Here is a 54,459-nt window from a genome sequence, read left to right on the forward strand (position 1 = left end):
CTTGGCCAGCCGGTCGGCCGGGTCGTAGGTGTAGTCCGTCGTCGACGACAGGTAGGACGTGTGGTCGTCGGCGTTCATCTTCTTCGCGACGTCCTGCGACTTGTTCCCGTTGGGATCGTAGTCGTAGGCGTGCGAGGAGACGAGGGTGCCGTTCGGCTTCTTCTCCGCCGACGCCTTCAGCACGGCGTCCAGGTAGTACGTGTAGTCGACGGTGTTGCCGTTGGCCTTGGTCTCCTGGAGTGTCTGGCCGCGGTCGGTGTACGTGTACGACGTCACCTTCGGCGAGGAGTCTGTGGCGGACTTGCCGACCGAGACCGTCTTCACCAGGTCGCGCAGGTCGTACGTGTACTTGGAGAACTGATCCGGGTGGGTGATGGTGTCCAGCAGGCTGTTCGCGTCGTAGGTGTACGACGTGGCCTTCTTCGCCGTGCCGGTCAGGTTCTCGGTGACCTTCTGGACCTGGTTGAGGCCGGTGTAGGTGATCGCGTAGTTGTCGATCTTCGCGGTCGACGAGGTGTCGTCGATCGATGTCAGGTTGCCGTTGAGGTCGTAGGAGTAGGCGAAGTCGCTCTTCTCCGTGTCGGCCGGGTCGCCGCTGGTGTCACGGACGAGCTTCACGCCGTCCGCGACCACGGCTCCGCCGCTGTTCTGGAACAACTGGAGCTTGCCCGCGTTGCCCTGCTTGAAGGCGAAGGAGCCGAGCGGGACCCAGGTGCCCTGGTTGGCGGTGGCGTTCTGGTCGATCGTCTTGTCGGCCGTGCCGCCGTCGTACGTCAGCGTGTACTTGGCCGTGGTCGCCGCGCCCGTCACCTTGGGGAACTTCACGTACGCGGCGTACGTGCCGTCCTTGGGGATGTTGAGCGTCCACGTGTAGGCGTCCGTGCCGGTGCCGGCCGCGTGGGTCTCGTGGTTGTAGCCCTGCTGGCCGGTGACGTCTCCCTTGGTCCAGGTGCCGGTCTTGGAGGTGTTCTGGGTGTCGGAGTTGTCCACCAGGACGACCGACTTGCCCACCGGGACTCCGTCGTCCGCGCGGGACTTCAGCGAGCCGTCGGGGTAGTAGCCCCACGTCATGGTGCGGTCCGACGAACCGCCCGCCGAGGTCAGGGTCCGCTTGGTCTGCTGGCCCAGGTCGTTGTAGTCGTAGGTGGTGACGATGTCCCACGGGTCGGTGGACGACTTCGCCCAGTCGTTGTCGAAGTAGCTGTAGGTGGTGTCGTTGCGGACCGTCTCGCCGTCCGACGGGGGCAGGGAGGTCTTGGCGACCCGGCCCACCTTGTCGTACGTGGTCTGCGTGTAGACGTTCGGGTCGTTGTAGCGGGAGTCCGCCGGATCGTAGGGCTGGTACTGCTTGACCGGGCGGTTCAGCTCGTCGTACTCGGTCCGGGCGGTGAAGGCGTCGCTGGAACCGGCCGCCGTGGCCCGCGGGCTGAGCACCCTGGTGGTGTTGCCGACCTCGTCGTACTCGTACTTCGTGGAGCGGTACGTGATCGGCGAGGTGCCGTCGTGCGGGACCTTGACCTCGGTCTGCTTGCCGCGCTCGTCGTAGGTGATCGTGGTGGTGTTGTTCTCGGCGTCCGTCGCCGAGGTGACCAGACCGTCCTTGTCGTAGCCCTTCTTGCTGGTCTTGCCGGCCGCGTCCGTGGCGACCGTGGCCCGGTGGTCCAGGTCGTAGTCGGTCTTGGTGGTGTAGTCGGTCGTGTCGGCGGTCGCGTTCTTCTTCGGGTCGATGACCTTGGTGACGTTGCCGACGGTGTCGTACTCGTAGGAGACCTTGTCACTGTTCGCGTTGACCACGGACGTGAGCTGATAGATCTCGTCGTAGTTGTTCGTCGTGACGAAGTCGGTCGCATCCGAGGTCGTCGCCGTGCCCTTGGGCTCGGTCGTCGTCTTCAGGTTGCCGACCTTGTCGTAGGTGTACGTCGACGTGCGCGGGGCGGTCTGGTTGTTCGCCGGCGCCGTCGCCGAGGAGACCTGGTCCGCGTCGTCGTACGCCGCTGTCGAGACCGCGCCGTTGGGCGCCGTCGATGTGGTGACGTTGTCGTTCGCGTCGTACACCGGCGCCGGGGTGGTGATCACGACGCCCGTGTCCTTGGGCACGGTGTTGACCAGCGGACGCCCGTACGTGTCGTACGTCTGCGTGGTCACCTTGTCGTAGGCGTCGGTGACCTGGGTAACCTGCCCCCGCTCGTCGTACACGTACGTCGTCGCGTTCGATTTCGCGTTGGTGATCGTGGCAGGGTAGCCGGTCGGCCCGAAGCCGCTGTACGTCGTCGAGTGGCTGTTGGCGTCCGTGGCCTTGGTCAGCTCGCCGTAGGCGTCGTACTCGTACGACGTGGTGTAGTCACCGGCCGTGGCGGTGGCGACGCCCTTGGGGTCGGTGACCGTCTTCACGTTGCCGAAGCTGTCGTAGCCGAACTGCCAGGCACGCCCCTCGGGCGAGGTCTTGCGGAACAGGTCCGCGGAGAAGCCGTCGGCGCGGGTCTGGTACTCGTACTTCGCCGCGTTCGCGGGCCACTTGGTGGAGTCGGTGACGCAGGTGGCCGTCTGGTCGGGGACGCCGGCCTTGTTGTTCTCCGCGTCGCGCTGCCAGAGCGGGTAGCCCGTCTTCTGGTCGTAGCAATACGCGGTCTTGGCGCCGTTGTCCTCCTCCAGATAGGTGACGTTGTTGTCCGCGTCCCAGCTCATCTTGGTGGTCTTGGACTTGGCGTTCGTCGTCTGGACCGGGCGGCCGAAGTCGTCCGTCACGTACTTCGTGGCGTGCGTCTCGGCGTCGGTGACGGTGGTGTCGGTGAACTTGGTGTTCGCCGTGTCGGCCGCGTAGGCGAATCCGGTGTCGCCGCCGAGGCGGTCGGTGACGGTCTTCGTCCACCAGTGGTACTTCGGGTCGTCACCGGTCTTGGGCTCGTAGTACGCGAGCTGGGTGCCGTGGCCGCGGGGGTCGGTGGCCTTGACCAGCTTGACGTTCTTGTTGCCCTGGGTGGCGTCGTAGGTGAACTTGAAGACCTTGGGCTGGCTGGAGCCGTCGCCGTCGGTGAACTGACCGAGCAGGCCCTTCGTCGTGTAGAAGAAGGAGATCTTCCGGCCCGAGATGTCCGTCATGGACTTCACGTGGTCGTAGATCTTGGAGTTGGTCAGGTTGGTGTCGCTGACCTTGGCGCCCGTGTCGTCGATGTACTCGTACGACGCGTCGCCCTTCTCGTAGTAGTCGATCGTCAGCGACTGACGGCCGGCCGGGTCGGTGATGTAGGTGAGGAACTTGGTCGGCTTGTTGTTGGACTTGCGTTCCTCATACGTGTAGGTCTGCGTGTTGCCGTTCTTGTCGACCGCCGACGTCAGATAGCCGTCACAGCCGAACAGGAAGCGGGTGCCGTCCGGGCGCAGGAGTGTCCAGGCGTCCGGTATCGGGTCCTTGTTCGGGGTGCAGTCCAGGCCTGCCTTGGCGGTGATGCGGTAGTGGACGCCCGCCGGGGCCTTCCAGCTGCCGTCCGCCTGCTTGGTGAAGACATGCGTGGTGCCGTCACCGTCGGGCAGACGGATCTCGGTCGGGTTGGGGTTCGGGTGGAAGTCCAGCGCCGCACCGAGGCGGATCGGCCCGGCGAGCTGCGCGGACCAGCCCGCGCCCGAGACGGTGTCGGACGTGTCGAGTGAGTTGTAGGCGAAGCGGGCGAACGTCGTCAGACCGCGGCCGGGGTTGGTGAACGCGTTGTACGACCACACGCTGTTGCCCGAGGCGAGGTTGTTCATCACCGTCGAGCCGGCACCGGTGTTCTTGCCCGTGTAGGAGTAGAACTTCTCCAGACCCAGCGCGTTGGAGGTGGGGTCCTCCACCGCCACGTTCTGCTTCAGCGGTGAGATCGAGGTGTTCGTCGCCGACAGCCAGGACCCGTCCGCCACCTTCTTCACGTCCCAGCCGAGCACGTAGTCCGTGCGCTTGTTGCCGGAGTCGGAGTTGATCGGCGTCTTCACCGTCGCCTTGATCGTCGCCGACTGGCCGGGGCTGAGCGCCGGGATAGCGGTCGCCGCCTGGTTGCCGCCCGTCGTCACGTCCGTGCCGTCGGGGAGCTGCCAGGTGTAGGACAGCTGCCGCTCACCGGCCGCCCACGCGCTCGACGTGGTGTTGGTGACTGTGAAGTCCACCGTGTACGTGGAGTTCGGGGTCATCCGGGCCGGGGTCTGCGGCGCGTAGTAGGTGTCCGCGGTCGTGGAGTCGACGTAGATCACCCGCAGCAGCGGGCCGAGCTGCGGGTCGGGCGCCTCCGAGGCCAGGAACAGCGACCGCTCCTGCGGCCCGGTGGTCGTCTCGTCCTTCAGCTTGACCAGCGCGCCGTGATTGCTGGTCGGTGTCTTGATCCAGCCCTGGGTCAGGGAGGTCGCGTCCCACCAGTGCCGGCCGACCTCGGAGACCTGTGCCACCGTGTCGGAGACGGTGCCGGAGTAGTCACCGCCGGCCGTGGTCCACGCGGTGGTGGAGGTGGCGTTGTTCCAGGTGGCCTGGGTCTCGTTGAAGTCCTTGTTCAGGCCGTGCAGCTCGTAGATCGCGCCGTTCGTACCGGTCGTCGTCTCCGCGCCCCACATGAAAAGCCGCGATTCAAGGACCGTGGCGGATGTCGGAATGCTGGACGTGGTGAACTTCATGGCCGCGCGGGCCTTGCCGTAGGTGGTGGAGTTGTTGCCCACCTCCAGCCACTTCTGACCGACGCCGAAGGAGGCGATGGTGTCCTCGTTGGTGGTCGGCTGACCGGACGACAACGTGGTGTCGGTGACCCCGGAGGTGCCCTGGATCAGCCGCATGGTGCGGCCGGCCTTCGGCACGCCCACGATGCGGGTCGGGGAACCCAGCAGCTGGCCGTTCTTCGTCTTCACGGCGAGCTGGTAGTAGTACGACCGGCCGATCTCCGCCGACGAGGTGTCCGGCGTCGGGGTGGCGGTGGTGTCCGTGTAGGCGGTCGTCGACTTGTCGACCGGGGCGACCAGGGTGGCCGCGGACGGAGTGAACGCCTGCTGCGTGGAGCGGTGGAGCTGGTACTCCACGATGTCCAGACCGCTGTCACCGGTGGTGTTGGAGTAGGCCTTCCAGGACAGCTCCGGGCCCGTGCCGTGGATAACGGTCGGCGAGTTCAGCGTGGTGCCGACCTTGCCGTAGGTCACCGTCAGGCGCGGGATCGTCGCCGTCTCGCCGCCGTAGTCACCGTCACCCGACTCATACCGCGGGCCGCCGGTCGGCGCGGTCGCCGACTCGTCGGTGGCCTTGAGCACGAAACCGTTGTTGGTGGACGTGCCGTCCAGCCACTGCTGGACGGTGTCGGTGACCGGGAACTTGTGCCACTGGTTGTACTCACCGGTGTTCTTCACGATCGACGCCGGGTTCACGAAACGCATCGCGTCCGCGATCACCGCATGCGTGGCGTCGGTGTCCTTCAGCACCACCTTGCCCGCGGTGCCCTTGGCGAAGTTGATCTGCGAGCCGCCCTTGAGGGAAGCCCACACACCGGCCGAGCCGGCCGTCTGGTCCACCGTGTACGTCGCGGCCGGATCGCTGCTCGTCACCGTGAACGGAGCCGCGGTCGACCGGTCGGAGGCCTGCACGTAGTGCGTGTCCACCCGGTACGACGCGGCCTCCGGCAGGTTCGGCTGCCAGGTGTAGGTGTCCCCGAGGACCGCGTCCTTGTTGTACAGGTAGTCGCCGTCGATACCGTACGACGTCGACCCCGGCTTCCACGTGCCCACCGCGGCCGTCGTCCCGGCGTCACCGTCGTCCACCTGGACGCTCGTACCGGACAGCTCGCCCACCAGGCCACTGGTGTTGGACCAGGTCGCCGTCGACTCGTCCCACGCCCCGGTCGCCCGGTAGGCGCCGATGGTGACGTCGTTGGCGTTGGTGGTGTGCGCCTGGTCGAAGTACATCTCCAGGCGGGCAGAGTCGATGTTCGTGCCCGACGGGATCTCGCTCAGCGGGAACTTGATCAGTGAACGCGAGATGCCCGTGTCAGTCTTGCCCGCCGACAGCTTCCACGTGGTGTTGAAGTTCGTCGACGCCTGGTCCGACAGGACCATCGTGTCCTGCGAGTCCGTCGGCGACGGCGCGATCGTGATCGTCGGGTCGATGACGACCGGGTACTGGCGCTCCTTGGCGGCCAGCCACTTGGTGTCCGGCGTCACCGTCAGCTTCCAGGACTTGCCGTCCTTGGTGAGCTTCTGCGAGACGCGCGTGCTGTAGGTCTTGCCGAAGACCGACTTGTCGGCCTTCTTCGCGTCCGTCATGAACGGCGCCGGGATCACCATCACCGGCGTGTGCGGCAGTTCGCCGTACAGCGCGATCGAGCCGTCCTTGCGTGCCTTAGGCACCAGCCCGTCGGTGTCCAGCGTGAACGTGAACCGCACCGGACCGCTCGGGCGCTTCGCCAGGGTGATGTTCTCCTTCACCCGGCCCCGGCCAACCCCGTACTCCAGATCGGCCCCGTCGACCGCGTCCTTGTACGTGACCGTCGAGCCCTTCGCCACCGGCCTCAAGGCGTCGGCGCCCTTGAGGCCGAGGGTGACCGAACGGCCGTCCGGCGACTGGAACTTCACCAGCCGGCCCGCGTGCGAGCCGAACCAGCTCCGGCCCTCGTTCGCCGTGTTGGAGAAGTCGAAGCCCTTCGCATCCGTCGCGTGGACGGTCGTGTCGATCGGCTTCCAGGAAGCCTTCTTCCCCGAGCCCGAACGGTACGACGTCGGCACCGCCGACAACTCCGCCTGCACCCGGCCGTCCGACATCCGCCAGAACCGCGCACTCGACGTACGCCGGCTCTTCAGCTCCGCGACCCGCTTCGCCTTGGCCGCCCGCTTGCCCCTCGGCAGCTTCTGCCGGTCGGCGACCTCCAGCTCGTCGTGCGACGGGGGCGCCGCGAGCTCGTGCTCGTCGCCGTCAGCGCCGAACCAGCCCTTTACGGTGTCGACTATCCCCTTTCCGCCACCATCATCGGAGTCCGATGCCGCATATGCGACCTGCGGCAACGCGGTACTGACCACCGCGGAGACCACAAGGCACGCGGCAAGCCTGCCCAATTTGGGTTTCACCGCAACCCTTTCTTCGTGTTTGGCGTCGTAAAAACCGGCAACGTGCACACCGGACTCCGAAGAAGAGCCAGGTCAGACGTAGCGGCGCCGCGGTTCTAATCACCCGGGTGATGCTGTGTCAAGTGATCCCCCAAGTCCGACACTTCGCCACTCGCGGGATTTCTCCGCCCGTTTTGTCCGCCCGCTTGCGACCGTCGTGCGCCATCACGTATAAGGGGCCGGTTCCGGAGCTGAAAGGGATTGTTCATGGGCGAGGAAAAGCCGTCGGCGGAGTCTGCCGAGGAAAATTCGGAAACCGTTGAAGAAAGCGCGGAATCCGCGAGCACAACGGAAAAGGACCAGTCGCCGGCCGCCAGTGCCGGCCGCCGCCCGGACCGGGCCGGCCTGCTCGTCGCCGGCGGCGTGCTGGCCGCGTGCGGCGGGCTCGTGCTGTACGGCGTCCTCGGCGGTGACGGGGACTCCGCCCCGGCCCGGCACCGCACCCCCACCGCCTCCGTCACCTACGAGGTGACCGGCACGGGCACCGCCGACCTCACCTTCCAGGCCAGCAGCGAGTCCGGGACGGCCACCGTGGTCCGGGCCGCCCGGCTGCCCTGGCACCGGACCGTCGAGGTCCCGGTCGGCCGGGACCCGCTCATCAGCATCGTGCTCGGCGAGGACGGCGGCACCGCGCACTGCGCGCTCGCCGTCCGCGGCCACCACGTCCAGAGCGCCACCGCCAGCGGGAACTTCGGCCGTGCCACCTGCTCCGGCGCCCTGCCCGCCCCGGAGGGCCCGAAGGAGGGCTGAGTCCCTCGCGCCGGCCGCCCGCCCCTCTTCCCGGCTCCCCCACCCTCACCTCGATGAAGGGTCACCTCGTGCTGCCCGAAACATCCGTTCCGCTCGTCTCCCGGCCCGTCCCGTCCCGCCCCCGCAGGCTCCTCGCCACGGCCGCGGCAGGCGGTGCGCTGCTCCTCGTGTCGGGCTGCGGAAGCGGCGATGCCGACGCCGGCCCGGCCGAGCAGGTCGCCGCCGAGGCCACCGCCACGCCCGGCGCCTCGCCCACCGGGTCCGCGAGCGCGTCCGCGTCCGCTTCGGCATCCGCCTCCGCTTCGGCCTCCGCCACGTCGTCCGCGTCGGCCGGACCGAGCACCCGCGCCTCCTCGGACAAGGCTCCGTCCGCCTCCGGTGCCCCCGCCCGTTCCGGCGGCGGTTCAGGCGCGGGCACGGGGAGTTCGGGTACCGGCAGCGCGCCCGACTTCCCCGTCCCGGTCGAGGTCGGCGACGCCACCCAGGTCATCACCGTCAAGGCGAGCGGCTCCTACGCCACGGTCACGGCCTGGGCCAAGGGAGCCGCCGGCTGGAAGGCGCAGTTCAGCACCAGTGCCGGGCGGGTCGGGTCGAACGGCGTGACGAACGGGGCGACCCGGCGGCAGAGCACGTACACCACGCCGTCCGGGACCTACACCATCACCGAGGGGTTCGGCGTCCAGGCGGGCGGCACGAGCATGCCGTACCACGTGGTCGGGTCCGACGACTGGTGGGTGGAGGACCCGCAGTCGAAGTACTACAACTCGATGCACGGCGAGGCGGGCGCCGACTTCCCGCTCACGGAGTCCGGGGACCGGGGCAGCGAGCACCTGGTCAACTACCCGACCCAGTACGCCAAGGCCCTCGTCATCAACTTCAACCGGTGGCCGGCCACCCCGGGCCGGGGTGCGGGGATCTTCCTGCACGTCAACGGATCGGGGGCGACGGCCGGCTGTGTGTCGGTGCCGCGCGCCACGATGGACGGCATCATGTCCTGGATCCGCCCCGGCGCCCACCCGCGCATCGCCATCGGCTGACGCGGGCCCGGCCCGGCCCCGCCAGGCCGGGCCACCGGAGTCAGGTCACCGAGGACCTTCAGGGCCCTCAGGCCCCGGGGCGCACCGCGTACGTGAGGACCTGCTCGCTCAGCAGGTCCTCGATGTCGTCGAGGAGGGCGAGCACCTCCCGCGAGACATCGCGCGGATCGCGCCCCCTGACCATCTCTCGGCCGATGACCGCCATGACCGTACTGTGTGCCCAGGCGATCTGGCCGGCCATCAGATGCGGCAGGTCGTCGTCGTCCGCGGCGCCGGTCTCCTCGCGCAGCTCCCGCTCCAGGGTGGACTGCACCTCCTGGCCGATGCCCCACAGCCGGGAGCGCAGGGCGGGGGCCTCCTCGATGACCCTCATGAACGCCGCGTATCCGGGGATGAGCCCCACCCGCGGGGACACGGCCTCGACCTCCTCGCGCAGTTCGCGCAGCACCGCGGTGACCGCCGACTCCCCGGCCGGGCGGCCGCGCACCCAGCGGGCGAGCCGGTCGACCATGCCTGCGGAGCGGTCGAAGAACAGGTCCTCCTTGGCGGGGAAGTAGTTGTAGACGGTGTTGACGGAGACGTCGGCCGCTTCGGCGATCTCCGCGACCGTCACCGCGTCGAATCCGCGCTCGACGAACAGTCCCGTGGCGACATCCGAGATGTACTGCCTGGTCTGCCGTTTCTTCCGTTCCCTGAGCCCCTCAGCCATGCCCGCATCCTAACTTCGCTGGACCCGATGAAAACTTGGTGTCATTGCAAAATTTAAGAGCCTCTGTTTTTCTGTACGCCATGGCAGCAGTCATCAGCGCGGCAGGACTGGCCCGCACCTTCCAGACGAAAGCCGGCCCGGTGGAGGCCGTACGGTGTGTCGACCTCGCCGTCCGGGAGGGGGAGATCCTCGGCCTCCTCGGGCCCAACGGCGCCGGCAAGACCACCACCCTCCGGATGCTCACCACCCTGCTGAAGCCCACCGGCGGCGCGGCGACCGTCGCCGGGTACGACCTGGCCACCGAGCCGGGCGGAGTGCGCCGGGTCTGCGGGTACGTCGCCCAGTCAGGCGGGGTTGATCCGCAGGTCACCGTCCGGGAGGAGCTGGTCACCCAGGCCCGGATGTACCGCCTGCCGAAGGCCGAGGCGGTCCGGCGCACCGCCGAACTCGCCCGCGAGCTGGACCTCACCGAGCTGCTCGACCGCAGGACGGCCGCGCTCTCCGGTGGCCAGCGGCGCCGTCTGGACATCGCGATGGCGCTCACCCACCGCCCGAAGGTGCTGTTCCTGGACGAGCCGACGACCGGTCTGGACCCCGGCAGCCGCGCCGACCTGTGGGACCTGGTCCGCGGGCTCCGTGACCGGCACGGTACGACCGTCTGCCTGACCACCCACTACCTGGACGAGGCCGACGCCCTCGCCGACCGCCTGGTCGTCGTCGACCGGGGTGTCGTGGTGGCCGACGGCACGCCGAGCGCGCTCAAGCTGGCGCACGGCGGCTCGATCGACGCCACCCTCCAGGACACCTTCCTCGCCATCACCGGCCGCGGTCCCGCCCCGGCCGACGCCGCCCCCCTCGCCGTATAGGACGCCCGCATGCTGCTGCCCGACACGGCCCTCGTCTACGGCCGCTATCTCCGTCAGTCCCTGCGCTCGCGTTTCGCCCTGCTCTTCGGTGTGCTGACGCCCCTGCTGTACCTCCTCTTCTTCGGGCCGCTGCTCACCGGCCTGCCGCTGGGCCGCGACGGCAGCTCCTGGCAGGTGCTGGTGCCCGGCCTGCTGCTCCAACTGGGCCTGTTCGGTGCCCTGTTCGCGGGATTCACCATCATCATGGAGAACGCCCAGGGAGTGCTGGAGCGAATGCGGGTCACCCCCGTCAGCCGTCTCGCCCTGCTCCTCGGCCGGGTCCTGCGGGACGCCACGGTCTTCGTCCTCCAGGCGGTGCTGCTGGTGCTGGCCGCGCTCGTGATGGGCCTGCGCGCACCGCTGCCGGGCATCCTCATCGGCTTCGGCTTCGTCGCCCTGCTCACGGTGTCGCTGGCCTCGCTGTCGTACGCGCTGGCGATGAAGGTGCGCACCCCGCAGGAGTTCGGGCCGCTGATCAACGCGGTGTCGATGCCGTCGATGCTGCTGTCCGGCCTGATGCTCCCGATGACGCTCGCGCCGGCCTGGCTGGACGTGCTCTCGCACTGCGTGCCGTTCCGCTATCTGGTGGACGCGGTCCGCGACGCCTACGTCGGCCGGTACACGAGTGCGCACATGCTGTACGGCGGTCTCGTCGCGGTAGGTTTCGCCGTGCTGACCGTGACAGTGGGCACACGCGTGTTCCGCACGGCCGGAGCGTAACTACGCTGGTCACATGGTCAATCTGACGCGCATCTACACCAGGACCGGCGACAAGGGCACCACCGCCCTCGGCGACATGAGCAGGGTCGCCAAGACGGACCTCAGGATCTCGGCGTACGCCGACGCCAACGAGGCGAACGCGGTGCTCGGCACGGCGATCGCGCTGGGCGGCCTGGACGCGGAGATCGTCGAGGTCCTCACCCGCGTCCAGAACGATCTGTTCGACGTGGGCGCGGACCTGTCGACGCCGGTCAAGGAGAACCCGGAGTTCCCGCCGCTGCGGGTCGAGCAGTTCTACATCGACCGGCTGGAGGCGGACTGCGACCGCTTCAACGAGCGGCTGGAGAAGCTGCGCTCCTTCATCCTCCCGGGCGGCACCGCCGGCGCCGCGCTGCTGCACCAGGCGTGCACGGTGGTCCGCCGGGCCGAGCGCTCCACCTGGGCGGCGCTGGAGGCGCACGGCGAGGTGATGAACCCGCTGACCGCGACCTACCTCAACCGTCTGTCCGACCTGCTGTTCATCCTGGCCCGGACGGCGAACAAGGACACCGGCGACGTGCTGTGGGTGCCGGGCGGGGAGCGCTAGCCGGACGGCCGGGGCGACCGGCGAGGCCAGGATCCGGCGGCCCGCGACCTTCCACTCGTGGAGGGCGCGGGCCGTGCCGTTTCCTGGGGCCGCCAGGGCGCCGGCCAGGGGCTGCCCGACGCGGAGATCGCCCGGCGCCCACAGGCGGCGGACGGCACGGCGAAGGCGCATGTCAGCCGTCTGCCGGGGAGGGCGGAGCCGCACGGCCGGGGGCAAGCCGGTTTTCTGGACCAGGAGTTGGGGATCCGGCCGGAGTCGAGGACAAGTGGTCCAGACCTATTGACCATGTGGTCCAGACCTTTCTATTCTCGCGGCACTGTGGGCGTGAAGGCTCAGTCATGCCCCTGACACCCCCGATGAAGAGGGAGGCGCAGCATGCGCTTCAGACACAGAGCCGCGGCAGGGTTCGCGACCCTGTTGCTCCCCCTGGCCGGCCTGGTCGGTCTCGCGAGCCCCGCCCAGGCCGCGGCGAACGCGACGGCGAGCTTCACCAAGACCAGCGACTGGGGCACCGGCTTCGGCGGGCAGTGGACCGTGAAGAACACCGGTACCAGCGCCATCAGTTCCTGGACCGTCGAGTGGGACTTCCCCTCCGGTACGTCCGTCACCTCCGCGTGGGACGCGGACGTCACGAACTCCGGCACCCACTGGACCGCCAAGAACAAGTCCTACAACGGCAGCATCGCCCCTGGTGCCACCGTCTCCTTCGGATTCAACGGAGCGGGTCCCGGCTCCCCGTCCAACTGCAAGCTGAACGGGGACAGCTGCGACGGCACCACGGTCCCCGGTGACGCGGCGCCCTCCGCCCCCGGCACCCCGACCGCCTCCGGCATCACCGACACCTCGGTGAAGCTCTCCTGGGGCGCGGCCACCGACGACAAGGGCGTCAAGAACTACGACGTCCTGCGCGACGGCAAGGTCGTCTCCACGGTGACGGCCGCCTCGTACACCGACACCGGTCTGACCGCCGGCACCGACTACTCCTACACCGTGCGGGCCCGCGACACCGCCGACCAGACCGGACCGGTCAGCGGCGCGGTCGCCGTGCACACCACCGGCGGCGGCACCACTCCCCCGCCCACCGGCGACAAGGTCAAGCTCGGCTACTTCACCGAATGGGGCATCTACGGGCGCAACTACAACGTCAAGAACCTGGTGACGTCCGGCTCCGCCGCCAAGATCACGCACATCAACTACGCCTTCGGCAACGTCACCGGCGGCAAGTGCGCGATCGGCGACTCCTACGCCGACTACGACAAGGCGTTCACCGCCGACCAGTCCGTCAGCGGCACCGCCGACACCTGGGACCAGCCGCTGCGCGGCAACTTCAACCAGCTCCGTCAGCTCAAGGCCAAGTACCCGAACATCAAGGTGCTGTGGTCCTTCGGCGGGTGGACCTGGTCCGGCGGCTTCGGCGAGGCCGCGAAGAACCCGGCCGCCTTCGCGCAGTCCTGCTACGACCTGGTCGAGGACCCGCGCTGGGCCGACGTCTTCGACGGCATCGACGTCGACTGGGAGTACCCGAACGCCTGCGGGCTGAGCTGTGACACCAGCGGGGCGGCGGCCTTCAAGAACGTCATGGCCGCGCTGCGCGCCAAGTTCGGCTCGAACAACCTGGTCACCGCGGCCACCACCGCCGACGGCTCGAACGGCGGCAAGATCGAGGCCGCCGACTACGCCGGCGCCGCGAGCTCCGTCGACTGGTACAACGTGATGACGTACGACTTCTTCGGCGCCTGGGACGCCAAGGGCCCGACCGCCCCGCACTCCCCGCTCACCTCGTACTCCGGCATCCCGAAGGATGGCTTCACCACCGCCGACGCGATGGCCAGGTTCAAGGCGATCGGTGTTCCGGCGAAGAAGCTGCTCATCGGCATCGGCTTCTACGGCCGCGGCTGGACCGGCGTCACCCAGGACGCCCCCGGCGGCACGGCCACGGGCCCGGCGGCGGGCACCTACGAGCAGGGCATCGAGGACTACAAGGTGCTCAAGACGTCCTGCCCGGCCACCGGCACCGTCGCGGGCACCGCGTACGCGCACTGCGGCAGCAACTGGTGGTCCTACGACACCCCGGCCACCATCGCCGGCAAGATGACCTGGGCCAAGAACCAGGGCCTGGGCGGCGCGTTCTTCTGGGAGTTCAGCGGTGACACCAGCAACGGCGAGCTGGTGAGCGCCATCAGCAACAACCTGTAGGCGAGCGCACCCGCTCGGAGCCGCATTCGCTCCCCCGGCCTCGGCCAGGGGAAGCGGGTGCGGCTACGCCACGTTCACCCGCTGTCCGGGCGGGGCCGCTTCCAGCCACGCGAGGAATCCGGTCAGCGCGTCCTCGCTCATCGCCAGTTCCAGGCGCGTGCCCCGGTGGGTGCAGGCGAGGATCACCGCGTCGGAGAGCAGCGCCAGCTCCTCCTCGCCCTCCGGGAGCCGGCGGCCGGCCACCTCGATGGCGGCGCGCTCCAGGACGCGGCGCGGGCGCAGGGCGTAGGAGAAGACCCGGTACCACTCGATCCGGTCACCGTTGTAGCGGGCGACGCCGTAGCTCCAGCCCTTGCCGCCCGCGTCCGGTTTCTCGGGCACGTCCCAGCGCAGCGAACAGTCGAAGGTTCCACCGGAGCGCTGGATCAGTCGGCGGCGCAGCCCGAACAGGAACAGTCCCACCACCACGAGCGCGATCACGATTCCGCACACAGTCAGAGCGAGGACCATCGGCACCGACCTCCTCGTCTCCCAGACAGTGTCACTGCGCTAACAAGTGAGTAATGAAACCCAAAAAACACCCACATCTGCCTCAGCCGCGGTCGGTACCGGATTACTCCGGACCGACCGCGGCTGAGTGACGTCATCACACCGCGCGCTGGATCAACGCGCCGCCGTCGCCGCCCGCAGACGGACGTCGGCGCGGCGCTGTGCCTCCGCGTCGTCCTCCGCCTTCGCGCGCTCGAGCTCGCGCTCCGTGCGCTGGACATCGATCTCGTCCGACAGTTCGGCGATCTCGGCCAGCAGCGACAGCTTGTTGTCCGCGAACGAGATGAAACCGCCGTGCACCGCGGCGACGACCGTTCCACCATCACTCGTACGGATGGTCACCGGGCCCGACTCCAGCACACCGAGCAGCGGCTGGTGACCGGGCATGACGCCGATGTCGCCGGACGTGGTGCGCGCGACGACCAGGGTGGCCTCGCCGGACCAGACCTGGCGGTCGGCGGCGACCAGCTCGACGTGCAGCTCAGCAGCCAAGGGTGGCTCCTCGGGTCACCACCCGGCGGGGATGCCGGGTGTTGGGGTCAATTCTAGAGGGCGTGAGTGAGGGGGCGGGACGCACCCGCCCCCTCACCGAGAGCACGGGGCTCAGGAGACGCCCAGCTCCTTGGCGTTCTTCTTGAGGTCCTCAAGACCACCGCACATGAAGAACGCCTGCTCCGGGAAGTGGTCGTACTCGCCGTCGCAGATCGCGTTGAACGCGGCGATCGACTCGTCCAGCGGCACGTCCGAACCGTCCACGCCGGTGAACTGCTTGGCGACGTGGGTGTTCTGGGACAGGAAGCGCTCCACGCGACGGGCACGGTGGACGACGAGCTTGTCCTCCTCGCCGAGCTCGTCGATACCGAGGATCGCGATGATGTCCTGGAGGTCCTTGTACTTCTGCAGGATCGTCTTCACGCGCATGGCGGCGTTGTAGTGATCCGCGGCGATGTAGCGCGGGTCCAGGATCCGGGACGTGGAGTCCAGCGGGTCCACGGCCGGGTAGATGCCCTTCTCGGAGATCGGACGGGACAGAACCGTCGTCGCGTCGAGGTGGGCGAAGGTGGTGGCCGGGGCCGGGTCGGTCAGGTCGTCCGCGGGGACGTAGATCGCCTGCATCGAGGTGATCGAGTGACCGCGGGTCGACGTGATGCGCTCCTGGAGGAGACCCATCTCGTCGGCCAGGTTCGGCTGGTAACCCACCGCGGACGGCATACGGCCGAGCAGCGTGGAGACCTCGGAACCGGCCTGCGTGAAGCGGAAGATGTTGTCGATGAAGAACAGCACGTCCTGCTTCTGGACGTCACGGAAGTACTCGGCCATGGTGAGGCCGGCCAGCGCGACGCGCAGACGGGTGCCCGGGGGCTCGTCCATCTGACCGAAGACCAGCGCGGTCTTGTCGATGACGCCGGAGTCCGACATCTCCTCGATCAGGTCGTTGCCCTCACGGGTGCGCTCACCGACACCGGCGAACACGGAGACACCGTCGTGGTTGTTGGCGACACGGTAGATCATCTCCTGGATGAGCACCGTCTTGCCGACACCGGCACCGCCGAACAGACCGATCTTGCCGCCCTTGACGTACGGGGTCAGCAGGTCGATGACCTTGACGCCGGTCTCGAACATCTCGGTCTTCGACTCGAGCTCGTCGAAGTTCGGGGCCTTGCGGTGGATGCCCCAGCGCTCGCCCTCGTAACTCTCGTCGACGTTCAGCACCTCACCGAGGGTGTTGAACACCTTGCCCTTGGTGAAGTCACCGACGGGCACCGTGATGGAGCTACCGGTGTCGACGACCGAGGTCTGGCGGACCAGACCGTCGGTGGGCTGCATGGAGATGGTGCGGACCAGGCCGTCACCCAGGTGCTGGGCGACCTCCAGGGTCAGCGTCTTCTTCTCGCCGGCGTTGGCCGGGTCGGCCACCTCGACGTGAAGGGCGTTGTAGATGTCCGGCATCGCGTCGACGGGGAACTCCACGTCGACGACCGGGCCGATGACCCGGGCGACGCGGCCCGTAGCCGTCGCGGTCTCAACAGTGGTGGTCATTTATCGGTCACTCCCCGCGGTCGCGTCGGCCAGGGCGCTGGCGCCACCGACGATCTCGCTGATTTCCTGGGTGATTTCGGCCTGGCGGGCCGCGTTGGCAAGACGGGAGAGCGTGTTGATCAGCTCACCCGCGTTGTCGGTGGCCGACTTCATCGCGCGCCGCGTGGCGGCGTGCTTCGAAGCGGCCGACTGGAGCAGCGCGTTGTAGATCCGGCTTTCCACGTAGCGCGGCAGCAGGGCGTCGAGGACGTCCTCCGCCGACGGCTCGAAGTCGTACAGCGGGAGGATCTCGCCCTTGGGGACGGCCTCCTCGGCGACCTCTTCGAGACGCAGCGGCAGCAGCCTGTCGTCTAGCGCGGTCTGCGTCATCATCGAGACGAACTCGGTGTAGACGATGTGGAGTTCGTCCACGCCGCCGTCCGCCGTCTCCTTCTCGATGGCCTCGATCAGGGGCGCCGCGACCTGCTTGGCGTCCGCGTACGAGGGCTCGTCCGTGAAGCCCGTGAACGACTCCGCGACCTTGCGCTCACGGAAGTTGTAGTGGGCGACACCACGACGGCCGACGATGTACGTGTCGACCTGCTTGCCCTCGCGCTCCAGGCGCTCGGTCAGGCTCTCCGCCGCCTTGATGGCGTTGGAGTTGAAGGCGCCGGCCAGACCGCGGTCGCTCGTGAGGAGCAGGACCGCGGCGCGGGCCGGGTTCTCCGCCTCGGTGGTGAGCGGGTGCTTGGTGTTCGAACCCGTACCGACCGCCGTGACCGCGCGCGTCAGCTCGGTCGCGTACGGCGTGGAGGCCGCCACCTTGCGCTGCGCCTTGACGACGCGCGAGGCGGCGATCATCTCCATCGCCTTGGTGATCTTCTTGGTCGCGCTGACGGATCGGATGCGACGCTTGTAGACCCGGAGCTGGGCTCCCATGAGTCAGGTCCCTTCCTTACGTCACTTGGCGGCAGCGGCAGGAGTGTCCTCGCCGAGCAGCTTGCCGTCCGAGGTCTCGAACTGCTTCTTGAACTCCGCGATGGCGTCGTCGATCGCCTGGATCGTGTCGTCCGACATCTTGGCGCCCTCACGGATGGAGGTGAGCAGGCCCTGGTACTTCCGGTGCAGGAAGTCCAGCAGCTCCCGCTCGAAGCGGCGGATGTCGGCGACCGGGACGTCGTCCATACGGCCGTTGGTGCCGGCCCAGACGGAGACGACCTGGTCCTCGGTCGGCATCGGCTGGTACTGGTCCTGCTTCAGCAGCTCGACCATGCGCTGACCGCGCTCCAGCTGGGCCTTCGAGGCCGCGTCCAGGTCGGAACCGAAGGCGGCGAACGCCTCGAGCTCACGGAACTGGGCGAGGTCCACACGGAGGCGGCCGGAGACCTGGCGCATCGCCTTGTGCTGCGCGGAACCACCGACTCGGGAGACGGAGATACCGACGTTCAGCGCGGGGCGCTGACCGGCGTTGAACAGGTCCGACTCCAGGAAGCACTGGCCGTCGGTGATGGAGATGACGTTGGTCGGGATGAACGCCGACACGTCGTTGGCCTTGGTCTCGACGATCGGCAGACCGGTCATCGAGCCGGCGCCCATCTCGTCGGAGAGCTTGGCGCAACGCTCCAGCAGGCGGGAGTGCAGGTAGAAGACGTCACCCGGGTAGGCCTCACGGCCCGGCGGGCGGCGCAGCAGCAGCGACACGGCGCGGTAGGCGTCGGCCTGCTTCGACAGGTCGTCGAAGATGATGAGGACGTGCTTGCCCTCGTACATCCACTGCTGACCGATGGCCGAACCGGTGTACGGCGCCAGGTACTTGAAGCCGGCCGGGTCGGACGCCGGGGCGGCGACGATGGTCGTGTACTCCAGAGCGCCGTTCTCCTCCAGCGCGCGGCGCACGCCGGCGATGGTGGAGCCCTTCTGGCCGATGGCGACGTAGATGCAGCGGACCTGCTTCTTCGGGTCGCCCGAGCGCCAGTTGTCGCGCTGGTTGATGATCGTGTCGACGGCCAGGGCGGTCTTGCCGGTCTGACGGTCACCGATGATCAGCTGACGCTGACCACGGCCGATCGGGGTCATGGCGTCGACGGCCTTGTAGCCGGTCTCCATCGGCTCGTGCACCGACTTGCGCTGCATGACCGTGGGGGCCTGCAGCTCGAGGGCGCGGCGGCCGGACGTCTCGATCTCGCCGAGGCCGTCGATCGGGTTGCCGAGCGGGTCGACGACGCGGCCGAGGTAGCCCTCGCCGACCGCGACGGAGAGGATCTCACCGGTGCGGTGCACCGGCTGCCCCTCCTCGATGCCGCTGAACTCACCGAGTACGACGGCACCGATCTCGCGCTCTTCCAGGTTCAGCGCGAGACCGAGGGAGCCGTCCTCGAACTTCAGCAGCTCGTTCGCCATGGCCGAGGGCAGGCCCTCGATCTTGGCGATACCGTCGCCGGCGACGGTGACCGTACCGACCTCCTCGCGCGAGGCCGCGTCCGGCTTGTACGACTGGACGAAGTTCTCCAGCGCGTCCCGGATCTCCTCCGGCCGGATCGTGAGCTCCGCCATCTGGGTTCCCTGCTCTCCTTGTTGGGCCCGAAGTTTCACTTTGGGGGGATGGGGACTCCCCCCTGAATGAGGTGAATCCTCTGCACGGCCCAACCAGGGCCGTAAGCACGTCTTGCGTTTTCTCGATTGCCGAGGTGTCGCTAGCTCGCCATGCGGCGGGCCACGTCCTCCAGCCGGTCCGCGATGGAGCCGTTGATGACCTCGTCACCGACCTGCACCCGCATCCCGCCGACGACCTCGGGGTCGACGTCCAGGTTGAGGTGCATCCGGCGGCCGTAGAGCTTGGTCAGGGCGGCGCCGAGGCGCTGCTTCTGTCCGTCACTCAGCGGCACCGCCGACGTGACGACGGCGACCATGCGGTCCCGGCGCTCGGCGGCGAGCTTGGACAGGGACTCCAGTCCCGACTCCAGGCTACGTCCACGCGGCGCGGACACCAGGCGCGCGACCAGACGCTCAGTGGTGGGCTTGGCCCGGCCGCCGAGGAGCCGGCGCAGCAGCTCGGCCTTGGCCGAGGCGCTCGCCGAGCGGTCGGTGAGCGCGGCACGCAGCTCGGTGTTCGAGGAGACGATCCGGCCGAACCGGAACAGCTCGTCCTCGACGTCGTCGAGCGTGTCCGTCCTCTGCGCCGAGATGAGGTCGGCGACGTTCGCCAGCTCCTCCAGGGCGTCCACCAGGTCGCGCGGCTGCGACCAGCGGGAACGGACCATGCCGGACACCAGGTCGACGGTGGTCGTGCCGACCTGGCCGCCGATCAGCCGCTTGACCAGCTCGGCCTTGGCCTCACCGGGCTGCGCCGGGTCGGTGAGGACCCGACGCAGGCTGGGCTCGCGGTCGAGCAGCGCGGTGACGGCCGCCAGCTCGTCCGCGAGCTTCGTCGCGTCCACGGACGTGGAGTCCGTCAGCGCGTCGAGACGCTCACGTGCGGCTGCCAGGGCCTCGCGGCTCGCTCCGTTCATCGCGTGGCCTCGGCCTTCTCCTCGAGCTCGTCGAGGAAGCGGTCGATCACACGGCTCTGCCGGGCGTGGTCCTCGAGGGACTCGCCGATGAGCTTGCCGGCCAGTTCTGTGGCGAGCTTGCCGACGTCCTGACGGAGCGCGGCCGCGGCGGCCTTGCGGTCGGCCTCGATCTGGGAGTGACCCGCGGCGACGATCTCCTCGCGCTGCCGCTGGCCTTCGGCCCGCATCTCGGCGATGAGCGCGGCACCCTGCTCCTGCGCCTCCTGGCGCAGACGCGCGGCCTCGTGCCGGGCCTCGGCGAGCTGAGCCTTGTACTGCTCAAGGACGCTCTGGGCCTCGACCTTCATGGCGTCGGCCTCTTCGATGCCGCCTTCGATCGCCGCGCGACGCTCCTCCAGAACCTTGTTGATGTTCGGAAGCAGCTTCTTCCAGAAGAAGAAGAACACGATGGCGAAGGCGATGGTGCCGACGAGCAGCTCGGGGCCGGCCGGGATGAGCGGGTTCTGCTCCTTCTCGGCCGCCAGCTGTACCAGGTTGGCGATCACATCAGTGCCTTTCGTCGTTTCGTGTCGGGTAAGAGGGAATTACTTACCGAACACGAACGGCATAACGATGCCGATGAGGGCGAGCGCCTCACAGAAGGCGAAGCCCAGGATCTGGTTGGCGCGGATCAGGCCGGCCGCCTCGGGCTGACGGGCGAGGGCCTGGGTGCCGTTGCCGAAGATGATGCCGACGCCGATGCCGGGGCCGATGGCCGAGAGGCCGTAACCGACGGAACCGAGGGAACCGGAGACAGCGGCGAGGGTCTCAGTGGCAGCCATGCTGAATCTTCCTTCTCTTTACGGACCGGTGGGGATTGGCCACCGGACGACTGGGGGGTGTGTTGAGGCTCAGTGGTGCTCGGCGAGAGCGCCCTGAATGTAGGAGCAGGCCAGCAGTACGAAGACGTACGCCTGGACGGCCTGCACGAAAAGCTCGAAGCAGATCATGACCATGGTCATCACGAAGGAGATGCCGGCGGCCGGGATCATCCAGCTGTTCAGCAGGTACCAGGAGGCGACGGTGAACATCACCAGCATCAGGTGACCGGCGAACATGTTGGCGAAGAGTCGCACCGCGTGCGTGAACGGGCGGACGAACAGGTTCGAGAAGAACTCGATGACCATCACGAGCGGCAGCACCGCGCCCAGCGACTTGTCGTAGCCCGTGACGTTCTTGAAGAAGCCGACGAAGCCGTGGCGCTTGAAGGTCAGGCCGACCCACAGGACCCAGACGAGCAGGGCGAGCACGACGGGGAAGGCGAAGACCGAGGCGACCGGGAACTGGGCCAGCGGGATCACGGACCAGATGTTCATCAGCCAGACGAAGAAGAAGAGGGAGACCATGAGCGGCACCCACTTCTCGCCCTCCCGCTTGCCGAGCGTCTCGTAGACGATGCCGCGGCGCACGAAGTCGTAGCCGGCTTCGCCGATCATCTGCAGCTTGCCGGGGATGACCTTGGCGTTGCCGAAGGCGGCCCAGAAGAAGGCGATGACGACGACCGTGGTGACGAGCGCGAGCAGCATCACCTTGTTGAATTCGAAGCCGCCGACCGTGGCCATCGGCTTGAACAGGAACGAGTGCAGGCCCGGAGCCGGGAAGCCACACCCGTTGTCGGACATGATCCGACAACTCCAGTCAAAGGCGAGCTGGGTCTGGTCAGCACTCACCGCGGGCTCCTTCGGCGTGACGCATGGGTACGGCAACCTCGTTGTGTCGGCGCGGCACAGGGCCGCTGATCGGCACCGGACTGGTGTAACGGATGTGGGGGCGGCTGGGGGGCATCAAGCCTCGCGATTGAGCAGGCGTCAGCTCGGATGCCCGCGCCCGCGATGCCGCAGTTGGCACCGGACGATAGCAGGAGATCTCACAGGCCTTTATCCCGCCCCTACCCCTCACGACGGCGGCCCCGTCTTCTCGTGCTTCTCACTCTTCGCTGGGTCGGGATCGACATAGAAGATCTTGGCCTTCATGTGTGCGCGCGCCTGCGCGGCCATCCACACGACGGTCGTGACGACCAGCGACACGGCGAACGCCTTGGCGTTGAAGAGAGAGGTGCCCTTGAAGACGGCGACGAAGATCAGGAGGAGCAACAGCTGAGCCATGTAGAGCATCAGCCCCATGGCCTGGAACAACTGCGGGAGCGTTTTTGCCGTCCACTGCAGCACGTAGAGGCCGATTCCCATGAACAGGACGGCCAGCACCGTGCCGACGGCCGCGCCGAGAGCACCCTTGCCTCCCGCGACCGCGGCGCTCACGGCGACGGCGATCACGCCGGCGGCCGCTGCGGGCACAGCGATCTGCAGTAGGTTCCGGGCGTCATTTGACGGCATGGCGGCAACTCCGCTTTCACAGGGGGGCAGGTGTCGTCATGGACGAGCGTAGTCCCGGGCTGAGTAGTCGAGACCTCACACCGGCGGACCGTCGCACTACGGTCCTTCGGTCCTATCCGGGGTTCTCGTGAACCGTATCACAAACTATTTGATGAGGTCTTTACCTGCTGGGTGTGCTGACTGTCACACATGAGTGTGATGGCGCGCGTCTGTGCAAATACCGAGCCTATGTGTCTGGTATTGGGGGGGTTTGCTCCCCCACGAGATGGCAATGCTCTAGTCAGATTCTTACCTTGCCAACGGGTGCCGACCGCTTGCTCGGCACTGCGGGCGGCGCTCCCGAGGCGCCCACACCTCTCACGGCCGCTCGCAGCCGTACCGCCCGTGGTGCCCGGCGTCACCGAACGCGGCAGCCACAACCGCGCCAGCACCAGCACCAGCACCAGCACCAGCACCAGCACCAGCACCAGCACCAGAGTCCGCCGTCCTGCTGGAGTCCGGCACGCGCAGACCGTCCTGGCCCGGCTCGATCAGACGTCCCGCCATGCGCGGATGACAGGAGCCGAACCTTCGGACCCGGACGGCTCCGCGCCGAGGACACGGAAGCGCAGACAACGAAGCGGAATGACGACCGCGGCCCCACCGATTTCGGTGAGGCCGCAATCCGAAGTCACCCAGCGATGACTACTTGCTTCAGCAGGAAATCTGCTTGATGCCCGATCCCTTGCTCCATGCGATTCCGCCGTAGGAGAAGTCGTCCGTCCTGCGAGCGCCAATGGAGAATTCCGGATCCCTCGCGGCGGCGACGGTGACCGAGAAGCACACCTTGTGGCCGCAGCTGTTCTTGACCCTCACGTACCGGTCGAAGCGCTTGTTGTACCACTTCACCACTTTGACGCAGGTGGCCGCCTGCGGCGCGGATTCCACCTGCACCTTGGATACGGCTTGCGTGCCCCGAGGAGCTGCCATCGCCTGGCCGCTGGAGACGCCAAGCGCCCCCAGGACGACCGTCGCAGCGAGTATGGAGCCCATGATCTTACGCACAATTTCCCCTTTTCCTGGTGCCTAGAAGGTGGCGGTCACTCACCTCGACACCGAGCAAGATTTTTAGCACGTGCGTACGAAACTGGGCAACGCTCAGCAGGCCGCCATGTCCGGAACGGCCGGATGTTGATGTTTTTGGCTCGATAATGCCGCGAAGGCGCGAGACAGCACAATCTATTTCCGCTTCAACAATTATCGGCATTCCGGTTCACCGGGTTGTGCAGAGTGGCGGCATCCGCCGCGCCCCTCGAGCCGATCCGAGATTCAGCGCGACGTGTCGACCGGGCGGTGTTCCGTGAGTGTCGCCCGGGAACCGACGGCGGTCGCCCCGTTGACCCTGGAGACGCCTGCGGCCACCGGGCTGCCTTCCGCCGACTGCTCCTCCGAGTCCGGCCTGGTGGTCTCCAGGGTCACGGCAGCCCCGCCCGAGCCACGCCGCCTGCGGTACCGCGGCGGCACGAAGTTCTGTGCCCAGGCGGGGACCCGGGGGGTGAAGCGGGGCAGGAGGAGCAGGATCAGGCCGATGGCGCTCAGGAAGACCACGCCGAGCACGATCCACATCGACGCCGAGTTGACCGAGTAGGCGAGCGCGCCGAAACCGATCAGCGCCGACCAGAAGTACATGATCAGCACCGCCCTGCTGTGGGAGTGGCCGATCTCCAGCAGGCGATGGTGCAGATGGCCGCGGTCCGCGGCGAACGGCGACTGGCCGCGCCAGGTGCGGCGGACGATGGCCAGCACCAGGTCCGCGGCGGGCACGGCGATGATCGTCAGGGGCAGCAGCAGCGGGATGTAGACGGGCACCGTCTGGTGCACCGCCGCCTTCTCCGAACCCGTGAACAGGGCCAGCGCGTCCGGGTCCACCTGACCGGTGATGGAGATCGCGCCGGCGGCCAGCACCAGCCCGATCAGCATCGAGCCGGAGTCACCCATGAAGATCCGCGCCGGATGCATGTTGTGCGGCAGGAAGCCCAGGCACATGCCCATCAGGATGGCCGAGAACAGCGTCGCCGGGGCGGCGGCCTCGATGCCGTACGAGTACCAGATCCGGTAGGCGTACAGGAAGAACGCGGCGGCCGCGATGCAGACCATGCCGGAGGCCAGGCCGTCGAGGCCGTCCACGAAGTTCACCGCGTTGATCGTGATGACGACCAGCGCCACCGTCAGCAGGGTGCCCTGCCACTGGGTCAGCGCCACGTTGCCGACGCCCGGGACGGGCAGCCACAGGATCGTCAGACCCTGCATGACCATGACGCCGGCGGCGATCATCTGGCCGCCGAGCTTGATCAGCGCGTCGATCTCGAACTTGTCGTCGAGGACACCGATCAGCCAGATCAGCGCGGCCCCGGAGAGCAGCGCCCGCGGCTCGTTGGACTTGGCGAAGACCTCGTTGAGGTTGGTCATGTGGTCCGCGACCAGCAGGCCCGCGCACAGTCCGAAGAACATCGCGATCCCGCCGAGCCGCGGAGTGGGTTCCCGGTGCACGTCACGTGCCCGGATCTCCGGCATCGCCCCCGCCACGATCGCGAACTTCCGTACCGGCCCTGTCAGCAGGTACGTCACCGCGGCCGTGATGCAGAGCGTCAGCAGGTATTCACGCACGGGCTTCCCCACAGGTCTCGCTGGCCATCACAGCCTCACACCCTAGCGACGGACGCTTATGGTTGAGGACTTCCGGGTAGCGACGATGGTTGCACGGGTGGCTGTGAGCCACCGCGCGCGTCCGGGTCCACGCCCCTTCCGCCTACCCTGGTTCACTTCGGATACGGCGGGAATCCGCCGGTCAGCTCGCGCACCTCGGCCCGCGTGGCGGCGGCCTCCGCCTCGCCCCGCAGGACGGCGGCCATGAGCGCGGCGATCCGGACCATCTCCGGTTCTGCCATGCCCTGCGTCGTCACCGCGGCCGTGCCCAGGCGCAGCCCGCGGCCGTCACCGTGGGGAAGGACACAGCAGTCCAGCACGATCCCGGCGGCCGCGAGCCGTCCGCACGCGGTGCGTCCGTCCACGCCGAGCGGGGCCGGATCCGCGGTGATCATGTGGGTGTCGGTGCCGCCGGTGATCACGTGGAGCCCCTCGGCGGTCAGATGGCCGGCCAGCACCCGTGCGTTGGCGACCACCTGGTGGGCGTAGGCGCCGAAGGCCGGGGTCGCCGCCTCGCCGAAGGCGACGGCCTTGGCGGCGATGGTGTGCATCTGCGCGCCGCCCTGGGTGAAGGGGAACACGGCCCGGTCCACCCGCTCGGCCAGTTCGGCGCCGCACAGGATCATCCCGCCGCGGGGGCCGCGCAGCACCTTGTGCGTGGTGGCGCAGACGATGTCCGCGTACGGCACCGGGCTGGGCGCCGCTCCCCCGGCGACCAGGCCGATCGGGTGCGCGGCGTCGGCGATCAGATACGCCCCCACCTCGTCGGCGACGTCCCGGAAGAAGGCGTGGTCGAGGTGGCGGGGGTAGGCGATGGAGCCGCAGACGATGGCCTTGGGCCGGTGGTTGCGGGCCAGGTGCCGGACCTGGTCGTGGTCGATGAGGCCGGTCTCGGCGTCGACGCCGTAGCCGACGAAGTCGAACCAGCGGCCGGAGAAGTTCGCGGGCGAGCCGTGGGTGAGATGGCCGCCGTAGGGCAGCCCCAGGGCGAGGACGGTGTCGCCGGGGCGCAGCAGGGCGGCGTAGGCGGCCAGGACGGCCGAGGAGCCCGAGTGGGACTGCACATTGGCGTGCTCGGCGCCGAACAGCGCCATGGCCCGCTCGGCGGCCAGGCGTTCGGCGACGTCGACGATCTCGCAGCCGCCGTGGTGCCGGGCGCCGGGATAGCCCTCGGCGTACTTGTTGGCGAGCGGCGAGCCGAGGGCGGCCAGCACGGCCGGGGAGGTGAAGTTCTCGGCGGCGATGAGCTGGAGCGTCGTCGACTGCCGGTCCAGCTCTCCGAACAGGATGTCGGCCAGCTCGGGATCCTGTTCCCGCAGGACATCGGTCTCGAGGGTGCGGGTGACCGACATGGCGGGCTCCGGACGGTCGACGGTGACGTGAGTCCAATGTAGGCCCGGGATGTCCGGTATGCGCGCATTGCTCCGCTTGTCGCCGCCGCCCCACTCGCGGGCCGGCGGTGCCCGCCCGCGTCAGGCGCGGGCGGGGACCCCGGTGAGAGCGGTCACCACGGGATCGAGCGCCTCGTGTATCTCGTCGCCGATCGAGCGGAAGAAGGTCAGCGGCGCCCCGTACGGGTCGTACACCTCGTCCGCCTCCGCGGTCGGCGCCAGCAGCCAGCCGCGCAGCGCGGCCGCCGCGCGCACCAGGGCGCGCGCACGCACCACCACGCCGTCCTCCAGCGAAGGCAGCGTGGCGGGGTCTATGGCGCGCACCAGGCGGGTGAACTCCTTCAGCGTGAAGGTGCGCAGGCCGGCCGAGTGCCCCATGGAGATGACCTGGGCGCGGTGGTCGCGGGTGGCCGTGAGGACGAGGTCGGCCATGATGACGTGCTCGTCCAGCAGTTCCCGGCCGGTGAACCCGGAGGCGTCGGCGCCGAACTCGGCCAGCACGGTCTCCGCGTTGGCCTCCATGGGCGCGCCCTCGTGGCCCCAGGTTCCGGCGCTCTCCACGATCAGCCCGCCGCCGAGCACACCGAGCCGCTCCGTCACGAAATGACGGGTCAGCCGCTCGGTGATCGGTGAGCGGCACACGTTGCCGGTGCTGACGTGGAGGATGCGGAAGCAGTCGCGCGGAAGCCCGACGAACGTCGTCGTGATCTCCGCGGCGCTCTCCCTGCCTATGCCACGCCCCGCGTCAGGGGCCGTCAATTCGCCACCTCGAGGTCGGGTACGACCTTCCGCAGCTCCTCCGGGGAGAGCGCGCCCGCCCGCAGCAGCACCGGCACCTCGCCGGTGACGTCCACGATGGACGACGGCACGTTGCCGGGCGTCGGGCCGCCGTCGAGGTAGACGGAGACGGAGTCGCCGAGCATCCGCTGGGCGGCGTCGCAGTCCTCGGGCGCCGGGTGCCCGGTGAGGTTGGCCGAGGTCACGGCCATCGGGCCGACCTCGGTGAGCAGCTCGATGGCGACCGGGTGCAGCGGCATGCGCACGGCCACCGTGCCACGGGTGTCGCCCAGGTCCCACTGCAGGGACGGCTGGTGCCGGGCGACGAGCGTGAGGGCGCCCGGCCAGAAGGCGTCGACCAGCTCCCAGGCCAGCTCGGAGAAGTCCGTCACGAGGCCGTGCAGGGTGTTCGGGGAGCCGATCAGCACGGGGGTGGGCATGTTGCGGCCCCGGCCCTTGGCGGCCAGCACGTCGGCGACCGCCTCGGAGGAGAACGCGTCGGCGCCGATGCCGTAGACCGTGTCGGTCGGCAGCACCACCAGCTCGCCCCGGCGGACGGCGGACGCGGCCTCGCGCAGACCCGTCACACGGTCGGTCGCGTCGTTGGTGTCGTATCGCCGTGCCATGTCTAGCGGGCCTCCTCGTGCGGGTACTGCGGGCTGGAAGTCGTCGGGGCGCTCACGGCAGCGCCTTGCGGGCGGTCGCGAACCGGGGGCGGTTGTTGAGGTCCGGGTGGTCGGCGGCGTCGGCCCAGCCCCGCTCCTCGGTGAAGATCCAGGGCACCTGGCCGCCCTGGGTGTCGGCGTGCTCGATGACGACGACCCCGCCGGGCCGCAGCAGCCGGTGCGCGGTGCGCTCGATGCCGCGGATGAGGTCGAGGCCGTCCTCGCCGGAGAACAACGCCATCTCGGGGTCGTAGTCACGGGCCTCGGGCGCGACGTACTCCCACTCGGTGAGCGGGATGTACGGCGGGTTGGAGATGACCAGGTCGACCTGGCCGTCGAGGTCCGGGAAGGCGGCCAGGGCGTCGCCCTGGCGCAGGTCGACCCTGGACCCCTCGACGTTCTTGCGGGTCCACTGGAGCGCTTCCTCGCTCAGCTCCACGGCGTGCACGCGCGAGCGCGGCACCTCCTGGGCGAGCGCGAGCGCGATGGCGCCGGAGCCGGTGCACAGGTCGACGATGCAGGGCTCGACCACGTCCATGGCGCGCACGGCGTCTATGGCCCAGCCGACCACGGACTCGGTCTCCGGCCGGGGCACGAACACACCCGGCCCGACCTGGAGCTCCAGGTACCGGAAGTAGGCCCGCCCGGTGATGTGCTGCAGCGGTTCGCGCTGCTCACGCCGGGCGATGACCTCCCAGTAGCGGGCGTCGAAGTCGGAGTCCTTGACGGAGTGCAGCTGGCCCCGCTTCACGCCGTGCACGAACGCGGCGAGCTCCTCCGCGTCGGTGCGCGGCGAGGGCACGCCGGCGTCGGCCAGCCGCTGGGTCGCCTGGGCCACCTCGGCGAGCAGCAGACTGCGGGGGCTTGGGGGTCGCCCCCCAGTTGGTGACTGCACGCAAGTCCTCCGTGTACTCGTACGCGCCTCTTACGCGGCCGCCAGCTTCGCCGCCGAGTCGGCGTCGACGCAGGCCTGGATCACCGCGGCGAGGTCGCCGTCCAGGACCTGGTCCAGGTTGTACGCCTTGAAGCCGACGCGGTGGTCCGAGATGCGGTTCTCCGGGAAGTTGTAGGTGCGGATCTTCTCGGAGCGGTCCACGGTGCGGACCTGGCTGCGGCGGGCGTCGGCCGCCTCCCGCTCCGCCTCCTCCTGCGCCGCCGCGAGCAGCCTGGAGCGCAGGATACGCAGCGCCTGCTCCTTGTTCTGCAGCTGGCTCTTCTCGTTCTGGCAGGAGGCGACGACTCCGGTCGGCAGGTGCGTGATGCGCACCGCGGAGTCGGTGGTGTTGACCGACTGGCCGCCGGGTCCGGAGGACCGGTAGACGTCGATCCGCAGGTCGTTCGGGTTGATCTCGACGTCGACCTCCTCGGCCTCGGGGGTCACGAGGACACCGGCGGCGGAGGTGTGGATACGGCCCTGGGACTCAGTGGCCGGCACGCGCTGCACGCGGTGCACGCCGCCCTCGTACTTCAGCCGGGCCCACACGCCCTGGCCGGGTTCGATCTGCCCGCGGGCCTTCACCGCGACCTGGACGTCCTTGTAGCCGCCCAGCTCGGACTCGGTGGCGTCGATGATCTCGGTCTTCCAGCCGATCCGCTCGGCGTAGCGCAGGTACATGCGCAGCAGGTCACCGGCGAACAGCGCGGACTCGTCACCGCCGGCGCCGGCCTTGATCTCCAGGATGACGTCCTTGTCGTCACTGGGGTCGCGCGGCACGAGGAGCAGGCGCAGCTTCTCGGTCAGTTCCTCGCGCTGCTTCTCGAACTCCTTGACCTCGGCGGCGAAGTCGGGGTCGTCGGCGGCGAATTCGCGCGCGGTCTCGATGTCGTCGCCGGTCTGCTTCCAGGAGCGGTACGTGGCGACGATCGGGGTGAGCTCGGCGTAGCGCTTGTTCAGCTTGCGCGCGTTGGCCTGGTCGGCGTGGACCGACGGGTCGGCGAGCTTCTTCTCCAGGTCGGCGTGCTCGGCGACGAGTTCATCGACGGCCTCGAACATCTTTCGGCTCCTGATACTGCGGTGAGGACAAGGGCGGGCGACCAAAAACGCCGGTCCCGGGCACGCCCCGCAAGAGGGCGCGACCGTGGACCGGCGATCTGGGGCTCGCTACTTCTTGGAGCCGGCGGCCTTGCCGAAGCGGGCCTCGAAGCGGGCCACACGGCCACCGGTGTCGAGGATCTTCTGCTTGCCCGTGTAGAACGGGTGGCACTCGGAGCAGACCTCGGCCCGGATGGTGCCGGACTCGATGGTGCTGCGGGTGGTGAACGACGCGCCACAGGTGCAGCTGACCTGCGTCTCGACGTACTCGGGGTGGATGTCGCGCTTCAAGGTGTCTCCTAGGTTTCGGGAGGGCGCCGGGTCGCAGCCGCTGGGTGCGAAAGCGTGAACCGGAGCCGACGTACCAGTCTGCCAGGACTGGCGCCATCCCCCAAAACCGGGGGCCGGGGCCGTCTATTCCCGGGGGCGTTTCCCCGGGAGCTTCCCGGTGATTCCCCAGAGCCGGGTGCGGGGGCGGCCCGGTGCGGGGTCAGCCGCTGACGACGCCCTTGGCCCCGCCCGCCGCCGTGCCCTTCGTGGCCGACGCGGGAATGGGCCGGTCGTTCTTCAGGGCCGTCCAGATCCGCTCGGCCTTGGCCTTCTGCAGCAGGACCCGGTTGGGATCGGCCGGGTCGTACTGGACCGGCATCGTGACCATCCGCATGTGGGAGGAGCCGATGCCCTTCAGGCCGCCCGCGAAGTCCGCGAGGGCGTTGACCGAGCCGAGGTCGGAGTCGGTGGTGACGGCCTTGGTGGCGGTGTCGGCGAGGTCGTACAGCTTCTTGGGGCTGCTGAGCACGCCGACGTGCTCGGCACGGTCGAGCAGCGCCTTGACGAAGGCCTGCTGGAGCTGGATGCGGCCCAGGTCGGAGCCGTCGCCGACGCCGTGCCGGGTGCGGACCAGGGCGAGCGACCGCTCACCGTCGAGGGTGTGGGTGCCGGCCTTGAGGTTCAGGTGGCTCTGCGGGTCGGCGATGGCCTTGGTCGTGGTGACCGGGACCCCGCCGAGGTCGTCGATGAGCTTCTGGAAGCCGGCGAAGTCGACCTCGAGGTAGTGGTCCATGCGGATGCCGCTGAGGGACTCGACCGTCTTCACGGCGCAGGCCGCGCCGCCGGTGGAGTAGGCGGAGTTGAACATCACGCCGGACGCCGCCGGGTGGCTGCCGCCCTTGGTGTCGGTGCAGGCGGGGCGGTCGATGAGGGTGTCGCGCGGGACGGAGACCGCACTGGCCTTCCTGTGTCCCTTGTACACGTGGACGATCATCGCGGTGTCGGAGCGGGCACTGCCGTCGTCCGTGCCGCCGCCCAGCTTCCGGTTCTTCCCCGAGCGGGTGTCCGAGCCGAGGACCAGGATGTTCTCGGAACCGTTGTCGATCTTCGTGGGCCGTTCGTCGCCGAGGGCCTGGTTGATGTCGACGCTCTTCAGGTTGCCGTTGAGCTTGAAGTAGACGTACCCGAGACCTGTGCCGCCCAGCACCACCACACCGGCGGCTGCCCACGCGGTGGCGAGCAGGGCCTTGCGGCGCTTGCCGGGAACGGCGGCCTTGCGGCGGCGGCCCCCGCCTCTTCGCTGCGGGCCGGTGGTGACCGGCTCCGTTATGCCGGGCTCCGGCGTGCTTTCGGCGGACACGTCACTCCTAGGTCTCGTCTGTCGTTTACCCCCTGCTTTCAGGGTCAGGCGCGGTCGTCACCGCCCCATCGTCGCTCTGCCTGGTCAGACGGAGAAACTCGGCACAGGGTTGCACAGCGCACGGTGCCCACCGCGTGCGGCGAGGGGCACCGTGCGTGACCGCGTGGTCCTCGGTGAGCCGGGCTCACCTGCGGATTCAGCCCCAGATGTCGTACGCCTGGAAGCCGGTGCCGACCGAGACCCTTGTGGCAAAGATCTCGCTTGTGCCCTTTCCGGTGCCCTTGTACAGGTACAGGGTTCCGCCGGGGGTGCGGGCCAGGAAGTCGGCCTTGCCGTCACCGCTCACGTCGCCGACCGCGTCGAAGGCGTTGTAGCCGGTCCAGGCGCTGCGCACCTCGACCCGGGTGGAGAAGGCCCCGGAGCCGGACTTCCCGGTGCCCTTGTACAGGTACAGGTCGCCGTTGCTCGACTTGCGGGCGAGCAGGTCGGCCTTGCCGTCGCCGTTGAAGTCCCCGTGGCCCCGCACCGAGTTGTACTGGTCCCAGCCGGTGCTCACCTTCACCTTGGTGGCGAAGGTCCCGTTGCCCTTGCCCGCGTACAGCCACAGCGCGCCGTTGGAGTCGACGGAGAGCACGTCGGGCAGGTAGTCGCCGGTGACGTCGCCCGGGGTGATGATCCGTTTGCGGGTCTTCCAGCCGGTGAAGATCTTCGTCTCGGTCCAGCTCCCGCTGGTGCGGGCGCTGTTGAGGGCGAAGTGCTCCCAGTACACGTCGCCGGTGGAGCCGACCCGGTAGACGATGTCCTGGTAGCCGTCCCGGTTCAGGTCGGCCTGGAGGGCGAGGTTGACCCCGCCCCAGTCGCCCCAGGAGATCCGGGAGCCGAAGGACGTGCCCTTGGAGTCCTTCTCGTAGCCGGTCTTCGTGGACGAGGCGCGCACGAAGAGGTCGGCCTTGTTGTCGTCGTAGCTCAGGTTGCTGTCGTCGAGCTGCGGGTAGACCGCGCCCGTGTACTTGGCGACCTTGCTGAAGACGCTGTAGGCGCCCTTCTCGACGCAGTCCACGACGCCCCAGGACACCACGCCGGCGATCCGGCCGTTCACCACGAGCGGCCCGCCCGAGTCGCCGTTGCAGGCGGAGTCGGTGCCGGTGTCGCTGCCGGTGGCGGGCTTGCCCGCGCACACCATGTGGCCCTTGACGAAGTCACTGCCGTAGTAGCCGGAGCAGGTGCTGTCCGACTGCACGGGCAGGGTGGCAGTCTTCAGTGTGTCGGAGATGTCGTCGCTGGTGGAGCTGGTGCGGCCCCAGCCGTAGACCTTGGCACTGGTGCCGGTGGCGTACGAGGCGGTGTCGCCGGAGGTGACCATGCGGATCGGCGTGGCCTTGACCGGGACGGCCAGGGTGAGCACGGCGATGTCGTTGTCGATGGTGGCCGGGTCGTACGACGGGTGGTTCCACTGGCGCAGTACGCCGGTGGCCTGGCCGCCGTGCAGGTCCGTGGTGCCGGCGGCGTCGGTGGTGGGCAGCTGGTCGGTGCCGGTGACGACGGCGCCGTAGGCCTTCCAGTTGTAGGCCTTGTTCTTCCCGTCCCGCACACAGTGCGAGGCGGTGAGGATCTTGGTCGGCGAGACGACCGAGCCGCCGCAGAAGAAGCCGATGTCGTCGCTGGTGGCGCTGGTGCCCTTGTCGTCGAAGTACCAGAGCTGGGCCATCCAGGGCGCCGAGGAGATGGTGGTCTCGCTGCCACCGATGATCTTCGGCGAGACGGCCGAGGGGCTGCTGGTCTTCGCCGGCTGCTCGGAGCCGGAGGCGCCCGCGATGCGCTTCTCCAGCGTGGCCCGGGACGGCTGGGCGACGGTGGGTGCGGTGCCGGGTTTCGGCAGGGCGGTGGCCGCGCCGGCGGAGGCCGTCATCAGCGCGGCGGTCACGGCGGCGGCGACACCGGCCGCGGCAAGGGGGACGGCAAGACGTATCCGGCGTCTGTGCCGCCCGGGCTCGGGCGTGGGCAAGGCGGTTCCCCCCCAGGGAGAGATGTGGTGAGTGGGGCGCGTGATGCGCTCCCCTCCCTCTCAGCGCCAAAAGGCCGCCCCCCGTCACGTGGTGACGGGGGGCGGCCCTCGTTTCTTACCCAGTGCCTACCGGCTAGTCGCCGTTGCCGGGCGTCGGCGTGGTCTTCTGGATCTGCATCAGGAACTCGGCGTTCGACTTCGTCTGCTTCATCTTGTCGAGGAGCAGTTCGACCGCCTGCTGCTGGTCGAGGGCGTGCAGCACCCGGCGCAGCTTCCAGACGATGGCGAGCTCGTCGGGGGCGAGCAGGATCTCTTCCTTACGGGTACCGGACGCGTCGACGTCCACCGCCGGGAAGATGCGCTTGTCGGCGAGCTTCCGGTCGAGCTTGAGCTCGGCGTTGCCGGTGCCCTTGAACTCCTCGAAGATCACCTCGTCCATGCGGGACCCGGTGTCCACCAGGGCGGTGGCGAGGATGGTGAGCGAGCCGCCGTCCTCGATGTTGCGGGCCGCACCGAAGAACCGCTTCGGCGGGTACAGGGCGGTCGAGTCGACACCACCGGACAGGATGCGGCCGGAGGCCGGGGCGGCGAGGTTGTACGCACGGCCCAGACGCGTGATCGAGTCGAGCAGCACGACCACGTCGTGACCCAGCTCCACCAGGCGCTTGGCGCGCTCGATGGCCAGCTCGGCGACCGTGGTGTGGTCCTCCGCCGGGCGGTCGAAGGTCGAGGAGATGACCTCGCCCTTCACCGACCGCTGCATGTCGGTGACCTCTTCCGGACGCTCGTCGACGAGGACGACCATCAGGTGGCACTCGGGGTTGTTGTGGGTGATCGCGTTGGCGATCGCCTGCATGATCATGGTCTTGCCGGTCTTCGGCGGGGCCACGATCAGACCGCGCTGGCCCTTACCGATCGGCGACACGAGGTCGATGATGCGGGTGGTCAGCACGCCCGGGTCCGTCTCCAGACGGAGGCGGTCCTGCGGGTACAGGGGGGTCAGCTTGTTGAACTCCGGGCGGCCACGGCCGTGTTCGGGCGCCATGCCGTTGACGGAGTCGAGGCGGACCAGCGCGTTGAACTTCTCGCGGCGCTCGCCCTCCTTCGGCTGGCGGACCGCACCGGTGATGTGGTCACCCTTGCGCAGGCCGTTCTTGCGGACCTGGGCGAGGGAGACGTACACGTCGTTCGGGCCGGGCAGGTAGCCGGAGGTCCGGATGAAGGCGTAGTTGTCGAGGATGTCCAGGATGCCCGCGACGGGGATCAGGACGTCGTCCTCGGCGACCTGCGGCTCGGCGATGTCGTCGCGGCCACGGCGGCCACGGCGGTCGCGGTAGCGCCCGCGACGGCCACGGCGGCCGCCGTCGAAGTCGTCGTCGTCCTGCGGGCCGCTGTTGCGGTCCTGCCGGCCGCCGCCCTGCTGCTGGCCCTGCTGCTGACGGTCCTGCCGGTCCTGGCGGCCGCCGCCCTGCTGGTCGTCGCCCTTGCCGCGGCGGTCCCGGTCGCGGCCGCGCTCGCGGCGGTCACGACGGCCACGGCCGTCGCCGTCACCGGCGTCGCCACGGGCCTCGCCCTGCTGCTGCGCGGGCGTCTCGCCCTTGGACTCACCCTTCGCCTCGGCGGCGACGCTCTCGGCGCCGGCGGCCGGGCTGCCCGCCTCGGCGGTGGCACGGCGGCGACGCCGCTCGGCCGGGGCGTCGTCTCCCACGCGCTCGGCTTCGCCCGCACGGGCGGCGCCACCGGCCGGCTGACCGGGGATCTCGATCTGCTGCTGGGCCACGGCCTTCTCGGCGGGAGCCTCGGCCGCCTTGTCCGCCTTCTTCTCGGCGGCGTCCTCGCCGGTGCGGGCCTTGGAGGTGGCCCGGCGCTTGGGCTTGGTCTCGGTGGCCGCCTCCGCCTTGGGAGCGGCGCCCCCTCCGGCCTGGGCCTCCTTGATGACCTCGATCAGCTGGCTCTTGCGCATACGCGCGGTGCCCCTGATGCCGAGGCCGGATGCGACCTGCTGCAGCTCGGCCAGCACCATGCCCTCGAGGCCGGTACCGCGGCGCCGCCGGGAGCCGGCACCGCTGGCAGGCGCGGAGGCGTCCGTGGCGGGCGCGGCAGCGGTCTCCTCGACACGTGCGCCCATCAGATCGGTGGTGTCGCTCACGAAGGGTCCTTCCCTGGAGCGGACGTCGGCCTGTCTGGCTCGGCGACCGGTTGTGCTGTCCGGATCACGGTCCTGTCTTCGATGAACCGTGCCGGGGCGGTGGTCCGCCAAAGCGGCGGAAGAGAATTTCTGGTGATGGCGCTTCCGCGAGTCGTGGCACCCAGTGTCACGTGGCGTGGTAGCACCGATTCCGGAGCGTGCCCAGAGTCCCGCTCAGAGTCCGCATACGTCGTACTGCCCAGGTACGGCGCACGGAACACGGAGTGGTGTGGGAGGCTCCCGGAAGGATGTCTGTCCCGGACGGGGACACGAAGCACCTCGCCATGGTGGGGTCGGGTGCAGACTTGAGGTTAACACTACCGGATCCAACAAACATTCCCCCTCTCCAAATCCGGCAACCGTGTCTCAGGTCGCGAGCGGCAGCACGCTCGCTCCCTGAACATCGAGGTCCAGCCGGTTGGCGGCCCAGCCCTCACCCGCGAGGCGGGACACCTTGTCGGCGCTGCCGGCGTCGGCCAGCGCCATGACGGTGGGTCCGGCGCCGGAGATGACGGCCGGGATCCCGTCGGCCCGCAACCGCTCCACCAGCGCGGCGCTCTCCGGCATGGCCGGGGCGCGGTACTCCTGGTGCAGACGGTCCTCGGTGGCGGGCAGCAGCAGCTCGGGGCGCCTGGTGAGGGCCTCGACGAGCAGGGCGGCACGGCCCGCGTTGACGGCGGCGTCGACGTGCGGCACGGTGCGCGGCAGCAGACCGCGCGCGGTCTCGGTGAGCACCGGCTTCCCGGGCACGAAAACCACCGGAACGATGGAATCGTCGGGCTCCATCCTGATGGCCCGGGCGGCGCCGGCCTCCATCCAGGAGAGGGTGAAACCGCCGAGCAGACAGGCGGCCACGTTGTCGGGGTGACCCTCGATCTCCGTGGCCAGCGCGAGCAGCGCGGCGTCGTCGAGCCGGGCCTCGCCGCCTATGGTCACCGCGCGGGCGGCGACGATGCCGGCGCAGATGGCGGCGGAGGAGGAGCCGAGGCCGCGGCCGTGCGGGATGCGGTTGGCGCAGACGATCTCCAGGCCCCGGGGCTGTCCGCCCAGCAGGTCGAAGGCCGTGCGCAGGGAGCGGACGAGCAGGTGGCTCTCGTCCCGGGGCAGGGTCTCGCTGCCCTCACCCGCGATGTCGATGTGCAGACCGGAGTCGGCCACCCGGACGACGACGTCGTCGTACAGCCCCAGCGCGAGGCCCAGGGCGTCGAAGCCCGGGCCGAGATTTGCGCTGGTGGCAGGGACGCGCACCCGTACGGCGGCGGCGCGGAAAGCTGGACCGGCCATCGCTCGAAGACTCTCCTTGAGCTGCGTTGAGTGTCGAAGGACATCCGTGGGGTCGAATGCCGCTCGATCGCTTCGATGGACATTCGATGACGTACGAAGACCCGTCGGGTCGCGGAGACGGCGCGGCCCGTGCCCACACGCGGGGGCATATGCGGTAGGCGGGTTCAGTACAGCCTATCGAAGGAAGGTTCCGCGGCGACATAGGGCGCACAGGAGGCGCACGATGCGTGTCGTGGACCTCCCGTGCACCCTGCCACGGGTCGCCCCGCGGGACGGGGTCCGAGCCCGGTCTCCCGGGCCCGCGGGCGCTCAGGCCAGGCCGAGGCGCTCGGCCGCGGTGGCCGCGTCGACCGGGACGGTGACCGGCTGCGGCGCGCCTGCGACGGCCCAGTCCGGGTCCTTCAGCCCGTTGCCGGTGACGGTGCACACGATGCGCTGCCCCGGGTCCACCTTGCCCTGCTCGGCCGCCTTGAGCAGACCGGCCACCGAGGCAGCGGAGGCGGGCTCCACGAAGACACCCTCCTGCGCGGCCAACAGCCGGTAGGCGCGCAGGATTTCACGGTCCGTCACCTCGTCGATGGCACCGCCGGACTCGTCGCGGGCGGCGAGGGCGTAGTCCCAGGAGGCGGGGTTGCCGATGCGGATCGCGGTGGCGATGGTCGACGGGTCCTTGACCACCTCGCCGCGCACGATCGGGGCGCTGCCGGAGGCCTGGAAGCCCCACATGCGCGGGGTACGGGCGGAGACGCCGTCGGCGGCGTACTCCTTGTAGCCCTTCCAGTAGGCCGTGATGTTGCCCGCGTTACCGACCGGCAGGACATGGATGTCGGGGGCGTCGCCGAGCATGTCCACGATCTCGAAGGCGGCCGTCTTCTGCCCCTCGATACGCACCGGGTTGACCGAATTGACCAGCGCCACCGGGTAGTTCTCGCTCAGAGCGCGGGCGAGCGTGAGGCAGTCGTCGAAGTTGCCGTCGACCTGGAGGATCTTGGCGCCGTGCACCAGGGCCTGGCCCATCTTGCCGAGGGCGATCTTGCCCTGCGGCACGAGCACGGCCGAGACCATCCCGGCCCGCACCCCGTAGGCGGCGGCCGAGGCGGAGGTGTTGCCGGTGGAGGCGCAGATGACCGCCTTCGCCCCCTCCTCCTTGGCCTTGGAGATGGCCATGGTCATGCCGCGGTCCTTGAAGGATCCGGTGGGGTTGGCCCCCTCCACCTTCAGGTGGACCTCACAGCCCGTGCGCTCGGAGAGCACCTGCGCCGGCACGAGGGGCGTGCCGCCCTCGCGGAGCGTCACGACCGGCGTGGTGTCGGATACCGGCAGCCTGTCCCGGTACTCCTCGATGATTCCGCGCCACTGGTGGGTCATTGCTGGTTACTCTCCTTCAACCCGCATGATGCTGGCGACACCCCGCACGGTGTCGAGCTTGCGCAGCGCCTCGACGGTCCCGGTCAGGGAGGCGTCGGACGCGCGGTGGGTGACGACGACGAGGGAGGCCTCGCCGTCCTTGCCCTGCTGGCGAACCGTATCGATCGACACCCCGTGCTCGGCGAACACGGTCGCGACCTGCGCCAGTACACCCGGCTTGTCCGCGACGTCGAGGCTGATGTGGTACCGCGTGACGACCTCGCCCATGGGCGAGACCGGCAGGGCCGCGTACGCCGACTCACCGGGCCCCGTTGCGCCGTTGAGCCGGTTGCGGCAGACGGCGACCAGGTCGCCGAGCACGGCGGAGGCGGTCGGGGAACCGCCGGCGCCGGGGCCGTAGAACATGAGCTGCCCGGAGGCGTCGGACTCCACGAAGACGGCGTTGTAGGCGCCGCGCACGGAGGCGAGCGGGTGGCTCAGCGGGATCATCGCGGGATGCACCCGCGCGGTCACCGAGGCACCGTCGGCGGCCCGCTCGCAGATGGCGAGCAGCTTGATCGTGCAGCCCATCTCCGCGGCCGAGCGGAAGTCGGCCGCGGTGACCTCGCTCATGCCCTCGCGGTAGACGTCGTCGAGCCGCACCCGCGTGTGGAAGGCGATACCGGCCAGGATGGCGGCCTTGGCGGCGGCGTCGAAACCCTCGACGTCGGCGGTCGGGTCGGCCTCCGCGTAACCGAGCGCGGTGGCCTCGTCCAGCGCCTCCTGGTAGCCGGCGCCGGTGGAGTCCATCTTGTCGAGGATGAAGTTGGTCGTGCCGTTGACGATGCCGAGCACCCGGTTGACCTTGTCACCGGCGAGGGACTCGCGCAGCGGCCGGATCAGCGGGATGGCACCGGCGACGGCGGCCTCGTAGTACAGGTCCCTGCCGTGCTCCTCGGCGGCGGCGTGCAGCGCGGCCCCGTCCTGGGCGAGCAGCGCCTTGTTGGCGCTGACCACGGACGCGCCGTGCTCGAAGGCGGTGGTGATGAGGCTCCGCGCGGGCTCGATGCCGCCGATGACCTCGACGACGACGTCGATGTCGCCGCGTTTGACGAGGGCGGTGGCGTCGGTGGTGACCAGGGCCGGGTCGATGCCCTCACGCACCTTGCCGGGCCGGCGTACGGCGACCCCGGCCAGTTCCACCGGGGCCCCGATCCGGGCGGCGAGGTCGTCGGCGTGCGTCGTCATGATGCGCGCCACCTCTGAGCCGACCACTCCACAGCCCAGCAGCGCCACCTTCAGCGGACGCGTACGCATCATCCGACCTCGTTTCCTCTTACCGTCTACGGTTGGACCAGTCTCACTCACCGGACGGGAGTTTCTACCCTTCGTCCGGATCGTGAGACATCTATTTCATTTTTCCGGGATGAGAAGACCGAAGATCTTCCGGCCCTTGTCCCGCGGTTCACCAAGCCCCGCGGAACCAGTGATTCCGGCACTCCCGACCCCTCCCCCCCCTCGACCGACGTCAGAGCCCGTGAGCCGGCCCCGGCCGATGCCGGCCCCGTCAGCCGACGTCGAGACGCAGCAGGTCCTCCTCCGTCTCACGCCGCACGATCACCCGCGCCTCGCCGTCCCGCACCGCGACGACCGGCGGGCGCAGCACGTGGTTGTAGTTGCTGGCCATGGACCGGCAGTAGGCGCCGGTGGCGGGTACGGCGAGCAGGTCGCCCGGCGCCAGGTCGGCGGGCAGGAACGCGTCCTTGACCACGATGTCCCCGCTCTCGCAGTGCTTGCCGACGACACGGCTGAGCACGGGCTCGGCGTCACTGGCGCGCGAGACGAGGGCGACGCTGTACTCCGCGTCGTACAGCGCGGTACGGATGTTGTCCGACATCCCGCCGTCCACGGAGACATACGTCCGCAGCCCCTCCAGCGGCTTGACGGTGCCGACCTCGTACAGCGTGAACGCCGTCGGTCCGACGATGGCACGGCCCGGCTCGACCGAGATGCGCGGCGTGCGCAGCCGGGCGGCCTCGCACTCCCGGCCGACGATCTCGGTCAGCGCCTTGGCGATCTCGTGCGGCTCGCGCGGGTCGTCGGCGCTGGTGTACGCGATCCCGAGGCCGCCGCCGAGGTCGATCTCGGGCAGCTCGACCCCGTGCTCGTCCCGGATGTCCTTCAGCAGCCCGACCACCCGGTGGGCGGCGACCTCGAAGCCGGACATGTCGAAGATCTGCGAGCCGATGTGGCTGTGGATCCCGATGACCTCGAGACTGTCGAGCTGGAGCGCCCGCCGGACCGCCTCGGCGGCCTGACCGCCGGCGAGCGGGATGCCGAACTTCTGGTCCTCGTGGGCGGTGGCGATGAACTCGTGGGTGTGCGCCTCGACCCCTACGGTGATCCGGATCTGCACCCGCTGCCGCCTGCCCAGCGACCGAGCGATGTGCGCGACCCGCACGATCTCCTGGAACGAGTCGAGCACGATCCGCCCGACCCCGGCCTCGACCGCCCGCTCGATCTCCGCCACCGACTTGTTGTTGCCGTGGAAGGCGATGCGCTCGGCGGGCATCCCGGCGGACAGCGCGGTGGCCAGCTCACCGCCAGAACACACGTCGAGATTGAGCCCCTCCTCGTTCAGCCACCGCACGACGGCCCGGGACAGGAACGCCTTCCCGGCGTAGAACACGTCGGCGTCGGCCCCGAACGCGGTGCGCCAGGCGCGGGCCCGGGCCCGGAAGTCGGCCTCGTCGAGGATGTAGGCGGGGGTGCCGAACTCCTCGGCGAGCCGGGTCGCGGGAATCCCGCCGACCGTGAGGACACCGGCCTCGTCCCGGCCGACGGTCTGCGCCCACACCTTGGGGTCGAGGGCGTTGAGGTCGGCGGGCGGGGCGGAGTAGTGCCCCTCGGGAAGGACATCGGCGTGACGGGGCCCGGCGGGGTGGGCGGAACGGCTCATGACGTGACTCTCAGACTCTCTGTCTCTCTCCGGGGCGTCCTGGGATGGCCTCAGAGGTGTTCGGGTGCGTCGATGCCGAGCAGGGACAGGCCACCGGCCAGCACCGTCCCGGCGGCTTCGGCGAGGGCGAGCCGGGCACGGTGGGCGGCCGAGGGTTTCTCCTCGCCGCGCGGCAGCACGGTGGGCAGAAAGGGCAGCACGGCGTCGGCGACGGTGACGAGATGCCGGGCGAGCCGGTCCGGGGCGCGATGGGTGGCGGCCGCGGTGAGGATGCGGGGGTGGCCGGCGAGGGCGGCGACCACCTCGGGGGCGGCCACGGGTCCGGGCTCGGCACCGAACCCGAGGCGGGCGGCATTGCGGGTCATGGCCCGGGTACGGGCGTGCGCGTACCGCACCCGGAACAGCGGATTGCCCTCCCGCTGCACCAGGTGGTCGGCGGTGATCCGGGGCCGGTCGTGCGCCGCGGGGTGCAGCAGCGCCCACTGGGCGGCGTCGGCCCCGAGCGGCGCGGGATCCTCCGGCGCCGGCACGGGCCGCAGATTCACCGGCTCCCCGTGCCCGACCTCGGCCCGCCCGCCCTGGGTGGCCACGATCCGCACGACGGCATCGGCCACGACCTCGGCCCGCACCTCGTACGGCACCCGCAACAGCACGACCCGCCCGGCGAGCGCGTCACCGTGGCCGTAGGCGAGGCCCAGCCGACTGATCTCGGCGACGAGACCAACCGCCGTTTCCCCACTGTCGGCGAGCGTGATGTTGAGAAACCCCGGCCCGGTGACGACGACGTCGTCGATGCCATCGGCTTCGAGAAGCCGCTCGCGGAGAACGCCGGCGACATCCAGGGGCGCCCGCCCGGCAGCCCGGGCGAGCTGAAGGGCGACATTGGTGGCGTAGTCCCCACACCCCCCGGGCCCCGGCTCGGTCACGACAACCCGCTCCGGCAGCACGCCCGGCTCCACACACAGCTCCCCGCCGTCCACGGCAGCACGCACCGAGTGCAACACGGTGCGGGAGAGCTCGACGGGGGTCACGGCACAAGCGTAGGGGAGGTGGGGGGTGGGTATGCGAAGTGGTTTTACGGTGCGAGACGGCAGAGGGGTGGGGTCCGCCCCATCAGTCTCCCCATGCCCCCACTCAGCCCACCGCTACCCCCGCCCCATCACCGCCTCCGCCCTCTCCCCCACTGCCCTCGTCGGCGTCGCCCTCTTCGTCCCCTTGGCCTTCGCCGTCCCCGTGCCGACCGGGGCCGCTGCGTCCGGGCTTCCGCTCGATGAGCTGCGTGACGAGCCGCACGAGCTCCGCGGGTTCGAAGGGCTTGGCGAGGAAGGCGTCGACACCGACGTCGAGCCCGCTCTCCACCTCGTACTGGGTACAGGCGCTGATGATGGCGAGCGGAAGGTCATGCGTACGAGGGTCCGCACGCAGCCGCGCGGCGGTCCGGAGCCCGTCCAGCCGGGGCATCACGACATCGAGGGTGACGACATCGGGACGAACCCGATGTACGACATCCAGACACTCGGCACCATCAGCCGCGGTCACGACCTCAAGCCCCTCCAGCTCGAGGTTGACCCTGATCAGCTGCCGGATGACCTTGTTGTCGTCCACAACAAGCACCCGGCCCGACGCGCCTGGCACAACTCGAGAGTAGGTCGGCACCGGCCACCGCGTCCGGCTTTTCCCCACTTCCACCCCGCGCGGGGGAACGTCGCCGACCCGCCCCTGCCCATCCCCGCCGACCCGCCCTTGCCTACCTCCGCCGACCCGCCGTTGCCCACCTCCGCCGACCCGCCCCGACGCACCCTGCGAAACCCGTTCCTGATCACCCCGGCGGACCTGCTAGTGTTCTACCCGTCGCCGCAAGCGAACAGCTCAGCGCCCGACACGCCCCCGTAGCTCAGGGGATAGAGCAACGGCCTCCGGAGCCGTGTGCGCAGGTTCGAATCCTGCCGGGGGCACCTTGGATTAGGTGCCCAAAGACCCCGTCACCAGCGGAAACGCTGAGGCCGGGGTCTTCGTGTTTGTGCAGGCGTGTGTCGCTCGGAGCGGGCGTATGCCCGGGTCTGTGGACGAGGCGTGGACGGGATCTTGAGACGTCTGCCCAGGTCAGCCCCGACAAACAGCAAGGCCCCGGGACAAGTCCAGGGGCCTGAGGGTCGGTTCATCGGCGGTGACCCCCAGTAGCCGATCTCGGTCGGCTGACCGTCGCGGTAGAGCACAGTGCAGTGGCCGCGCCTTGAGGGCAAAAAACAGTCCCCAGTAGTACTGCTCGTGTCCTGAAACTTCAGTCGTCACTGTTGTCTCGGTATCGCGCCGGCTTGCTGGGGGCCTGAACCACATCCTGTCCAAGTCACTAGCCGGCTAGACGTCCTCATCGACTTTGCAACTCTTTCGGTGTTATGGCCTACTAATCACGATGCACACCAGATGCCATAAGTCAATAGCCTTTCGGTAAGTTTCGAAGGAAACCTCCGGCGATCACGTTCGACTGCGGCATCCGGCTCGTCCGCGGGTCGACGGGGAGCCGGTCGCGGCCGAGCGATTACCCAGGTCAGCCCATCTAACTGACGAAGGGGCCTGCGCATGCGCATCGCCGCGTCAGGCCAGGTTGCTCTCCTAGGAGCTGCCTTGGGCGCGGTCACAGCCCGGCGTGCCAGTCCCGCTCCAGATCGCCTGGGTCGAATACGCTGCGAAGACGTCCGACCTGGCGGCCTCGACAACGCGGATGCGCGGGAATGCCGCCCGGTATCGGCTCTTCACGTAGGCCGGGACGGCGCAGCTGCCGGATGCGGAAGGGGTGTGGCATGAGATCCCCGAGCGTGCACCTACGGGAGATCACCGACGACGACCGGGATGCCGTCCGTGCCCTCCGCGTCCGAGGTGACCAGAAGCAGTTCGTCGCCTCCGTGTCCCATTCACTCAAGGAGGCGGCGAAGAAACCGGAGGCCAATCCCTGGTACCGCGCCGTGTACCGCGGCGACGAGCCAGTCGGCTTCGTGATGCTGTCGTGGAAACCGCCGGCCGGTCCTTACAAAGGGCGACACTTCCTCTGGCGCCTCCTCGTCGACAAGCGGTACCAGGGGCGAGGGATCGGCCGAGAGGCGCTCACGCAGGTCGCCACCCTGGTGCACGCGGACGGCGCCACCGAGCTGCTGACCAGCTACGAGCCCGGCGACGGCGAGCCGTGGCCCTTCTACCAGAAGTTCGGCTTCGAGCCCACCGGGGAGATCGACGACGGCGAGATCGTTCTGCGGCTCACCTTCCCCGCTCGGTGAGCTGTTTTACGGAAGCGCGGACAGTTTTGACCTGAGGTGATCACACGACACGCGTATGTGCAGGCGTGTGCCGCCCAGGGCGGCCCTATGTCGGGGTCTGTGGACTATTCGCGGCCAGGAATCTTGAGGCGTTTGCCCTGGTCACCATCCGGAAACGTCGGTGGCCCCCGGACGAGTCCGGGGGCCACCGAGGGGCCTCCTCCACTGAGCCTGATCACGAGGCCGGCCCGCTAGTCAGCGGTGACCCCCCAGTAGCCGATCTGCACAGGCCGGCCGTCGCGGTAGAGCACCGTGCAGTTCCCCTGAGCGCGGCCAGGGAAGCCCAACCGCTCGGAGTCGAGGGCGGCGTCCCACTCCGCGTAGGTGGGCCGGCCGTGAGGAGCCCACGCACGCACCTCATCATCGGTCAGCAGCCGCATGAACGGGCCGTCGTCGGCGTCCGTGGCGTCGATCATGCAGAGAAAATCCAGCACGGTGCCCGTGCCGCCGGTGAGAATGTATTCCTGCCACTCCGGGTCGCGCCACAGCTCCTCGACAGACCGGCCCTCGAAACCGTGGTTGTCCCGCGCCAGCTCCTCTTCCTGGGCCTGCCGGAATGCGGCCTCCAGATCACGCTGATACGGACCAGTGTCCTGCCATGCGTTACCGCCCACCTCTGTCCCTCCCCACCTGAGCTCTTCAATCGAGGCGCAGCGTAAAGGACAGCACCGACAGCGCACCGGCCGATCACTCGTACTCGCGCAGCAGTTCCTCGATACGCCGGTTGGCGACATCTTGCCGTCCGTCGATGCACTTCGCATAGCGCGTCAGCAGGACCTCAACACTGTTGCCAGCGCGCTCCGCAACTTCGGTGGGGTCCACTCCGGCATTGAGCCATGTCGACAGCGCCGAGTGCCGAAGGTCGTACGGCCTACTCGCGAGCGGAGATGCCGCGACGGCCGGCGGAAGCGCAAGGAGCCGAGCCTCTTGCCAGACGCGGTAGTAGGTCGAGGACGGGACGACCGAACCCTTCTCACTGAAGAAGAGCCGCCCGTCTTCCGCCGTGCCGAACGTGGCCAGGTGCTCGCGCAGGACGGCGACGAGCTGGGGCGGGAGGGGCACACGCCGAACGTCCTCGGTCGGTCGATTCTTGAGCCCGCGGTCGTCGTGGGTCTCCCCCGAGTCCGTCCACTGCTTGCCGACCGAAGGACGGGTCCGGTGTAGCAGCGCCGCTCCCCAGCCCTGCTCGGGGAGGACGAGGTCGGTCTCGACCAGGCCGACTGCCTCAGCGGGCCGGAGGCCACCGAAGTACATAGCCGCGAACAGTCCGACGAGGCGCCGGCCGCGAGCACGCCGGTAGCCGCCCACGTAGGACACCGCCGCCAGGAGGTTGCGTGCCTGCTCCGGGTTGGCGACAACGCGCGGATCGACCTGGTTCGAGACCTTCGGCTTCTGCCATCGAACCGCCGTAATCGGATTCTCGCGGAGCTCCCCCAGGTCGACCGCGTAGTTCGCAGCGTTGACGAGAGTCCGCCGCTTGCGCCGCACTGTCTCGGCGGCTGCCGCGGTGCCGTCGAGCTTCAGCTTCAGCCCGTCGAGCACCGCACGGGCCGTTGCCGGTTCGGCGAGATCCGCAAGCGGCCGACAGGCCTTTGCCACCCAGTGCAGAACGTTCCGGACGTTATCTGGAACCTCCCGGTCTTTGGGCCCTGGCAGCACGAAGGCCCAGTTGCGTAAGGCCTTACGGATCTCCTCGTCGGACGGCCGCCCTGGCCGTTCCAGGAGAAGTTCCATGGTCACGCTGGTAAGAGATTCGTTGATGCCGTCGCGCGTATTGGGCGCAGCGTGGGGCCACTTCATCGCGAGGTACCTGAGGGCGAAGTCGTACCAGGACAGCGGCGACTTCTTCTGTTCCATCGAAGCCGGAAGACCAGTCTCCGTGTCGAATTCTTCGCCGCCCCGCATGGCACTCATGAGCTTCGCTCGGTAGTGATCAGCGAGCGCCTTGGTACGGAACGAGTCCGAGAAAACGTTGCCCGCGACAGACCAGCGCACTCCGTAAGAGGGCGTCTTGGTGTCCCGCTTACGCACACCCCAGACCTTGACGTCGAGAGACTTCACGCCGCCCTACCTTCTTGAGTGTGTCCCACGAGTTCCCGGAGATCGAGAATCGCCGCCACAGTGCCCCTGCGTGCGCATTCCACAGCACGGCCGCCTCGTAGTCGTAGGAGTCGAGGTCGAGTGGCGTCCCTAGGACGGCGTCACCTTCCTCGTGCCGGATGCCGCAACGGCAGTTCCGGCCGCCGGAGGGTCGGTTGTGGACCGGGCCGAAGCTCGGGGCGGTGAAGGTGGCAAAGACGCGCGGGTGTGTGCCTACCCTCTCCGGGGTGCCTTTGCCACCGCGGAGTCCGGCGGTGATCAGGTGGTAGGTGTCGCGACGGTATGTCTCGGCGCAGGCCGCGCACCGGGTGGCGCGGCGGTTGTTGCAGCGGACGAGGAGCTGACCGGCGGGCAGGGCCGAGGAGTCCAGGTGGTGTAGGACGCGGCCGATCTCGCCGGTCGTCTGGTCCACCGCGTATTCGGTGCGGTGGCCGTCGAGGCGGACGGGGTGGGTGCAGCCGCCCAGTCCGGAAAGTTGGTGAGCCAGCTCGGGCATGGTGCCGAGGGAGGCCAGCATGGAGAGTTCCGCCAGCGGGGGCGGAGTCTGCCGGGTGATGATGGCAGTTCCTTTCGGCTGTTGTGACGGTTGGAAGGGACGGCCCCGGGGCGGCGGGATGCTTGGCGGCTTGTTGCCGCCCCGGCGGCCGGTCAGCGCTTGTTGGCGTTGCTGATGAGGGAGCGCAGGACCACGGCGGCGATGGCCACGGACACGGCCGAGACGGCGACTGCCGCCAGGAGTGCGGTAAGCACGATTCCGACGACGACCACGGCGGCGACCGCGCCGACACCGACACTCAAGAACGGGGCGGCCGAGTGGCCGGCCGAGGAGGGCGGAGCCTGCGTCGGCTGAGGCGTGATGGCGGTCGTCGGCAGGGTCGGGATGTCGGGCAGCTTGGGGCGGAGCACGGCATACCTCCTTGTCACTTGTGGGTGCTGTCGACGACGCCGACACCGGAGCGAGTGCCGGACTCGATGGCGGGGGCGAGGAAGGTGTGCGAGAGCCAGAAGCCGAACAGCGCGATCGCGACGGCGACCCAGAGCCGCACACCGAGAAACTTGATCGCGGCCCAGGTGATGGCGCCCAGGACGAAGACGAGCGGCAGTGAGACGGTCACGGGAGCTCCCTCAGCGGACGGCGCAGCGGTGGGTCCGGGCGGCCAGCTCGGCGGCGGCACGGCTGTCGTAGTCAGTGGCGAAGCCGCAGCGAGGAGCCGTGCAGGCTACGGTGTGCTTCTCACGACCCCGGCCGTCGTAGTAGGTGGCAACCTGAACAGGCCCTATGCGGGTGACGTTGCGGAAGCGGCGATTGGCGGTCATCAGCGGGTCTCCTTCGGGTTGACGCCGGTGAAGTCGGTGGCGTGCTCGGCCAGCCAGCGCAAGATCTCGTCGCCCTCGTAGCTGTCGGCGGCGAGGATCACCGGCTCGGCGATGAGCACGGCTTCGGTGAGGCGGTTCTGTCGGGTCAGCTCGGCGGCGCGTTGCAGCGCGCGGAGCGTGGACGGGCGCACGGTGGAGAGTCCTCCGGGTCAGGTGAGTTGGGTGGCGATGGCTTCGGCCAGCGGCAGCGGAACGCCGAGCCGGGCTCGAAGGGTTGAGATGTCGATCGGTGTTCCGGTCCGGGTGCGGTGTTCGTCGGCGACCTTGCGCGCGAGTGTGATGAGCGCCGGCGGAACCGCAGAAGCGGAGGGCGGAGCCAGTTCCGGCTCTGCAGCGGGCAATTGAGGGGCAGAGGCGGAAGCTTCTGGTGCCATGGGATCCGTGGCCGACTCGCGCCCCTCCGCCCGGGTGACGGAGGTTGCACCGTGAGCGAGCAGCGTTCCGCCAAGGAAGGCGACCGCGGGCCATCCGGCTACGAGGATGCGCAGCCAGGCCGGTACGGCGCCCAGGTCGAGCAGCCCGGCCGTGGAGACATTGGCGCCGAGCGAGGCCGTCAGGGCGACAAGGAACCAGCACCAGCCGGCTGCTTTCGCCCCACCGCACCGGAGCCGCCGCCAGGCAGCCACGAGAAGCAGGTCGACGGAGACCGGGTAGGCCCATGCCTTCCATCCGTGCTGTCCGGCGGCCGAGGCCAGATCGTGCAGGTGAGCGAAGGACAACGCGGCGGCGATTACCGCTTGGACGAGCACGGCGTCGAGGCGGACGGACAGGGCACGCACGGCGCGACTCCTTCCAGTTCCAGGCATGGAGGGGGTAGGGACTTGGCACGAGATGGCCGTGCCAGCCCTGGGAGTGAGTGCGGTTACTCGGTGAGCGGGCGAGCCGAGGCCACGGAGTCAGGCTCCGCAACCGGCAGTAGCGGCACGTAGGGCCGGAAAGGATTGAGCGCCGGGACGTCAGGCGCGAGGTGAGCCGTCGCACGACAGGTGGCCGCAGCGTCGGCTAGGGAGAGATAGGGAGTACGGATGCGGGACCAGCCGCCGGAGGTGTCGCCGACGACGGCCAGACCGGGCAGCTCGAGAGCGATGGCGCAGGACGCTTGGACGGCCTCTGGGGCGATGTCGCTAAGCGCCATCTTCGCCGACGCTTCGTCGTTCACGCGGTGGCAGACACGGCCAGTGAGCTGCGCTCGGAGCATGGTCGCGCCTTTGCCGAGTTCGGCACCGAAGCGCTGCCCGCAGACTTCGAGGTAGATGCCGGCGGCCCGGCCGAGTTGGGCGAGCCGGATGAGCTGGGTGACCATCTCATCCCGCCGTTCCTCCTCCTTCCGCGTGGCGACCATGAAGAGCTCGGCAATCTCGTCGATGACGAGCACTAGCGGAGCGGGGCGTTCGTCCTCCGGCAGTCCCCAGATGTCCGAGGTGATCAGCTCTTCAGCGGTGCCGGGCGCGATGCCCTGTCGCGTCTTGATCAGGTCGTATCGGTCCTCCATTTCTTTGACGAGCACGGGTAGCAGTTCAGCCGCTTGGTCCGGGTCGGTTGCCAGGGCGGAGAGCCGTAGCGCGAAGGGCGCCAGCTCGACCCCGCGCTTGCAGTCGATGCCGACCAGGACGACCGGCTGACTTGCCAGCCCGGTCACCAGGTTCCGCAGGTACATGGACTTGCCCGAGAGCGTGGCACCGAGCACAAGCTCATGCGGAACGGTCCGGTAGTCCCGCACGAAGGCGGTCGCGTCTTCCCGTAACGCCACGGGCACCTCAAGCGGGCGATTGTCAGAGCGACGGGGCATCCTCACCTTTTGCAGGACGTCGAAACCGACGAGCCGCAATTCGACGACACCCGGTTTCACGTCCCGCACATGAACTGCGTGAACGCCCCAGGCATGCCGAAGTCGTTCGGCCGAAGCCGCCACGTCCGCCGGCTCCTGTCCAGGAACCAGCCGGAGCCGCATGCGTAGACCAGTCGATGTAGGCCGGATGATGCCCCGACGAGGAGGCACCGGCCGCACCTCACGGCGGGTGGTCGCCCGAACAGCCAGAGCCCGCCACCGGGACGGCTCCACGGTCAGGCCGCAGGCGTCCATGGTCGAGGAGTACGAGGCCAGCAGCCGGGCCACCGAGAGCGGCAGCCCGACCGTGGACCAGTACGCCGCCGGGGAGGCATGCCGGACGTAGGCGGCGCCGCCTATCACGACGAGCGGACTGCCCAGCTCCGCCAACGTCACCAGGTCCGTCACAGCGATCAGCCCGCCTGGACCATCGGGAAGGCACCCGGAGCGATGGCGGTCGCCCGGTAGGCGATCCCGTGTCGCTCCTGGCCGTTAAAGACGCTCTGCCACGGCCGCGCCACCAGGCCCGGAAGCGAGACCGGTGCCCCGACGGTCAGGCCCTCGGTCACTCCGCTTGTCGGAACGGTGACCTGGATCAGCGACTACTCCCCTTCGTCGATGTAGACGACGCCGACGGTCATCAGCGCTTCGCCGGTCAACGCATCCTTGGCGATCTCGCCGGTCTGCCGGTCGCGCACCTTCGGCGCCGGGGCCTCAGTAAGCAGGATCGTGGCGGCGGAGGCGTCAATGCGGATCACACGCACAGGGATTCTCCCTCTAGGAGTCGATCAACCTGCCAACCTGACAGGTTGACTTAGCAAGTCTGAAGTTAGAGTTGCCAGGTTGACTTGTCAAGTTGCTTGCGGCAGAGGTTCGCCCGAAGGACGGCATCAGCTCAGGCGGTAGGTGTCTTCGAGTTCGTGCTGGTCAGCCGGTAGAAGCACGTCGGAGACCTGCAAGGACCGACCAGAGGCGTCGCAGGCAATAACCAGGACACTCAGAACGGGGACGCCGTCCGGCAACCCCAATAGCTCGGCCTCACGTTCTTCGGGCAGCCGAGCCGACACGCGCTCGATCACGTGATCAAAGCGGACCTTGTTGCGCGCCTCGAGGAGTTCGCGGGTACTTCCACTCAAGGGCTTATCGGAACCCAGGTCAGTGCCTTCGGCCAGGCCGGCGGGGAAGTACGACGAGACCAACTCGACAGACTCGCCGCCCTCTTTGACCAGGAAGCGACGCACGAGCACGTCGGCCCCCTTCGGGAGGCCAAGCGCAGAAGCGACCCGAGCCGGGACAGCCACGTGCCCGACTTCGATCAGCCGGCCTGCATCCTGCGACTCGTCGCGTTCCAGCGCCTCGCGCCCCCGCCGGTCTTTGTGCTCGACAATCTCCGGACGCCCGCGGACGATCGTGCCGTACCCCTGCCGGGACTCGAGCCAACCGTCTCGCTTTAGCAGCTCCAGCGCTCGGACGACGGTCGGGCGAGACATACCGAAGGCCTGCACCAGTTGGTTCTCACTCGGCACACGACTACCCGGCTCGTAGGTCCCGTCCTCGATACGGCGCTGAAGCGTCTGCGCGAGGCGCACATACTTCGGAGGCTCCACTTCATACGCCATGAACGCCGCCTGTCGGGATTGGCCAAGTCAACTGGTCAACCAGACTAGCGACACTTGCACACCGACAGTAGAAGGGGTGGGTATCCCGTCACGCCGACCAAGCATCGGCCACCACGAAGGAGACGACCGTTCCACCGAAGTAGCTGGGCCCCGAGTGCCACGAGTCGGCGATTGAGTCGACCAGAAGCAGCCCCCGCCCGTGCGCGTCGTTCGCCTCAGGGTGCCGCAGCCGCACGTTCGCCGGAAAGCCCGGGTTATGCACCTCGACGCGGAGCGAGGTCCCCTCACGGAACCACTCGACCCGCACCAGCCAGGGGTCATCCGACTTGCCATAGCTGATGGCGTTGGTCACCAGCTCGGAGATCATCAGCGCGCAGTCGTCGACCGAGCAGCTTGGGTTGTGAGGAGCGATGAACTTCCGGAACCAGCGCCGGGCCCGCGGCACGGACTCCGGAACGGGATGCAAGGTCATCGCTCCGAGTCGCGGTGAGTCCTGGCACGGGTATCGGTCGATCGTGTACGCCATGGGTGCTCACTCCTTGCCGCTGCCGTCACAGTCGAGGCAGCGCCGCTTCAACGTGGCACGGCTGCGGTCGGTGGCCGTGGAGAGCGCCAGCTCCGTCCGAGAGCCGACGCGTTTCCAGCCACGCCCCCGACACCCCCGGCAAGCTAATCGCGCACCCTGTACCGGCCCACGACTCGTCACATCGTGCCCCCTTCTCCTTCAGGTGGCCTTAGCCACTTTCTGGATAGTGGCATTAGCCACTTGCGTGGTGCAAGCGATTCGCCATAACTGGCGAGTCGTCAGGTGAGCGGGTAGCCCTGTTCGAACGCCCAGCGGTGCGGCGGGTAGGTGGCTGCGGCGAACTCCAGGGGCCGATCCTGGAGGTCAAAGACGACGTGATGGACGATGAGGACCGCGGATCCCGGTTCCAGCCGCAGATCATCCGCCTCCTCGTCCGTTGCAGCCCGAGCGCACATACGGTCTTCGGCGTAGCTACCTTGACGACCTGTCATCCGCTCGACGTACATGAGCGTCCCTTCCTGGATGCGCTCCGGATCCGTGAGCTTGGGCGCTCGCTGGCCGACCTCCGGAGCAAACCAGGATGTGGACAGCGTGATCGGACCGTCCTGGTTGTTCGTCACGCGACGGCGGTGCACAGCTCGACGATCCTTCACCAGACCCAGTGCCTCGGCCACGTAGTCCGGTGCCTCCAGCCAGCCGGCCGAAGTAATCACCGCGTACTCCCCGGGCGTATAGATCTTCCCAGTCTGCCGTGCCCGTCCGTACAACTCCCTTGCGCGCCGGTTCACTTCGAGACTGCGGACATAGGTCCCCGAGCCCTGACGCTTCTCGACCAGGCCCTGATGGCTCAATGCCTCCAGTGACCGCGCTGCCGTAGGGCGGGACACCTTCCAGTCCACGGCGAGCTGTCGTTCCGAGGGCACCTCGTCCCCCGGGCGCAGGTCGCCCCGAAGGATCTGGTCACGGATGTAGTGGGCGATCTGAAGGTACTTCGGTTGCGCCTCCTCGATCTGAGGCATCTTCCCCTCCTAGTCCAAGTGGCTATGGCCTTTAGCCACTATAGAGTGAGTGGCCAACCTGTGAACCCGTAGTCTGAACGCATGACGCGGTTGATCGTCGCAGCAGGAGGAGGGGGCGACGCAGTCGCCGCCGCAATGCTCCACGCCGCTCTCTACGGCGGGGAGGACCAGGCGGTGATCCTCACGTACGCGTGGGACCGCCTCCTGATCGACCCGCTACCGGGCCCGAGGCGGCCCGATGACTTCACCGGCCTGCGACGTCTCACCCCGGCCGTCTGGGCAGTGCCGGCAGAGGCCCGTCCCATCGCGCCCGCAGGCTCCACGCTCCCCCGTCTCGCAGCGGAGCTCCCGCACACCTTGGCGCTACTCGACCCGTCCGGGGGCGCCGAAGGCCTCACCCATCAGCTCGAAGACCTCGTGAGCCACATGGAGCCCGAGTCGATCGACCTCCTGGACGTCGGTGGGGACATCCTCGCGCGGGGCGACGAGCCGACACTCAAGAGCCCACTAGCTGACGCACTCACGCTTGCCGCATGCTGCCAGGTGAACGCACCGGTGCGACTCCTGGTCGCGGGTCCGGGAATGGACGGCGAGCTCAAGCCGGAAGACCTGGGGGACGTGCTGGGCGCCGTCGTCCACACCTTCACCGCAAGTGACACAGACGCGATCAGCGCCGTCCTGGAGTGGCACCCGTCCGAAGCGACGGCCCTCCTTGCGGCAGCGGCCCGGGGCGTACGAGGCACATGTGAGATCCGAGACGCAGGCCTCCCCGTACCGCTCACGGATGAGAGCCCGCGGGTGCACGAGGTCGACCTGGACGACGCCATCGGCCGCAATGAGCTGGCCCGAGCCATCATGGCAACGGCGCACCTGGATGAGGCCGAAGCTCATAGCCGCGAGATCTGTGGATCGTCGGAAATCGACTACGAGCGCAACAAGGCCCTGTGGCTCAACGACCGGCAGCCGGCCAAGCTGGACCGGGCGGCTATCTGGCCGCGGCTCGAGGAGTTCGAGCACGAAGCCCGAGCCCGCGGCCTCAGCCATACGACGTTCCGCCGCATCGCTGAGGCGATGAATCTCAGCGGCTCTCAGCGCGACGACTTGCGGCAGCTGCTCATAAATAGCCGGCCGGAGCAGTACGACGCGCCCTTGTGGCGCATCCCAGACGACATGTCTAGTCCCAGGTGATGTTTGACGTTCTGGTCTCAGCTGATGCTTGACGGTGGGCCTAGACAACATCGGAAACTTCGCGGGGTTTGTTCGCTT

49 protein-coding genes, 1 tRNA gene and 2 pseudogenes (1 of these 52 running past the window's edge) are annotated in these 54,459 nt (G+C 68.8%); 9 read left to right on the forward strand and 43 right to left on the reverse strand.

Annotation, left to right across the window (positions count from 1 at the left end):
- A protein-coding gene (locus AB0924_RS29195; protein WP_366912979.1) for a DNRLRE domain-containing protein crosses the window boundary here: on the reverse strand, window positions 1-6,054 show its 5' portion. Its footprint begins 1,620 nt before the window's first position; only the first 6,054 of its 7,674 coding nucleotides appear in the window; the start codon lies at window positions 6,052-6,054; its stop codon lies beyond the left edge, outside the window.
- A 1,251-nt stretch (window positions 6,055-7,305) separates the two neighbouring features.
- On the opposite strand from AB0924_RS29195, the gene AB0924_RS29200 reads away from it, so the two are divergent.
- Window positions 7,306-7,848 (forward strand): hypothetical protein, encoded by a 543-nt coding sequence (locus AB0924_RS29200; RefSeq protein WP_358935968.1) that lies wholly within the window; start codon window positions 7,306-7,308, stop codon window positions 7,846-7,848.
- Window positions 7,849-7,901: 53 nt separating this feature from the next.
- Entirely contained in the window at window positions 7,902-8,885 is a 984-nt protein-coding gene (locus AB0924_RS29205) for a L,D-transpeptidase family protein (RefSeq protein WP_358935966.1), read from the forward strand.
- Window positions 8,886-8,952: 67 nt separating this feature from the next.
- Here the strand turns inward: AB0924_RS29205 and AB0924_RS29210 are convergent, their stop codons facing one another.
- Complete coding sequence (locus tag AB0924_RS29210) at window positions 8,953-9,594, reverse strand: TetR/AcrR family transcriptional regulator (protein WP_358935964.1); 642 nt, start codon at window positions 9,592-9,594, stop codon at window positions 8,953-8,955.
- Window positions 9,595-9,674: 80 nt separating this feature from the next.
- Between AB0924_RS29210 and AB0924_RS29215 the strand changes: the two genes are divergently transcribed.
- The 4 genes from AB0924_RS29215 to AB0924_RS29230 all read left to right on the forward strand — a co-directional run bounded on the left by AB0924_RS29215 (window position 9,675) and on the right by AB0924_RS29230 (window position 14,001).
- Entirely contained in the window at window positions 9,675-10,460 is a 786-nt protein-coding gene (locus AB0924_RS29215) for an ATP-binding cassette domain-containing protein (RefSeq protein ID WP_358935962.1), read from the forward strand.
- Between the two features lie 9 nt (window positions 10,461-10,469).
- On the forward strand, window positions 10,470-11,219 hold the full coding sequence (locus tag AB0924_RS29220; protein WP_366912953.1) for an ABC transporter permease: 750 nt from the start codon (window positions 10,470-10,472) through the stop codon (window positions 11,217-11,219).
- A 13-nt stretch (window positions 11,220-11,232) separates the two neighbouring features.
- Window positions 11,233-11,805: a cob(I)yrinic acid a,c-diamide adenosyltransferase gene (locus AB0924_RS29225; protein WP_358935958.1), complete on the forward strand. Its 573-nt coding sequence runs from the start codon at window positions 11,233-11,235 to the stop codon at window positions 11,803-11,805.
- A gap of 375 nt (window positions 11,806-12,180) precedes the next feature.
- Window positions 12,181-14,001 carry a glycoside hydrolase family 18 chitinase gene (locus AB0924_RS29230; RefSeq protein WP_366912954.1) on the forward strand — a complete coding sequence of 607 codons (1,821 nt, stop codon included), beginning with the start codon at window positions 12,181-12,183 and terminating at the stop codon, window positions 13,999-14,001.
- Window positions 14,002-14,064: 63 nt separating this feature from the next.
- Here AB0924_RS29230 and AB0924_RS29235 read toward each other — a convergent pair whose 3' ends face one another.
- From AB0924_RS29235 to AB0924_RS29370, 28 genes are all read right to left on the reverse strand, one after another.
- Entirely contained in the window at window positions 14,065-14,511 is a 447-nt protein-coding gene (locus AB0924_RS29235) for a DUF2550 domain-containing protein (RefSeq protein WP_358935954.1), read from the reverse strand.
- 153 nt (window positions 14,512-14,664) lie between these two features.
- The gene (locus tag AB0924_RS29240) at window positions 14,665-15,042 is read right to left on the reverse strand and encodes a F0F1 ATP synthase subunit epsilon (RefSeq protein WP_061927131.1); all 378 of its coding nucleotides are present in this window, start codon (window positions 15,040-15,042) and stop codon (window positions 14,665-14,667) included.
- A gap of 111 nt (window positions 15,043-15,153) precedes the next feature.
- Entirely contained in the window at window positions 15,154-16,590 is a 1,437-nt protein-coding gene (atpD, locus tag AB0924_RS29245; protein ID WP_358935952.1) for a F0F1 ATP synthase subunit beta, read from the reverse strand.
- The gene (locus AB0924_RS29250; RefSeq protein ID WP_366912955.1) at window positions 16,591-17,508 is read right to left on the reverse strand and encodes a F0F1 ATP synthase subunit gamma; all 918 of its coding nucleotides are present in this window, start codon (window positions 17,506-17,508) and stop codon (window positions 16,591-16,593) included. It abuts the gene before it with no gap.
- Between the two features lie 21 nt (window positions 17,509-17,529).
- Window positions 17,530-19,122, reverse strand: a complete 1,593-nt coding sequence (gene atpA / locus AB0924_RS29255; protein ID WP_358935948.1) for a F0F1 ATP synthase subunit alpha — start codon at window positions 19,120-19,122, stop codon at window positions 17,530-17,532.
- Between the two features lie 140 nt (window positions 19,123-19,262).
- A complete protein-coding gene (locus tag AB0924_RS29260; RefSeq protein ID WP_358935946.1) occupies window positions 19,263-20,078 on the reverse strand; it encodes a F0F1 ATP synthase subunit delta in 816 nt (271 codons plus the stop codon).
- Entirely contained in the window at window positions 20,075-20,623 is a 549-nt protein-coding gene (locus tag AB0924_RS29265; RefSeq protein WP_358935944.1) for a F0F1 ATP synthase subunit B, read from the reverse strand. The genes AB0924_RS29260 and AB0924_RS29265 overlap by 4 nt, the downstream gene beginning before the upstream one ends.
- Before the next feature lie 39 nt (window positions 20,624-20,662).
- Complete coding sequence (locus AB0924_RS29270) at window positions 20,663-20,899, reverse strand: F0F1 ATP synthase subunit C (protein WP_199212019.1); 237 nt, start codon at window positions 20,897-20,899, stop codon at window positions 20,663-20,665.
- Between the two features lie 69 nt (window positions 20,900-20,968).
- Window positions 20,969-21,739: a F0F1 ATP synthase subunit A gene (gene atpB, locus AB0924_RS29275; RefSeq protein ID WP_358936070.1), complete on the reverse strand. Its 771-nt coding sequence runs from the start codon at window positions 21,737-21,739 to the stop codon at window positions 20,969-20,971.
- 273 nt (window positions 21,740-22,012) lie between these two features.
- A complete protein-coding gene (locus AB0924_RS29280) occupies window positions 22,013-22,450 on the reverse strand; it encodes a hypothetical protein (protein WP_366912956.1) in 438 nt (145 codons plus the stop codon).
- A gap of 137 nt (window positions 22,451-22,587) precedes the next feature.
- Entirely contained in the window at window positions 22,588-22,923 is a 336-nt protein-coding gene (locus AB0924_RS29285) for a hypothetical protein (RefSeq protein WP_366912957.1), read from the reverse strand.
- 220 nt (window positions 22,924-23,143) lie between these two features.
- Complete coding sequence (locus tag AB0924_RS29290; RefSeq protein WP_366912958.1) at window positions 23,144-23,494, reverse strand: hypothetical protein; 351 nt, start codon at window positions 23,492-23,494, stop codon at window positions 23,144-23,146.
- A gap of 264 nt (window positions 23,495-23,758) precedes the next feature.
- Window positions 23,759-25,096 carry an MraY family glycosyltransferase gene (locus AB0924_RS29295; RefSeq protein ID WP_366912959.1) on the reverse strand — a complete coding sequence of 446 codons (1,338 nt, stop codon included), beginning with the start codon at window positions 25,094-25,096 and terminating at the stop codon, window positions 23,759-23,761.
- Between the two features lie 152 nt (window positions 25,097-25,248).
- Window positions 25,249-26,487 (reverse strand): serine hydroxymethyltransferase, encoded by a 1,239-nt coding sequence (gene glyA, locus AB0924_RS29300; RefSeq protein WP_366912960.1) that lies wholly within the window; start codon window positions 26,485-26,487, stop codon window positions 25,249-25,251.
- A 120-nt stretch (window positions 26,488-26,607) separates the two neighbouring features.
- Entirely contained in the window at window positions 26,608-27,285 is a 678-nt protein-coding gene (locus AB0924_RS29305) for a protein-tyrosine-phosphatase (protein WP_358935936.1), read from the reverse strand.
- Window positions 27,282-27,929: an L-threonylcarbamoyladenylate synthase gene (locus AB0924_RS29310; RefSeq protein WP_358935934.1), complete on the reverse strand. Its 648-nt coding sequence runs from the start codon at window positions 27,927-27,929 to the stop codon at window positions 27,282-27,284. The genes AB0924_RS29305 and AB0924_RS29310 overlap by 4 nt, the downstream gene beginning before the upstream one ends.
- 52 nt (window positions 27,930-27,981) lie before the next feature.
- Window positions 27,982-28,821 carry a peptide chain release factor N(5)-glutamine methyltransferase gene (prmC, locus tag AB0924_RS29315; RefSeq protein WP_358936068.1) on the reverse strand — a complete coding sequence of 280 codons (840 nt, stop codon included), beginning with the start codon at window positions 28,819-28,821 and terminating at the stop codon, window positions 27,982-27,984.
- Window positions 28,822-28,893: 72 nt separating this feature from the next.
- The gene (gene prfA, locus AB0924_RS29320; protein WP_358935932.1) at window positions 28,894-29,961 is read right to left on the reverse strand and encodes a peptide chain release factor 1; all 1,068 of its coding nucleotides are present in this window, start codon (window positions 29,959-29,961) and stop codon (window positions 28,894-28,896) included.
- Between the two features lie 108 nt (window positions 29,962-30,069).
- Entirely contained in the window at window positions 30,070-30,291 is a 222-nt protein-coding gene (rpmE, locus tag AB0924_RS29325; protein ID WP_015657814.1) for a 50S ribosomal protein L31, read from the reverse strand.
- A 199-nt stretch (window positions 30,292-30,490) separates the two neighbouring features.
- Window positions 30,491-31,630 carry an LCP family protein gene (locus AB0924_RS29330; RefSeq protein ID WP_366912961.1) on the reverse strand — a complete coding sequence of 380 codons (1,140 nt, stop codon included), beginning with the start codon at window positions 31,628-31,630 and terminating at the stop codon, window positions 30,491-30,493.
- Between the two features lie 196 nt (window positions 31,631-31,826).
- A complete protein-coding gene (locus AB0924_RS29335; RefSeq protein ID WP_366912980.1) occupies window positions 31,827-33,539 on the reverse strand; it encodes a trypsin-like serine protease in 1,713 nt (570 codons plus the stop codon).
- 229 nt (window positions 33,540-33,768) lie between these two features.
- Window positions 33,769-35,784 carry a transcription termination factor Rho gene (rho, locus tag AB0924_RS29340; protein WP_366912962.1) on the reverse strand — a complete coding sequence of 672 codons (2,016 nt, stop codon included), beginning with the start codon at window positions 35,782-35,784 and terminating at the stop codon, window positions 33,769-33,771.
- Window positions 35,785-36,189: 405 nt separating this feature from the next.
- Window positions 36,190-37,107, reverse strand: coding sequence for a homoserine kinase (gene thrB / locus AB0924_RS29345; protein ID WP_358935925.1), 918 nt, complete (start codon window positions 37,105-37,107; stop codon window positions 36,190-36,192).
- A 309-nt stretch (window positions 37,108-37,416) separates the two neighbouring features.
- Window positions 37,417-38,475: a threonine synthase gene (gene thrC, locus AB0924_RS29350; RefSeq protein ID WP_199212012.1), complete on the reverse strand. Its 1,059-nt coding sequence runs from the start codon at window positions 38,473-38,475 to the stop codon at window positions 37,417-37,419.
- Window positions 38,476-38,481: 6 nt separating this feature from the next.
- Window positions 38,482-39,774, reverse strand: coding sequence for a homoserine dehydrogenase (locus AB0924_RS29355; protein WP_199212011.1), 1,293 nt, complete (start codon window positions 39,772-39,774; stop codon window positions 38,482-38,484).
- 247 nt (window positions 39,775-40,021) lie between these two features.
- Window positions 40,022-41,413 (reverse strand): diaminopimelate decarboxylase, encoded by a 1,392-nt coding sequence (gene lysA / locus AB0924_RS29360; RefSeq protein WP_358935920.1) that lies wholly within the window; start codon window positions 41,411-41,413, stop codon window positions 40,022-40,024.
- Between the two features lie 50 nt (window positions 41,414-41,463).
- Window positions 41,464-42,444, reverse strand: coding sequence for an ArgS-related anticodon-binding protein NrtL (gene nrtL / locus AB0924_RS29365; RefSeq protein ID WP_366912963.1), 981 nt, complete (start codon window positions 42,442-42,444; stop codon window positions 41,464-41,466).
- Window positions 42,445-42,547: 103 nt separating this feature from the next.
- Window positions 42,548-43,096, reverse strand: coding sequence for a response regulator (locus AB0924_RS29370; RefSeq protein WP_366912981.1), 549 nt, complete (start codon window positions 43,094-43,096; stop codon window positions 42,548-42,550).
- A 200-nt stretch (window positions 43,097-43,296) separates the two neighbouring features.
- On the opposite strand from AB0924_RS29370, the gene AB0924_RS29375 reads away from it, so the two are divergent.
- Window positions 43,297-43,368: transfer RNA gene (locus AB0924_RS29375), tRNA-Arg, on the forward strand.
- Between the two features lie 846 nt (window positions 43,369-44,214).
- Complete coding sequence (locus AB0924_RS29380; protein WP_359552344.1) at window positions 44,215-44,685, forward strand: GNAT family N-acetyltransferase; 471 nt, start codon at window positions 44,215-44,217, stop codon at window positions 44,683-44,685.
- Window positions 44,686-44,915: 230 nt separating this feature from the next.
- On the opposite strand, the gene AB0924_RS29385 is transcribed toward AB0924_RS29380, so the two are convergent.
- The 13 genes and pseudogenes from AB0924_RS29385 to AB0924_RS29445 form a co-directional block, all read right to left on the reverse strand.
- A complete protein-coding gene (locus tag AB0924_RS29385) occupies window positions 44,916-45,338 on the reverse strand; it encodes a hypothetical protein (RefSeq protein ID WP_366912964.1) in 423 nt (140 codons plus the stop codon).
- Window positions 45,339-45,411: 73 nt separating this feature from the next.
- A complete protein-coding gene (locus AB0924_RS29390; RefSeq protein ID WP_366912965.1) occupies window positions 45,412-46,785 on the reverse strand; it encodes a site-specific integrase in 1,374 nt (457 codons plus the stop codon).
- Between the two features lie 40 nt (window positions 46,786-46,825).
- Window positions 46,826-47,341: pseudogene (locus tag AB0924_RS29395) on the reverse strand (replication initiator); the annotation flags it as partial.
- Between the two features lie 131 nt (window positions 47,342-47,472).
- A complete protein-coding gene (locus tag AB0924_RS29400) occupies window positions 47,473-47,730 on the reverse strand; it encodes a SpdD protein (RefSeq protein WP_366912967.1) in 258 nt (85 codons plus the stop codon).
- 14 nt (window positions 47,731-47,744) lie between these two features.
- Complete coding sequence (locus tag AB0924_RS29405) at window positions 47,745-47,939, reverse strand: hypothetical protein (RefSeq protein WP_366912968.1); 195 nt, start codon at window positions 47,937-47,939, stop codon at window positions 47,745-47,747.
- A 10-nt stretch (window positions 47,940-47,949) separates the two neighbouring features.
- Window positions 47,950-48,141 carry a mobile element transfer protein gene (locus AB0924_RS29410; protein ID WP_366912969.1) on the reverse strand — a complete coding sequence of 64 codons (192 nt, stop codon included), beginning with the start codon at window positions 48,139-48,141 and terminating at the stop codon, window positions 47,950-47,952.
- Complete coding sequence (locus AB0924_RS29415) at window positions 48,141-48,332, reverse strand: hypothetical protein (RefSeq protein ID WP_333772388.1); 192 nt, start codon at window positions 48,330-48,332, stop codon at window positions 48,141-48,143. The genes AB0924_RS29410 and AB0924_RS29415 overlap by 1 nt, the downstream gene beginning before the upstream one ends.
- Window positions 48,333-48,350: 18 nt before the next feature.
- A complete protein-coding gene (locus tag AB0924_RS29420) occupies window positions 48,351-48,980 on the reverse strand; it encodes a DUF2637 domain-containing protein (RefSeq protein ID WP_366912970.1) in 630 nt (209 codons plus the stop codon).
- 83 nt (window positions 48,981-49,063) lie between these two features.
- On the reverse strand, window positions 49,064-50,437 hold the full coding sequence (locus tag AB0924_RS29425) for an FtsK/SpoIIIE domain-containing protein (RefSeq protein WP_366912971.1): 1,374 nt from the start codon (window positions 50,435-50,437) through the stop codon (window positions 49,064-49,066).
- Window positions 50,438-50,442: 5 nt separating this feature from the next.
- A pseudogene (locus tag AB0924_RS29430) lies at window positions 50,443-50,793 on the reverse strand (hypothetical protein).
- Between the two features lie 126 nt (window positions 50,794-50,919).
- Window positions 50,920-51,648 (reverse strand): GntR family transcriptional regulator, encoded by a 729-nt coding sequence (locus AB0924_RS29435; RefSeq protein WP_366912972.1) that lies wholly within the window; start codon window positions 51,646-51,648, stop codon window positions 50,920-50,922.
- 88 nt (window positions 51,649-51,736) lie between these two features.
- Window positions 51,737-52,174, reverse strand: a complete 438-nt coding sequence (locus AB0924_RS29440; RefSeq protein ID WP_366912974.1) for an ATP-binding protein — start codon at window positions 52,172-52,174, stop codon at window positions 51,737-51,739.
- A 278-nt stretch (window positions 52,175-52,452) separates the two neighbouring features.
- A complete protein-coding gene (locus AB0924_RS29445) occupies window positions 52,453-53,193 on the reverse strand; it encodes a GntR family transcriptional regulator (protein WP_366912975.1) in 741 nt (246 codons plus the stop codon).
- 81 nt (window positions 53,194-53,274) lie between these two features.
- Between AB0924_RS29445 and AB0924_RS29450 the strand changes: the two genes are divergently transcribed.
- Window positions 53,275-54,381, forward strand: coding sequence for a DUF1152 domain-containing protein (locus AB0924_RS29450; protein WP_366912976.1), 1,107 nt, complete (start codon window positions 53,275-53,277; stop codon window positions 54,379-54,381).
- The last annotated feature ends 78 nt before the right edge of the window (window positions 54,382-54,459 follow it).

It is taken from the genome of Streptomyces sp. NPDC047869 (genome assembly GCF_040704065.1).
Lineage (GTDB): Bacteria > Actinomycetota > Actinomycetes > Streptomycetales > Streptomycetaceae > Streptomyces.

Excerpts from the sequence above, each read along its gene's own strand:
- AB0924_RS29250 (WP_366912955.1), bottom strand. The coding sequence starts at position 17,508 with ATGGGAGCCCAGCTCCGGGTCTACAAGCGTCGCATCCGATCCGTCAGC.
- AB0924_RS29410 (WP_366912969.1), bottom strand. The coding sequence starts at position 48,141 with ATGACCGCCAATCGCCGCTTCCGCAACGTCACCCGCATAGGGCCTGTT.
- AB0924_RS29210 (WP_358935964.1), bottom strand. The coding sequence starts at position 9,594 with ATGGCTGAGGGGCTCAGGGAACGGAAGAAACGGCAGACCAGGCAGTAC.
- prfA (WP_358935932.1), bottom strand. The coding sequence starts at position 29,961 with ATGTTCGAGGCCGTCGATGAACTCGTCGCCGAGCACGCCGACCTGGAG.
- AB0924_RS29435 (WP_366912972.1), bottom strand. The coding sequence starts at position 51,648 with ATGGCGTATGAAGTGGAGCCTCCGAAGTATGTGCGCCTCGCGCAGACG.
- AB0924_RS29355 (WP_199212011.1), bottom strand. The coding sequence starts at position 39,774 with ATGATGCGTACGCGTCCGCTGAAGGTGGCGCTGCTGGGCTGTGGAGTG.
- thrB (WP_358935925.1), bottom strand. The coding sequence starts at position 37,107 with ATGGCCGGTCCAGCTTTCCGCGCCGCCGCCGTACGGGTGCGCGTCCCT.
- AB0924_RS29440 (WP_366912974.1), bottom strand. The coding sequence starts at position 52,174 with ATGGCGTACACGATCGACCGATACCCGTGCCAGGACTCACCGCGACTC.
- AB0924_RS29225 (WP_358935958.1), top strand. The coding sequence starts at position 11,233 with ATGGTCAATCTGACGCGCATCTACACCAGGACCGGCGACAAGGGCACC.
- AB0924_RS29335 (WP_366912980.1), bottom strand. The coding sequence starts at position 33,539 with ATGACGGCCTCCGCCGGCGCGGCCACCGCCCTGCCGAAACCCGGCACC.
- AB0924_RS29270 (WP_199212019.1), bottom strand. The coding sequence starts at position 20,899 with ATGGCTGCCACTGAGACCCTCGCCGCTGTCTCCGGTTCCCTCGGTTCC.
- AB0924_RS29280 (WP_366912956.1), bottom strand. The coding sequence starts at position 22,450 with ATGCCGTCAAATGACGCCCGGAACCTACTGCAGATCGCTGTGCCCGCA.
- AB0924_RS29200 (WP_358935968.1), top strand. The coding sequence starts at position 7,306 with ATGGGCGAGGAAAAGCCGTCGGCGGAGTCTGCCGAGGAAAATTCGGAA.
- atpD (WP_358935952.1), bottom strand. The coding sequence starts at position 16,590 with ATGACCACCACTGTTGAGACCGCGACGGCTACGGGCCGCGTCGCCCGG.
- AB0924_RS29310 (WP_358935934.1), bottom strand. The coding sequence starts at position 27,929 with ATGGCACGGCGATACGACACCAACGACGCGACCGACCGTGTGACGGGT.
- thrC (WP_199212012.1), bottom strand. The coding sequence starts at position 38,475 with ATGACCCACCAGTGGCGCGGAATCATCGAGGAGTACCGGGACAGGCTG.
- AB0924_RS29450 (WP_366912976.1), top strand. The coding sequence starts at position 53,275 with ATGACGCGGTTGATCGTCGCAGCAGGAGGAGGGGGCGACGCAGTCGCC.
- AB0924_RS29215 (WP_358935962.1), top strand. The coding sequence starts at position 9,675 with ATGGCAGCAGTCATCAGCGCGGCAGGACTGGCCCGCACCTTCCAGACG.
- atpA (WP_358935948.1), bottom strand. The coding sequence starts at position 19,122 with ATGGCGGAGCTCACGATCCGGCCGGAGGAGATCCGGGACGCGCTGGAG.
- AB0924_RS29260 (WP_358935946.1), bottom strand. The coding sequence starts at position 20,078 with ATGAACGGAGCGAGCCGCGAGGCCCTGGCAGCCGCACGTGAGCGTCTC.
- atpB (WP_358936070.1), bottom strand. The coding sequence starts at position 21,739 with ATGTCCGACAACGGGTGTGGCTTCCCGGCTCCGGGCCTGCACTCGTTC.
- AB0924_RS29220 (WP_366912953.1), top strand. The coding sequence starts at position 10,470 with ATGCTGCTGCCCGACACGGCCCTCGTCTACGGCCGCTATCTCCGTCAG.
- AB0924_RS29380 (WP_359552344.1), top strand. The coding sequence starts at position 44,215 with ATGAGATCCCCGAGCGTGCACCTACGGGAGATCACCGACGACGACCGG.
- lysA (WP_358935920.1), bottom strand. The coding sequence starts at position 41,413 with ATGAGCCGTTCCGCCCACCCCGCCGGGCCCCGTCACGCCGATGTCCTT.
- AB0924_RS29230 (WP_366912954.1), top strand. The coding sequence starts at position 12,181 with ATGCGCTTCAGACACAGAGCCGCGGCAGGGTTCGCGACCCTGTTGCTC.
- glyA (WP_366912960.1), bottom strand. The coding sequence starts at position 26,487 with ATGTCGGTCACCCGCACCCTCGAGACCGATGTCCTGCGGGAACAGGAT.
- AB0924_RS29235 (WP_358935954.1), bottom strand. The coding sequence starts at position 14,511 with ATGGTCCTCGCTCTGACTGTGTGCGGAATCGTGATCGCGCTCGTGGTG.
- AB0924_RS29445 (WP_366912975.1), bottom strand. The coding sequence starts at position 53,193 with ATGCCTCAGATCGAGGAGGCGCAACCGAAGTACCTTCAGATCGCCCAC.
- AB0924_RS29205 (WP_358935966.1), top strand. The coding sequence starts at position 7,902 with ATGAAGGGTCACCTCGTGCTGCCCGAAACATCCGTTCCGCTCGTCTCC.